The organism is Pseudomonas sp. AL 58 (genome assembly GCF_036348395.1).
Classification (GTDB): domain Bacteria; phylum Pseudomonadota; class Gammaproteobacteria; order Pseudomonadales; family Pseudomonadaceae; genus Aquipseudomonas; species Aquipseudomonas defluvii.
Window position 1 is genome coordinate 55,930 of record NZ_JAZBQR010000016.1, and the last position, 56,966, is coordinate 112,895.

The following is a 56,966-nucleotide window of genomic DNA, read 5'->3' on the forward strand; positions in this document are numbered from 1 at the left end:
CCCGGCACGAGCCAGCATCACACCATAAAAACCACCGATGGCGCCGGTACCAATAATACCGATGCGTTGTTGCGCCCTTTCCATCACCACCCCTGGACTGATTGTTTTTTGATCAGCTTTCATACGTAAATCAACCGCTTCACTTTCCTTCACTATACTCAGCCAAACAAGGTCAAATAATCGACACGGAGTCGATATGCGTGGATTCCTGCCTCACCCCGATGACGTTCCGGTCGAATTGACCTTGCGCTCGTCACCCAGCCTGTTCCGCCAGCGACTCCACACTATCAGCCTGGGCGGCGTAGCCTGCAACCATCCACGGGCCTACCGCCGCGGCATGGCGGTTGAAATGATCATCCCTTCCCTCGGCGAAGATGCCCGCTACCCGGGTTACGTCGCCTGGTGCCAGAAGCAGGCACAAGGCTACCGGGTCGGCATTGCCTTTGTTGATGAGCAAGCGCTGTTCGGTGCACGAATGAGCGAACAGGTCTGCCAGATCCAGCACTATTGCCAACAACACGCCGGCGATGAAGCTCAAGACATCGACCTGCAAGTCCTGGCTCAGGAGTGGATAGCCCGGCACGCCACCGAGTTCTCGGAAGCCAGCCTGGAGGCGAACCGGGTGCTGCAACCACGCCCGCTGCCACTTTAGTCGCACTCGACCGGTCTTTATGCGCGTTCCCACACAGGAAAGCGGGCCTTGCCCATTGTCGAGCCACGGTGTAACGCGCTAAGGTTCGGCTCCCCCGCTGCGTTAAATCATGCTGCTCCGCCGCACGGGGATCGCTGGCGGCCGGCATCCGTGACCTGACGAGTAACACGATGGCTGATTTACCGATCGATGACCTTAACGTTGCCTCCAACGAGACCTTGATCACCCCCGATCAGCTCAAGAAGGAAATACCTCTCAGTGCCACCGCGCTGAAAACCGTGACTGCGGGCCGCGAAGTGGTGCGCAATATCCTCGACGGCAAGGACCACCGCCTGTTCGTGGTCGTCGGCCCTTGCTCGATTCACGACATCAAGGCCGCCCACGAGTACGCCGAACGCTTGAAAGTACTGGCCGCAGAGGTGTCCGACACCCTGTACCTGGTCATGCGCGTGTATTTTGAAAAGCCGCGTACCACCGTGGGCTGGAAAGGTCTGATCAACGACCCGTACCTGGATGACTCGTTCAAAATCCAGGACGGCCTGCACATCGGCCGCCAACTGCTGCTGGACCTGGCGGAAATGGGCCTGCCGACCGCAACTGAAGCGCTCGACCCGATTTCGCCACAATACCTGCAGGACCTGATCAGCTGGTCGGCCATTGGTGCGCGCACCACTGAATCGCAAACCCACCGTGAAATGGCTTCGGGCCTGTCCTCGGCCGTCGGCTTCAAGAACGGTACCGACGGTGGCCTGACCGTAGCGATCAACGCCCTGCAATCGGTCTCCAGCCCTCACCGCTTCCTGGGTATCAACCAGGAAGGTGGCGTCTCCATCGTCACCACCAAAGGCAACGCCTACGGCCACGTGGTACTGCGCGGCGGTAACGGCAAGCCAAACTACGATTCAGTCAGCGTGGCACTCTGCGAACAGGCACTGACCAAGGCCAAGATCAAGCCGAACATCATGGTCGACTGCAGCCATGCCAACTCCAACAAGGACCCGGCACTGCAGCCACTGGTCATGGAGAACGTGGCCAACCAGATCCTCGAAGGCAATCAGTCGATCATTGGCTTGATGGTCGAGAGCCACCTGAACTGGGGTTGCCAGGCGATTCCGAAAAACCTTTCCGAACTGCAGTACGGCGTCTCGATCACCGATGCCTGCATCGACTGGGACACCACGGCGAACACGCTGCGCAGCATGCACGCCAAGCTCAAGGATGTACTGCCAAAGCGTCAACGGGGCTAGTAGCACGCACACAAAAACGCCGGGCAAATGCCCGGCGTTTTTGTGTTTGCCGCGGTTGCTGGCAGGTATTCAGGCTTTCGACGACTGCCGTTGATGCCGTTCCATATAGCGTTCGACATAGGAACAGGATGGAATGACCGTGTAGCCCATGGTATCGGCGTACTCAAGCGCCTTCTCGGTAAGTGCAGCCGCAATGCCGCGACCGCGCAACGCATTGGGCACGAATGTACGGTAGATATCCAGGGTCTGCTTCCCCAGATCCATGTAGGTCAGGTACGCACGATGACCGTCCACATTGGTCTCGAACTGATGACCAGCCTGGTCATGGTGGATGGACAACGCCTCGCTCATCACTACTCCTCGCGGGTCTTGTATTTGACCCCTACCTTACCGATGTTTGTCCGGCGAAGGAACCTCTACGCCACCCCGTGCCCCAGTTGGACAAGGAGAAGAGCCTGGTCGTTCTCTGGCAGCTGAGCACGTCACAAATAGTAGGCGCCCTGGGTACAGATGCTCAAGGCGCTTGATCGTAAAAATCGCGCACTAGCAGCACGCCAACGTCGTACCCTTCAATGGCACTGACAGTTACCGGATGTTCTAGTCCTGTGACGAAGGATGACCGTTAAAGTCACCTTTAGTTCAACAAAAAACAACGCCTTACACTAGATACTGCAACCTGGACCGTCTAAAGCTGAATGCTTTTCATACAGCGACTGTGTCGGTTTCGACAGAAGCGTAATTTTTTTCCAGTTCTTGCGCTGTGTCAGTTTACTTACTACAAGTAATGGGTAGTATGTACGCCGGCCAGTTTCTCTTTGTTGAGAGATGGCTCTTTAATAGAAAGTCCTTGAAGGGGAACACGATGAACAACGTTCTGAAATTCTCTGCTCTGGCTCTGGCCGCAGTTCTGGCTACCGGTTGCAGCAGCGTATCCAAAGAAACCGAAGCTCGTCTGACTGCTACCGAAGACGCAGCAGCTCGTGCACAAGCTCGTGCTGATGAAGCCTATCGTAAAGCTGACGACGCTCTGGCTGCAGCTCAAAAAGCTCAACAGACTGCTGATGAAGCTAACGAGCGCGCTCTGCGCATGCTGGAAAAAGCCAGCCGCAAATAATAATCTTTCGGGATTGTTATGAAGCCGGCCCACTTGTGGGCCGGCTTTTTTTTGGTTCATCACGGACTACCGGAAAAGGCGCTCGCAAGCTTGAATGACCGCCTCTGCCAGATGCCGCGTCATGCGAACGACGTTGACAGCTCTCAATCCCGGTTTCTCGCATCAGACTTCGAGTCATCTTTCAGGACTTGGGCGGCAACATGTGATTGAGCTTTACCCACTGCTCGGGTGGCGGCCTCCATCAGCTGCTTTTCTATTTCGCTGGCTCTGCGTCGTGCGAACATCTCCAGGCCGAAGCCGTTGGGGATAAATCGGCCTGATTGGTCGTAGGCGCCCAAAATCATGTCACCGGCAATGTTGTCTCCAAAGTTGATTTCCGTTGGGCTCAAGTTGATCTGCCGTGAGTTGGGGTATTTGGCCATGTGGTGATTGGCGTAGAGGTGGTAGCCATCCATGTCGATGGTGTCGACGACGTACGTATAGCCCCCGCGTTTCCCGCCGTAGACAAAAGCCCCCGTGTGTTCCTTGTAATAGAACACCGAAGTAGAGATGCCTTTCCCGTCAGGATCCAGTGCATTGCGGCCTCCGCCGAAGCCTCCCCGAACGCCCGTGATTTGATGAATGTCTTTCTTGATCTCCGAGATTGGCGTACGAAGCTGGAAGCCGTCTCTGAAAATGACCTCGGGGGTACGCATATCGCCACGAAATACCTGACCCCGGTAAATGATGAGTTTGTGATTCTCCACTGTCTTTTTCATGCACCGTGCGTATTCATAAATCATGTCCTGGGCCGCAGCTGGGCCTTGACTCAGACGTTCGAGCAGACGTCGCTTCAGGTGCATGGCGCCTAACTCCGAGGGAATTACGTTCCGGTTGATGAGCCGGATGTCGTGATAAAGAGGTGGTGTCACGCCGTCGAACCTCATGCGCTTGAGGACGTTCCCGGATATCGCGTTCTTGCTGGTGTTGGTAAGCCCTATCGAGGCTGTCTTGGGGATCATGACGGTCACGATTTCCAAGATCGCCGCGATCATCGCCGCTTTGTAGTGCTTGTCAGCGTCCTCCGGACGATCTGCCAACATACCTCTGGTCGCCTCGATACCCGCTGAACACAATCCTAGCAAGGAAGCCAACAGCATTCGGCCAGCCAGCCCTGCGCCAATTGTCGGCGCGGCCACGCCCCCGGATACGATGTTCAATACTGCGCCGAAGAGTTCAAGCCCTTGATCGACCAGACGCTCGGTGTATGTGAAGACCAGCGTATCGATGTCAGAGACCAGTCTCTCCAGATTGGTGACGTACAGATGCGAAATAATGTCGTCGCTGTCATGAAACGTCAGGGATGCGTCCCGCAGGTAATCATTGCTGCGCTTCTCGATGCCCTGATACTTCAAGTCAAACTTCTTGAACCTGAGACCGTCGTAGATCGAAAGGCGTTTGAGCACGTATTTTTCCATTAGCTCTGATGCTTCAATGACTTCCCTTCTCTTCAGCCCATCGCCGGGAAGCTCGAAGACCGCCTGATCGTCCGGCTCGCCGCAAAAAACCAGAAGGGCCGCATGAGGCTCAACGCCGGCCATGGATCCGCGAGCTTCTAGGCAGACGGCTTGAGTGACGACGTACTTGTCCCGAAAGTAAACACGTTTTGGCTGGATCTGACTGTTTTGATACGCCTTGATCAGGTTTTGGCTGCTGACTGACGTCGTGGGGAGGCCCGCATGATGCTGAAGGTGACGTTTCAGCACCTGCTCGCTGAGCATCTTGTACATGTACTCCATGTCCGGGTGAGTGTAATGCTCGATCACCCGGTTCTTGTAATCGGACTGCAGGTCTACAGACTCCAGAGCGGAGATCAGATCCGATGGAAAGTCTTTCGGCCAGATGACTTTGATCATCACCTTGTCTTTAAGCGTGACGTAATGCTGGCCCGTGACGATCTGTTTCAACTCGAAGGCCTGGGTGTGTAAGGGAGAGGGGGCGATGGTGCCGACCAACCCGCCTCCTGAAGGCGCTCGCTCACGGAAAGTCACCTTGATGGGGCTGAGAATGTTCAGCCTTTCTTTGGTCGCCTGCGATGCGCTCGAGGCCTCGATCATTCGTTCTATTTCAGTATTGATGTACCTGGCAGGATCCAGCAGTTCCGGCTTCATGCAAAACCCGAGCAACTCAGCCAGTTCGCGGGCCGCCAGATCTTCGCTGCTCACAGAAGGATCAAGCCAACGCGGTATCGGCAGGCCATTTTCCGGGTCGTAGCTGATCAGGTTTTGTTCGTACAGCGGCAAATCATCCATAGGTCATTCCTTGACGGTTAGCAGCACCAGGTGCTGTCGCTTCATCCTTTGAAGCGCAAGGAATGGTGGTGTGGAATGCAGGAGCTGTCTGTAAGAGGTTGGCTGATTACAGGGTTACTTTTCGATCTGGTTTTTGGAGGGTTCAGGCTCGCTGCATCTAAGACGATTCGCAAGAGCAGCGAGCGTCTTTACATGCTGGATGCACGCGCCCACAGAGCCGTTTTACAGCTTTACGTTCAAGGACCTGCTCCACCAACGCCTTGGGTAGCAGACGCCCCATCAGTGGCAGCGCCAGGATGCAAAATCGGCTGTGAACGATAGAAACGGCGGGGCGACTCCTCCAGGCTATTGATGAGTCAGTGAGATACACGCGCAAAAAAAGGCCTGCACAATGGCAGGCCCTTGCAGCACCCTGGCGTATTACTGGATCTCGAGCGGCACGCTGGAAACCATCGGCGCGGTGGCTGCGCCCGGCACAGCGATCTCCACTGGCATGCCGTCTTCAGCAGCAACAACATCGCGCACCATGTCCCAGTTCATGCGCAGGTTATTGGCCAGATCCTGACGCTTGAGCAAGGCATTGATGACCGCAGTGTGCTTGTCGACCACCGAGGGGTTGCCCTTGTCATCCAGCGGCGTATGCGCCTCAAGATAAACCTTGCCCGCACTCATGCCGAACTTGTAAGGCTCATTGATGATGCGCACCGGAGTGCCAACCGGCACCATCTTCGACAGGGCCAGCACGTTGTTGTTGAGCATGCGGAAACACCCGTGACTGGTACGCATGCCAATCCCGAACTTCTTGTTGGAACCGTGAATCAGGTAACCCGGTACACCCAGGGTGAACTTGAACGGCCCCAGTGGGTTGTCCGGCCCGGCCGGTACAATGCTCGGCAGAGGATCACCATCGGCCGCGTGCTCGGCCCGAATCGAAGCCGGTGGCGTCCAGGTCGGGTTTGGCGTCTTGGCAGTGATCTTGGTCTGTGCAATTGGCGAACCCCAACCTTCGCGACCAATACCCAGCGGGAAGGTATGCACCACATTCTGCCCTTTCGGGAAGTAGTACATACGGTACTCAGCCAGGTTGATCACGATACCCTCACGCGGACCTGGCGGCAGGACGTAACGGGTTGGCAGAACAATCTCGGTACCCACACCCGGCAGCCATGGGTCGACACCGGGGTTGGCAGCAACCATCTCCAGGTAACCCAGGTCATTGGCAGTGCCGATGTCGGCGAAGGTGTCTTCGTACTTGGCCTTGATAACCTGGACCTGGCCAACGACGTCTTCCCCGGGCGGCGGCAGAGGCAGCTCCAGGGCAGTGGCGGAACCTGTCGCCAGCACGGCGGCAATAGACAGGCAACGGGTGACGGCGGGAAAGCGCGACAACATCCGGAAAATCCTTCGCTAATTCAATAGGGGCAAGACAGCGATTGTACACCCGCCCCCGCCTGACCGGGAGACATCGGGGTGAACGGTTACGTGCGCATATGACAGGCAAATGCTGTCAGAGTTGCGGCCACACCGGCCGTGTGCCACGCCGCTGGGCATCGAGAATCGCCCGACATAGCGGACACAGACGCCGGTCACGGTAGATCGAACGCTCTACCCCGGACCACCGCGGCTGAGCAGGCAACAACGTACCGCACAAGGTACGGTCTGCCGAACACCCCAGCTCAAGTTGACGGGCCACCAGATGAACGCGGATCTCCTGGCAGGCGAACAGATCAAGCTGTTCGTCGGGCTCGATCAATTGATAGGCATACAGGGACCAGGCGGGACGCGGCATTGAGGGCTCCAAATCGGGGGCGCAACATTAGCCGAAAGCCGATCACTAGAAAAGCGTCAAAGCAGCGGTTTTATCACCGGCCAGGCATTATCCAGCAGCCGCTGCTGTGCTCCCTGTGCCGGATGCAGCCCATCGGCCTGCATCAGCTCGGGCACGCCGCCCACACCCTCGAGAAAAAACGGCACCAGAGGGACCTGTTTATCCTTGGCCAGATTGTCATAAACCCTGGCAAACGCTTCGGTGTAGCGAACGCCATAATTGGGTGGCAAGCGCATGCCCAGCAGAACCACCTTGGCGCCCGCAGCGCGGGAGCTGTCGATCATCGCAGCAAGGTTTTGTTGCAATTGCGCCGGCAACTGCCCGCGCAGGCCATCGTTGCCGCCCAACTCAAGCACCACCAGCGCGGGCTTGTGCTCTGCAAGCAGCGCTGGCAGGCGCGCCTGGCCCCCTGCACTGGTATCGCCACTGATTGACGCGTTAACCACCTGGCTGTCGAATCCCTCGGTTTTCAGGCGCGCCTGCAGCAACGACACCCACCCTTGACGGGTATCCAGGCCGAAACCCGCGCTGATACTATCCCCGACGATCAACACGGTACCCGCCGTGGCAAGCTGTGCCATGCACAGCAAGGCCAGACCGGCACTCAATATCCACACTCGCATCGGATTCTCCATGGGCCCCAGCATTCTCATTGCGCAGAACCTTAGCAAAGTGGTTCCCAGCGCGGAAGGCGATCTGACTATCCTGCATGAACTGTCGCTGGACCTGAAACAGGGCGACAGCCTGGCCATCGTTGGCGCCTCGGGTTCAGGCAAGTCGACCCTGCTCGGCCTGCTTGCCGGCCTTGACCTGCCCAGCGCCGGCTCTGTCACCCTGGCCGGGCATGATCTTGGCAGCCTGGACGAAGACCGGCGCGCCCAGGTGCGTGCCGAACATGTCGGTTTTGTTTTCCAGTCGTTCCAGTTGCTAGACAGCCTGAGTGCACTGGAGAACGTCATGCTGCCCCTGGAGCTCGACGGCCGTCGCGACGCCCGCGAACACGCTCGCAGCCTGCTGGAACGGGTTGGCCTGGGCCAGCGCCTGAGCCATTCGCCACGCCAGCTTTCCGGGGGTGAGCAGCAGCGAGTGGCCATCGCCCGGGCCTTTGCCGCAGACCCTGCCGTGCTGTTTGCCGATGAACCGACAGGCAACCTCGATAGCCACACCGGCGAACGCATTAGCGACCTGTTGTTTGAACTGAACAAGGAACGTGGCACTACGCTGGTACTGGTCACCCACGACGAACGCCTGGCCAAACGCTGCCGTCGCCTGATCCACCTGGATGCCGGTCACCTGGTCACCCCCCTGGAGCCCTGATGGCACATCTGTCGTTTTTCCGTCTGCTGAGCCTGGCGTTTCGTCAGTTACTGCGTGATGCCCGTGCAGGCGAGCTGCGCGTGCTGTTCTTTGCCTTGGTCATTGCGGTGACCGCCAGCACCGCCATCGGCTACTTCGGCGCACGCCTGAACGGTGCCATGTTGCTACGCGCCACCGAGTTCCTGGGGGCCGACCTGGTGCTGCAAGGCAGCGCACCGGCGAGTACAGCGCAAATCAACGCCGGTATCGACCAAGGTCTCGAACATGCCCGTGTCGTTGAGTTTTCCAGTGTTATCGCTGCCGACAGCGGTATCCAGCTCTCCAGCGTCAAGGCAGTGGACAACAACTACCCGCTACGCGGCGAACTGCGCAGCGCGGCAGAGCCCTATGCCGCAGAAACACCCGGCACAGGTCCGGCACCGGGGGAGGCCTGGGTTGAGTCACGCCTGCTGGCAGCGCTGAACCTGAAAATCGGCGACAGCATTGACGTCGGTATGAAGAGCCTGCGCATGAGCCGGGTGCTGACCTACGAACCGGACCGCGCCGGCAACTTCTACAGCCTGACCCCCAGGGTACTGATCAACCTGGCCGACCTTGACGCTACCGGCGTGGTTCAGCCCGGCAGCCGGGTCACCTACCGCGACCTGTGGCGCGGCGTACCGGCTGCGCTGAGCGCTTATCAGCAGGCTATCAAACCGGCGCTGGCCGCCCACCAGCAACTGCTGAACTCACGTGACGGCAACCGCCAGATCGGCGGTGCGCTGGGCAAGGCCGAACGCTACCTGAACATGGCCAGCCTGGTGGCCGTGCTCCTGGCAGGCGTGGCCGTGGCCCTGTCGGCCAGCCGTTTCGCCAGCCGGCGCTTCGATGCCAGCGCCCTGCTGCGCTGCCTGGGCCTTTCGCGGCGCCAGGCACTCTCATTGTTCTGCCTGCAACTGGCAATACTTGGCGGCGCTGCGGCCCTCAGCGGCGCATTGCTGGGCTGGCTCGCCCAGTTTGGCCTGTTCCAGCTGCTCAAAGGCTTGCTGCCCAACGAGATTCCACCAGGCGGTATTGCCCCGGCACTGGCCGGCATTGCCACCGGGCTGGTGGCGCTGGCGGGCTTCGCCTTGCCTCCCCTTGCCGCCCTGGGCCGGGTTCCGCCGTTGCGCGTGTTGCGCCGCGACCTGCTGCCCGTCCCACCAAGCAGTTGGCTGGTGTATGGCGCAGCGCTGTTCGCCCTGGGCCTGATCATGTGGCGGCTGAGCCTGGACCTGTTACTGACCTTTGCCCTGCTGGGCGGCGGCCTGATCGCTGCCCTGCTGCTCGGCGGCCTGTTGCTGCTTGGCTTGCGCAGCCTGCGTCGCCTGCTGGCCAACGCACCGCTAGCCTGGCGCCTGGGCCTCGGTCAACTGCTGCGCCATCCGCTGGGCGCGGCGGGCCAGTCACTGGCCTTCGGCCTGATCCTCCTGGCCATGGCGCTGATCGCACTGCTGCGCGGCGAACTGCTCGACACCTGGCAAAACCAGTTGCCCAAAGACGCGCCGAACTACTTTGCCTTGAACATCCTGCCGGATGACAAAGCTGACTTCGCCCACCGCCTGAGCGAGTTCTCCGCCCAAGCAGCACCGCTGTACCCGGTGATTCCCGGCCGCCTGACACACATCAACGGCCAAGCGGTGCAGCAAATCGTCAGCAAGGACTCTACCGGCGATCGCGCCATCCAGCGTGACCTGAGCCTGACCTGGGCAGCCGATCTGCCACAGGGCAACGCCCTCGTTTCCGGTCAGTGGTGGCAGGCCACGCCCCCGGCAGACGCCCTGCCCGGTGTCTCAGTTGAAGCCGATCTGGCCACCAGCCTTAAGCTCAAGCTCGGTGACCACCTGACGTTCAGCATTGGCGGCATGGAACGCGAGGCGCTGGTCAGCAGCCTGCGCACCGTCAACTGGGACAGCTTCCAGCCCAACTTCTACATGATCTTCCAGCCCGGCACCCTGCAAAACCTGCCGACCACCTACCTGACCAGCTTCTACCTGGCGCCTGGCAATGACGCGCAACTCGTGGCCCTGTCCCGCGCCTTTCCGGCGGTGACCATCCTTCAGGTCGACGCCTTGCTCAATCAACTGCGCAGCATCCTTGGCCAGGTGACCCTGGCGGTGGAGTACGTGCTGTTGTTTGTTCTGGCTGCGGGGTTGGCAGTGCTGTTCGCCGGCCTGCAGGCGACACTCGACGAACGCATTCACCAAGGTGCACTGCTGCGGGCACTGGGGGCCGGTCGCCGCTTGCTGACCAAGACCCGACGTATCGAGTTCGGCTTGCTCGGTGCTGCCAGCGGCCTGCTTGCCGCACTCGGCACTGAACTGATCAGCCTGCTGCTGTACCACTATGCCTTTGACTTGAAATGGAGCCCGCATCCCTGGCTGCTGGTACTACCGGTACTGGGCGCTTTGCTGATTGGTAGCGCCGGGGTATACGGCACGCGCCGTGCGCTGAATGCCAGCCCACTGACCGTGCTGCGCGAGGGCTGATAGACTCGCGATGCTCATATCAACAGACCGCTACCTATACCAGGCAATCACCAAGAGACACCCTGCCCCATGAGTCGTTATCGCCCACCGCGCACTGCCGGCACCGCTCTGATCACGCCTGAAGGCGAAGCACGCATGCGCGCTGAGCTACATGAACTGTGGCACGTGCGCCGCCCCCAGGTCACCCAGTCCGTGAGCGAGGCGGCAGCGCAAGGCGACCGTTCGGAAAACGCGGAGTACACCTACGGCAAGAAAATGCTGCGCGAAATTGACAGCCGTGTCCGCTTCCTGACCAAACGGTTGGAGAACCTGAAGGTTGTCAGTGAGCGCCCCAGCGACCCGAACAAAGTGTATTTCGGCGCCTGGGTCACCATCGAGAACGAGGACGGGGAGCAGTCACGATACCGTATCGTCGGCCCGGACGAACTGGACCTGAAACTGGGCCTGATCAGCATCGACTCACCGCTGGCCCGAGCCCTGATCGGCAAGGCGCTGGACGCCGAAGTACAGGTGCAGACACCCACAGGTGAGCAACTCGTTTACATCGTCGAAATCGACTACCCCTGAACACCAGCGCCGCACCTTGAGGTCACGGCGCGGACAAAGGCGGGTCAGGCGCGGGTAATCAGGCCTTGGCGAGCAATACGGGTCAAATGGCCGATGACCTCTGCGGCCTCTTCAGCCGAGGGCGACTGCACCACTGCCAAATCGAAACGGTCATTAGCGAAGCCGCTCAGTGCAACGTTGTGGGCGGCAAACTGGATCAGGAAGGCCGTAGCGCGGCCTTTGCGGCGTGGCCAGCCATCGAGGTAACGCAGGAGTGTCGGTTGATGCTGGCCACCCAGCAGAATACGTGGCGTACGCGCCGCTTGGCTGGCAGGAAGAGGGCTTAGGCAAACACTGGTACGTGGGCAACTCATGGAGTATTTCTCCGCCTCGCAGATCCCGCTGGGCTGCGGTGGGAGGCGTCACCGAACCAGCGTTTTAGCGGTATTCGGTCACCCATCAGGGAGTGTCCTGCGCCCCGCAAGTAGCTGTTTAAATCGGCGCAAGTCAGCATCCTAGAGAAGCGGCGGGCGGGCTGTCAACACACTCAGAAACAAAAAACCTATGAAGCAGGCATGCCTGCTGTGGCATCGGCGGGGTGCCAAGGCGTTCAAGACAGCTGCATCGTCGGCAAGCCAACAGGGATCCGCGCAGAACACGATCAGGCATTGTTGAAAATCTTTGATTTGTTGTTATTTTTCAGCATTTTTCAGGCATATAAAGCCAATACCCCGAGGTAGGACCATGCAACTCATCGACATCGGCGTCAACCTGACCAACCCGAGCTTTGCCGGCCAGCAGGCGGCATTGCTTGAGCGTGCCCAAGCCGCCGGTGTATGTCAGATGCTGGTGACAGGTACCAGCCTGGCGGGTAGCGAACAGGCACTGGAGCTGTGCCAGCAACTTGATGAACCGGGCCTGCGCTTGTTCAGTACCGCCGGTATCCACCCACACGACGCCAGCAGTTGGACAACAGACAGTGCACGGCAACTGCGCGCACTGCTGGAGCAACCACGGGTACGTGCCGTGGGTGAATGCGGGCTGGACTTCAACCGCGACTTCTCTCCGCGCCCACAACAGGAAAAAGTCCTGGAGGAACACCTGAGCCTGGCAGTTGAGCTACAGATGCCCGTGTTCCTGCACGAACGCGATGCCAGCGAGCGTCTGCTGCAGATCCTCAAGGATTTCCGCGATCGCCTGCCTGCCGCCGTGGTGCATTGCTTCACCGGTGAGCGCACCGCGCTGTTCGGCTACCTTGACCTAGACCTGCATATCGGGATCACCGGCTGGATCTGTGACGAGCGCCGAGGCACCCACCTCCATCCACTGATGAGCAGCATTCCCCGCGGGCGACTGATGCTGGAAAGCGATGCCCCGTACCTGCTACCGCGCAGCCTGCGGCCCAAGCCGAAGAGCGGTCGCAACGAGCCGGCCTTTCTGCCCGAAGTGCTCAATGAAGTGGCGCGTCATCGCGGCGAAACCCCGGAGCAATTGGCCGCCCATACCACCGACTGCGCCCGGGCCTTCTTCAACCTGCCAGAGATTGCTTGACGCATATCAAGACTTACCCGTAAAAGCGAAGGCAAAATGATGGCACCTTGCCAAAAATATTTCCGCTCAATCAGAGAAGACCTACCATGGGTGCCTGGCTTAGCAATATCTCCCTGAAGTACAAATTCTGGGCCGTCAACGCTGTCGCCTTCGTCACAACATTGTTTCTGGTGCTGTATGCCGTGCATCTGGAACAACAGGCCCGGGCCGAGGAAGCCCAGAACAAGGCTCAGGTGGAGGCTCGCCTGCTGGCCACCTGGCCTGCCGGTCAGCCTTTGCCCCAGGACCATCGTTATCTGAGCATCAGTGCCGGGCAAACCCCGAGCTTCAATGGTGAAGCCCTACCCGCCCTGAGCGCTGCACAAGGCTGGGTCGAGCTGAACCGTTTCCCAGTGCTGGGTGACAACCCACTGATTGGCGCCCAGGTCATCAGCCGCGACGGTCAACAGGTCGCCGTGCTGGCCCAGGCCCCGAGTCTGATTCAAGTGTTCAGCGACCGCTTCGCCAACTATGCCGTGTGCGTACTGATCCTGATGCTGGCCATGCTCTGCGCCTCGCAACTGCTGATCCGGTTCCTGCTAAGCCAGCTCAACACACTCAAGGACGTGATGCTCCACGTGGAGAAAACCGGTGATCTTTCGGCCCGGGTACCCCTGGCCTGCGGTGACGAGGTCGGGCAGATGGCTTCGGCATTCAACGCCATGCAGACCACCTACCACCGTGTCGTCAACACCGTCGCGCGCACGGCAGCGCAGCTTGACTCCGGCGCCGCACGCCTGGCCACGAGCATGAGCGAGGTACGCCACGGCATGCTCGGCCAGCAAAGTGAAACCGACCAGGCCGCGACAGCGATCAACGAGATGTCCGCCACCGTGTACCACATCGCTCAGCATGCCGGCGCCACACGCGACCTGTCGCAGACTGCCGACACCCTCGCAGGCAGCGGCCAGGAAGTGGTCAGCCGGGTACAAACCTCAATCGCCGGGCTGTCCAGTGGCGTGCAGCAGACCGCTGAGATGATCCACCAGCTTGCCGAAGACAGCCAGAAGATCAACGGTGTGGTGAGCGTGATCCACAGCATCGCCGAACAAACCAACCTGCTGGCCCTCAACGCGGCCATTGAGGCCGCACGTGCTGGCGACCTGGGCCGTGGCTTCGCGGTGGTCGCCGACGAAGTGCGCAATCTGGCAAAGCGCGTACAAACCTCCACCGACGAGATCACCACCATGGTCGCCGCCTTGCAGGCCGGCACCCGCGATGCCGTGGATTTCATGCAGGAAAGCTCGTACAAGGCCGACGATTGCGTCAAGCAAGCGCAAGAAGCCGGTGAAGCCCTGGCCGAAATCACCAGTGCCGTGGCACAGATGCGTGAAAGCAACACCCAGATTGCTGTCGCGGCTGAACAGCAAAGCCAGGTGGCCGAAGAAATGAACCGCGCGGTGGTCAGTATTCGCGACGTGACCGAAGAAACCGTGCAGCAGACCGTCGACTCGGCCACCACCAGTAGCGAACTGGCGACCCTGGCCGGCGAATTGAGCAAAGCCATCGGCCAGCTCAAGCTATAACCTCAATAGAGAGGTCGCATTGGCCCCCCTTCGGGGGCCAAACTATTCTTCAGGTATGACGTAACTGCCTGAGGAGCCTTGCGATGAGCAAACGCCTACCCAACGTGCACGCCTGGCAATGGCGACACTACCACCACCATCCAACCAAACTGGCGCTCCACCTGATTGCCGTGCCGCTGTTCATCCTTGGCACGCTGATGGTGCTGGCCGGCCTGTTCAATGTGGACCTGGGCGTGCTGGCCGTGGGAGTGATCGCCCTCCTCGCCGCGCTTGCCTTGCAACGCCAGGGCACCGCCATTGACGCCAGGCAAAGCGACTCAGGCCATGGCAATTGATCGGCTTAGCGACGTTCCATGTCAGCCAGCAGTTTCGCCAGGCTCTGGTCGGCGCGAATCTCTGCGTCACGTAACTGGTTCTGCCAGTGCGTGACGCAGGGCGCCAGGTCGCCTTGCTGTTCGGCCTGTGACAACCACTGTACCAGGTCGTGCCAGTCGCCCAGATCGCCCTGTACGCCCTTGAGTTGCCGCTGAAGCCGATCACTCAGGCACTCCAGCTGCGGATAGGCCTCGGCACCATAGCGCACCCGCTTGATCAACAAGCGCAAGCGATGACGATCATGGTCAGGGTCGTTGAGCGCCTTATGCACGTCTTTCCATTGCCCCCGCAAACGCTTGTCGATGCGCTGGCTCAAGCGGCGAATCAGCTTCTGACGCTGCGCGGCACGTAAAAACATCGGAAACGCATCAATGATCGCCTGCACACGCTGCAGCTCAGCACTGACAGCTACCTGTGCGAACACCTCGCCCTCTTTCTCCAGGCGCCGCTGGGCAGCAGCATACTGACCACGCTCCAGCAGTTGAGCGGCCAGTACCTCGCGGTCGCGCAACGGGGTTGTCAGCTCGCCCAGTTTGCCAGCGGCATGCTCCAGCTGATCAACCCCGGGCAAGCCCCGCAGGGGTCTTAGCAGGCTACGCAGACGCCGTACACTGATGCGCAAATCATGCAACGCCTCGCTGTCGGTATTGGCCTCAAGGCGCGCCTGACAGGCCATCAAGCGAACCTGCAGGCTCAGCATCTGGACGATTACATGATCAAGCATTGCCGCCATATCCTACTCCTGAGGGGGTCAACGTCCAGCGCGGGATTCACGGATATAGAAGCGGGCTTTCTCGGCTTTGTTGGTACAGCCGTCAAATGCCTCGAACTGTTGCTGGGTCTTGGCACCGGTCAACAGTGACAAAGCCTTAGAGTAGCTTACCGTGCCGGCAAAGCCTTCGGCCTTGGCCAGGTCGAGCTCTTTCCAGGCTGCGTCGAGCTGGGTGGCACAACTGTCGCGATAGGCCGTTTTACCGGCACAACCGCTCAGGGCCAGGGCAATCAGCGGCAGGGTAATCCAAGCTTTCATCAGCAATACCTCAACAAAAAGAAATCAAGTTGGAGACTTCGACGGCACAGCTGTACAAAAGTGCCGCGCTCAGCCTATCGCAGCGCATCTATCGATTGAAGCACAGCTACGATTAGGTGCATTGTTAGACCATTGACGGTCGAATGCCGCCCAGGAGCAACCATGAGTAAACGTGTAGCACTGGTGTTAGGGTCGGGTGGTGCTCGAGGTTATGCACATATCGGCGTCATCGAGGAAATCGAGCGTCGCGGTTACGATATCGCCTGCATTGCCGGCTGCTCCATGGGCGCGGTGGTTGGCGGCATCTATGCAGCGGGCAAGCTCGATGAATACCGTAACTGGATTGAAAGCCTGGACTACCTGGATGTGCTGCGTCTGGTGGATGTGAGCTTCCGTCTCGGGGCGATTCGGGGCGAAAAGGTGTTCGGCCAAATCCGCAAGATCGTCGGAGAGATCAACATCGAAGAATTGCGGATCCCCTACACCGCCGTCGCTGCTGACCTGACCAACCAGCAGGAAATCTGGTTTCAGGAAGGCTGCCTGCACCAGGCGATGCGTGCTTCGGCGGCAATTCCCAGTTTGTTCACACCTGTCGTGCAAGGCAACCGCATGCTGGTCGACGGCGGCATCCTTAATCCGTTGCCGATCATACCCGTGGTGTCGAGCCACTGCGACCTGATCATAGCGGTCAACCTCAATGCAACCAACCAGAAACACTACCAGTTACCGATCATTGAGCGCCCCCCTGCCTTCAAAATGCGCTTTGACCACCTGATCAGTTCGCTGGGTTCGCACCTGCCATTTCGGCGTAAACAGGCCGAGCACCTGATGCAACTGGATCAGGAAATCAGCCCGATCACACCAGCCCCCAACCCTTGGCTCAGCGAAGCCGCCGACCCTGAAGCGCAGCAACCGGCAGCCGCTCCAGAAATCGATGGCGCACCGAAATCCGCCAGCGGCTCCTTCATCATCGATAACGTTGGGCCCGCATCGCTGCTGGACCTGATCAACCAGAGCTTCGAGGTGATGCAGACGTCGTTGGCGCAATACAAAATCGCCGGTTACCCGCCGGATGTACTGATCAACGTTCCGAAACGGGTCTGCCGCTTCTTCGAGTTCTACAAGGCACCGGAGCTGATTGCGCTGGGACGGCAGATCGCCAGCGATACCCTGGACAACTATGAAGGGGAGCGGCGCTAAGCGCGGCTGGCACCTACAAAACCCAGGCGCTCATATCCCGTCTGGACCAATCAATCGATAGCCCACGCCGGGCTCTGTCACGATAAACCGCGGCGAGGTGGGGTCGTCACCCAGCTTCTGCCGTACATGAGCAACCACGATCCGCAGGTAGTGGCTGTCATCGACGTGGGTTGGTCCCCAGATGTCCTTGAGCAGTTGCTGCTGGGTAATCACCCGCCCCGGATGGCTGGCCAACTGCGCCAACAGCGCATACTCCTTACGCGTCAATGCCACTTCTACACCGTCGAGGGTCACCCGACGAAACGCGAGGTCAACGGTCAACGGCCCGAAACAAGGCGCCGATTCCTGGGCTACCGACCGTGGCACCTGACGCAGCAGCGCGCGAACCCGCGCCAGGAACTCCTGGATACCAAAGGGTTTGGTGACATAGTCATTGGCACCCGCATCCAGCGCCTCGACCTTCTGCACTTCGCTGGCCCGTACCGACAACACCAGCACCGGCACCTGGCTCCATTCGCGCAACTCGCGCAGCACGTGCTGCCCATCCATGTCCGGCAGACCGAGGTCAAGTACCACCAGGTCCGGGCGGGTCAATGCCGCCTGGCTCAGCCCTTCGCTACCCGTCGCAGCCTCCACTACCTTGTAGCCTTGGGAGCTGAGACTGATGCGCAGAAATTTACGAATCTGTGGTTCGTCGTCGATGACCAGCAAGGTCGCGGTCTGGGTCATGGCGTGTCGCTGTCCAGTTCAGGTTGGGCCGGGAGCGGCAAGCATAGAGTGATACAGGTGCCCTGGCCATCAATGCCCTCGGCAACCCTTATATGCCCACCGTGGGCGCCGATCATGCCCTGGCAGATCGCCAGGCCAAGGCCGGTGCCCTGCCCGCCACGATCCCCCCGGGCGGCGGTATAGAACATGTCGAAAATCCGTTCACGTTCATTCGGTGGAATACCGGGGCCTTGGTCGCTGACAGCAAAACACAGCATCTTTTCCTCGACCGTTACACACAGTTCGAGTCGCCCGTGAGGGGGTGAAAAGCGTGCGGCGTTTTCCAGTACGTTGATCAGCGCCTGTTCGATCAGTGCCGCATGAACGTACAACAAGGGCAGGTCCGGCGGAACTTCAGCACGCAACTGAAACGGCGCCAGCACCACGCGCAGGCGGTTCAAGGCACTGCCGACGATGTCTGCCGGAGCGACCCAATCGCGGGCCAGCGTCAGCCCACCGTGGCCCAGCCGGGTCATGTCCAACAGGTTCTGGATGTAACGGTCCAGCCGCTCGGCTTCGTCGCGGGTGCCTTCAAGCAACTCACGACGATCTTCCAGAGGGATGGCCTCGCCCAGTGCCAGCAAGCTGTCGATGCTGCCTCGCATGGCGGTGAGCGGGGTACGCAGGTCGTGGGAGACCGAGGCAAGCAAGGCGCTGCGCAGCTGCTCGGTCTCACCGTGCAGACGCGCCGCTTCCAGCTCATCGGCCAAGCGAGCACGCGCCAGCGCCTGCGCCAGTGGCTGGCTCAGGGCCTTGAGCATACGTCGTCGCTGCGGCGTCAGCGTATACCCCTCACGTGGACGTACGCCGAGCAAGGCCAACGGCCCCTCCTCTGCAGACAACGGCCACCACCACCAACGCCCATTGGGCAAGGTGTCGCTGCCAAGCCCGGCAGCCTGATCGTGCTGCCAGGCCCAATCGGCAGCGGCACGTTCATTGTCGCTGAACTGCAATGCACCTCCGCTGGCCACCCGCAGGGCGCCTTCGGCATCACGATCGAGCAGGCACACCTGCAAATCGTGCGGGCTGTCCAGGTACTGACCGGCAGCAGTGAACACCGCTTGGCGATCAGTCGCTGCCGTCAATTTACGCGACAGGCCGAGCAACTGGTTGGTCTGTTCCTGGGTCTCACGCAGCGCCTGTAGCTGCCGACGCTGACGGGCAGCCAGGTTGCCGGTCAAGGCCGCCATCAACAGGAAAAACAATGAGGTCAGGACATCCTCTTCACGTTGGATGCTGAAGGAGAATGTCGGCGGGATGAACAAGAAGTCATAGCTCAGAAACGACAGCACGGCGCAGGCCAGCGCAGGCCCCAGGCTGCTGCGTACTGCCACCAGCAGCACGGCGGCAAGAAACACCAACGAGATGTTCGGCAACGCCAATACACTGGCGACCGCCCAGGCCAGGCCGCTCGCCAACACCGTGGCCAGTAGCGCCAACAGGTAATGCCGCCAGACCCACTCCCCCCGCACAGGCAACCGCACAGGTTCGGGCTGGGTATCCCGGTTGAGCACGTTGACTTCCAGGCCATGGGCTTCGCGCAACAGCCGTGCAGCCACCCCGGCACCAAACAGGCGACGGCGCAGCCGATCACGCGACTGCCCGACCAGCACCAGGCTGGCCCGGCGCTCGGCCGCATGCTGGATCAAGGCATTGGCCACCTCGCCGGCGCGCAGCACCACCACCTCGCCCCCCAGGCGCTCGGCCAACCGCTGAGCAGCCTGCAGACGCTGACGGGCTGTTTCATCGCGCAAGCGGCCATTGTCGACATGCACCAGGCTCCAGGGCAGGTGCCGACGCTGCGCAACGCGACTGGCATGACGCACCAGCCGCTCAGCCTGCGCATCGCCATCGACACCGACCAACAACCGCCCACGCAACGCCGGCGCATCCTGCCCCAGTTTGCGGTAACCGTGTGCCAGATCGGCATCGACCTGGGCGGCAGCCGTCTGCATGGCCAGCTCGCGCAACGCGGTAAGGTTGGTCTGGGTGAAGAAGGCATCGATGGCCGCGCGGGCCTGCTCCGGCACATACACCTTGCCCTCGCGCAAGCGCTCCAGCAGCTCACGCGGCGGCAGGTCGATCAGTACCAGTTCAAAGGCTTCTTGCAGTACCCAGTCCGGCAGCGTCTCGCGCACCTGTACACCAGTGATGCCACGCACGTGGTCATTCAAGCTTTCCAGATGCTGCACGTTGACCGTGGTGTAGACGTCGATGCCGGCCGCCAACAACTCCTGCACATCCTGCCAGCGCTTGGCGTGACGACTGCCCGGCGCATTGCTGTGGGCCAGCTCATCCACCAGCACCAGTTGCGGAGCGGCCTTGAGCAGGCCGTCCAGGTCCATTTCCTCAAGCACTACACCACGGTATTCCGAGCGCACACGCGGCTGCTGGGGCAACCCGCCAAGCAACGCTTCAGTTTCGGCACGACCATGGGTTTCGACCACCGCCGCCACCACCTTGACCCCATGACGCAGCTGGGCGTGTGCGGCTTGCAACATTGCATAGGTCTTACCCACCCCGGGTGCAGCCCCCAGGAACACCTTCAGTCGGCCACGACCGTCACGCGGCAGTTCGGCCAACAACGCATCGGCGCGTTCGGAATCACTCATGGTTACGGCTTGTCCTTATTTCGACGCAGGTGCCAGTCGGTCCAGCGCCATATTGAGGGCCAGGATATTGACCACCGGCGGGCCAACCAGCGGCTGCAGGGTGAACTGCTCGACCAGACCTTGCAAGGCCTGCACCGAAACCTGCCGCGCCGCTGCCACCTTAGGCACTTGATAAGCCACTGCCGCCGGCGGCAGGTGCGGGTCCAGGCCGCTACCGGAGGTGGTCAGCAATGCCAGGGGCACGGGCCCCTGCTGTGCCGTGAAGACACGTGCAGCCGCCTCGCTCACACGAGTAGCCAGTGCCGGGTTGCTCGGCGCCAGGTTGCTGGCGCCACTGGCCACGGTGGCGTAATCCGCCGCCGAAGGCCGTGACTGGAACCAGGCATCACCCTGGAACGCCTGGGCAATCTGCAATGAACCGCGCACCTGCCCCTGATCGTCGCGCAGCAAACTGCCATTGGCCTGCTCGGGGAAAACCACCTGGGCGACACCGGTGACCACCAGTGGGTAAACCGCGCCGGTGATCAGCGTCATCAACAGCATCAGGCTCAAGGCCGGACGTACTAGCGTAGTCATGTTCAATTCCTCGGTTCAGACCAGTTGCAACGCATTGAGCAGCAGGTCGATCAACTTGATCCCGGCAAACGGCACGATCAGTCCGCCCAGCCCATAAATCAGCAGGTTGCGACGCAACAAGTGAGCGGCACTGGCAGCCTTCACCCGCACCCCTCGCAGGGCCAGCGGGATCAGCACGACAATGATCAAGGCGTTGAAGACAATCGCCGACAGGATTGCGCTCTGTGGGCTGGCCAGTTGCATCAGGTTCAGCACCCCCAACTGCGGATAGATGGCAGCAAACAGGGCCGGAAGAATGGCGAAGTACTTGGCCACATCGTTGGCAATCGAGAAGGTGGTCAACGCCCCACGGGTGACCAGCAGCTCCTTGCCCACCTGCACCACATCCAGCAGCTTGGTCGGGTCACTGTCCAGGTCGACCATGTTGGCGGCTTCGCGCGCGGCCTGGGTGCCGTCATTCATGGCCATGCCAACATCTGCCTGTGCCAGTGCCGGTGCGTCGTTGGCACCGTCGCCACACATGGCGACCAGGCGCCCGTCATTCTGCTCCTGACGAATGCGCGCCAGCTTTTTCTCTGGTGTGGCTTCAGCCAGTACATCATCCACCCCGGCTTCAGCAGCGATTGCTGCAGCGGTCAGGGGGTTATCGCCCGTGACCATCACCGTGCGGATGCCCAACTGGCGCAGCTCGGCGAAACGCTCACGAATACCTGGCTTCACCACATCCTTGAGGTGGATGACGCCGAGCAGACGCTTGTCCATGCAAACCAGAAGCGGCGTGCCGCCGCTCTGGGCGATCTTGTCGACTTCCTTGGACAGCGCAACAGGCATCTCCAGACGCTGCATACCGACGAACGCCAGCACCGAGTCCACTGCACCCTTGCGGTAACGGCGTTGCTGGTAATCAACCCCCGACAAGCGTGTCTCGGCGCTGAACGGCACCACGGTCATCGCGTTGGCTTGCGGCTCGCTGAAGTCGTGCAACTGCCGCAGGTATTCGACGATCGATTTACCTTCAGCGGTGTCATCGGCCAACGAAGCGAGCAAGGCGCCTTCGCCCAGTTCACGAGCGCTCACCCCTGGCGCGGCATGCAGGGCACTGCAACGACGGTTGCCGAAGGTGATGGTGCCGGTCTTGTCGAGCATCAACACATGCACATCACCGGCGGCCTCCACTGCACGCCCGGAGCGGGCAATCACGTTCAGCCGCACCAGGCGATCCATGCCGGCGATACCGATGGCCGAGAGCAAGCCGCCAATGGTGGTCGGGATCAGGGTCACCAGCAGCGCCACCAGGAACACCAACGGAATCGCACCGCCGGCAAAATAGGCGAACGGCTGCAGGGTCACCACGACCACCAGGAAGATCAGGGTCAAGCCGATCAGCAGGATGTCCAGCGCGATCTCGTTGGGCGTCTTCTGCCGTTTGGCACCTTCGACCAAGGCAATCATTCGGTCCAGGGTCGACTCACCGGGGTTGCTGGTGATCTTGATCAACAACCAGTCAGAGACCAGCCGGGTGTTGCCGGTAACTGCCGAGCGGTCGCCGCCCGACTCACGAATCACCGGCGCAGACTCACCGGTAATGGCTGCTTCGTTGACAGCGGCGATACCTTCAAGCACCTCGCCGTCACCAGGGATCATCTCACCGGCCAGCACCTTGACCACATCACCCTTTCGCAGCGCCGTGGCCGGTATCACTTCATAGCTGCCAGCGGCGTTACGACGCCGGCAACTGAGGCCCTGGCTACCCGCCTTGAGGCTGTCGGCGCGCGCTTTGCCACGTCCCTCGGCCAACGCTTCGGCAAAGTTGGCGAAAAGCACGGTGAACCACAGCCACAGGGCGATTTGCAGCGCCACATGGGTCGGCACAGCGCTGTCGGGCAACAGGCAGAGCACGGTGGTGAAAACCGCCGTCAGCTCGACCACCAGCATCACCGGCGCACGTTTCAACTGGCGCGGATCAAGTTTGACGAACGCCTGCACCAGGGCTGGCCGCCACAGCGCAGCAAAAGTCGTCCGAGCCTGTTCGGCCGGCACCGCATTCACATCAGGAATCGGCATGTTCATGATTCGCTCCTTAGAAGCCCAGGCTCAGGTGTTCAGCGACCGGGCCCAAGGCCAGGGCCGGCAGGAAGGTCAGGCCACCGATCAACAGGATGGTGACCAACAGCAAGGTGACAAACAGCGGACCATGGGTCGGAAAGCTGTTCTGCCCTACCGGCGCGGTTTTCTTGAGCGCCAGGCTGCCGGCCAGGGCCAGTACCGGGAGAATGTAGCCAAAGCGGCCAATCAGCATGCCCAGGCCGAGCATCACGTTGTGGAACGTGGTATTCGCACCCAGCCCAGCGAAGGCAGAACCGTTGTTGGCACTGGCCGAGGTGTAGGCATACAGCAGTTGGCTGAAGCCATGAGCACCCGGGTTGCTCACCGCGCCTGCAGGGCCAGGCAAGCTGGTTGCCAGCGCACCCAGCACCAGTACCCCGAGTGGCATCACCAGCAAGGTTGCTACCAGCAATTGCACTTCACGCGCCTGCAGTTTCTTGCCCAGGTACTCCGGTGTGCGGCCAATCATCAGGCCCGCCAGAAACACAGCGATCAACACGTTCAGCAGCATGCCGTAGAGCCCGGCACCCACACCGCCAAAAATCACCTCGCCCACCATCATGTTGACCATCGCCACCATGCCACTGATCGGGTTGAGGCTGTCGTGCATGTTGTTCACTGAGCCATTGGACGCCGCTGTCGTGGTGACCGTCCACAGCACGCTACCGGTGGTGCCAAAGCGGCTTTCCTTGCCTTCAAGCGGTGCCGTCTGTTCGACCTGAGGGTTGCTCAATGCCGGGTTGGCCTGGTACTCGGACCACAGCGCAGTCGACCCACCGATCAGGAACAGCGCCAGCATGCAGGCGATGATCGCCCGGCTCTGGCGCAGGTCTTTGACGTAATGGCCAAAGGTGAACACCAGGGCCACCGGGATGAGGATGATTGAAGACACCTCGAAGAGGTTGCTCCAGGCACTCGGGTTCTCGAATGGATGCGCCGAGTTGACCCCGAAGAAGCCGCCGCCGTTGGTACCCAGTTGCTTGATTGCAATCTGGCTGGCGGCCGGCCCCAGCGGAATAAGCTGGTCGACGCCTTGCAGGGTGAGCGCTTTGACGTAGTCGCTGAAGGTTTGCGGCACGCCCTGCCAAACCAGCAACAACGCCAGTACCAGGCACAGCGGCAGCAAGCCATAGAGGGTTGCACGGGTCATGTCGACCCAGAAATTACCCACCGTGCTCGCCGAGCGTCGGGCAATGCCACGGCACAGCGCGACCAGCACGGCAAGGCCCGTCGCGGCACTGACAAAGTTCTGCACGGTCATGCCAAGCATCTGGCTCAGGTAGCTGACTGACGCCTCACCGCTGTAGGACTGCCAGTTGGTGTTGGTCATGAAACTGACTGCAGTGTTGAATGCCAACGACCACTCTTGTCCCGGCAAATGCTGCGGGTTGAGCGGCAGGTAACCTTGCAGCAGCAGTACACCGAACACCATCAGGAAACCAGCCAGGTTGAACGCCAGCAAGGCCAGCGCGTACTTCTGCCAGCTCTGCTCGCGGCCCGGATCGACACCTGCGATGCGATAACAACCCCGCTCCACTGGCCCCAGAATCGGCGTCAGCCAGGTACGCTGCCCTTCCATCACCTTGTAATAGAAACGGCCCAGCCAAGGTGCCGGCAACAAGACGATGGCGAAAAATGCCAACAGCAACGCGTAATCGTAACTGTGCATGGCCACTCCTAGCCCCTGTCCGCGCGCAACAGCGCGGCCATCAGATAAACCCACAACGCCACTGCCAGCAGCAGTGACACCCCGTCCAGAATGCTCATCACAACTCTCCGTCTCGCAGCACAGTGCCGCTGACGGTCATTGTCGGAAGAGAGGCTGTAAAGGAACGAGAGCGAGTGCCCGATGAAGGCATAAAGAGTGCGTAAAGATCACCGGCGGTGCTGCAGCGGGTCAGGCGCGCGGCTGGTCCGGCTTGCTGTGCACCCAGTCCAGCAGCAGGCTGTAGGCCACCGCAAGCAGGGTTGGGCCAATGAACAGGCCGATGAAACCGAACGCCAACAGACCGCCAAACACACCGAGCAGGACAATCACCAGCGGCAGGTCACCGCCACGGCTGATCAGATAGGGTTTGAGCACGTTGTCGACGCCACTGATGATGAACGTGCCCCACATGCCCAGGAACACCGCCATACCGTATTCCCCCTTCCAGACCAGCCACGCGGTGGCGGGTATCCAGGCCAGTGGTGGGCCCATGGGGATAAGGCTGAGCATGAAGGTAATGATGCCCAACACCAGCGCACCCGGTACGCCTGCAATCAAGAATCCGATCAATGCCAGCAACGCCTGGGCCGCCGCCGTGCCGATCACACCATTGACCACACGCTGCACGGTGCCGGCAATCAGGTCGAGGTAGTAGCCGGCACGCTCACCGATCAGGCGGCCCAGCAAGCTCAAGACAAACGCCGCAAGACGCGGCCCGTCACGGTAGAAAAAGAACACGAACACCAGGCTCAGGGCAATTTCGAGCATACCGCTGCCAATCTGGGCACTGCGCGCCAGCAGCCAGTTCCCGACCTGACCGAAGTACGGCTTGAGATTGGCCAGCATGGCCACACCCTGCTGGTCGACAGCGACCCAGACACCCACCAGGCGTCCGCCGATCAATGGAATACTGCCCAACCAGCTCGGCGCATCAGGCAGGCCGTCAACCTGTACGTCTCGAATGAACGCCGTAGCATCGCGAACGTGGTCCACCAGGTTGAACCCCAGCCAGACCAGCGGCAAGGCCACCAGTAAAATCCACAGCGAGGTCAGGAACGCCGCTGCCAGGGTCTCTCGGTCCCCCAGCAGCCGCGTCAACAGGCGCATCAACGGCCAGCTGGCATACGCCAGGATCGCCCCCCAGAGCAACGCAGAGAAAAATGGCGCCATGACCCACAGGCCAGCCCCAAGCAATCCCAGCAGGAGGATCTGTACCAGCAGGCGGTCGTTACTCAGCATGATGTTCCCTGATCAGCGAATCAATTCAACGTGCAGGCCGCTTGCGCTGCCCTGACCAACTTCCAGCCGCGCCGCGCGCACACCGGTCTTGATCAACTGTTCGCGCCAGGCTTCAGCCTGGGCGCCAGCCAGTGTGACACGCAGGGTGCTGTCCAGGTTGAAACTTCGCCCAAGCAGTACAACCCAGTCTGCTGGCGGCTCCCCCTCAAGGTCGGGATAGTCCAGCTTGCCGGTACTGCGCAGTTCACGTAGCACCGTTGCCGGGGTTGGCAAAACGTCCGCCAGGGGCGCATTGGCAACAAACTGCTCGGCATGCAGGTAGGCCCGCTTGTTCCCACGTGTGATGCCGTACAAGGCGATCAAGGTATCCTGTGCTGGCGCAGCCAGGCGCAGGAGCACAAAGGCTTGCTGCTCGTCGGAGCCATAGAGCCGCGCGTTGCCGAACACCTCATTGGCCCACAGGTTGCTCTCACCGCAGTCACGCGCCTCACACCAGAACAGCGCATAGCCGCCCTCTGCCTGCAAGGCTTCTCGCGCCTGGGTGAACGCCTCGCTGGCGGTCCGCTCGACGGGCAACTGCCAGGTCACCGAGCTGAGTTGGCCACGGCCTTCAATCTTGTTCTCCATGCGCAATTGGCCGCTGATCTTGCGCAGGGCGCCCAGCGGGTAGACGCGTTCCTGTTCCGTTGCCGCGTGTTGATCAACGGCTTTGGCATCCGTTGGCACCGGCAGCTCGGCGGCAACCAGCGGCCAGGCAACGAGCAAGGCCAGAGCGGAAGCAGCAGATTTCAGGCTCGTCATCGTATTCATCGGCACGCCACGCCCTGAAGGGCGCCGCGAAATGAGGCAGTGTCACACGTGGTCATGGTTGTCTCCCTGTTCAACCCGCCAAGCCTCGACAGTTGCCTGCTACAAGTCAAGGAATGGCAAAGAAGCGATTGAAACAGTCTGCGACAAGGGAAGCACCCGTTTCATCGTTCAGGTGCAGGTGGTGGCCACCCGGCAGTTGTTTCTGTTCAAAGGGTAGCTGCTCAAGCAAGGCAGTGTGCCGCACCAACATACCATCGGCGGCCACGATCAATTGTGCAGGGCAAGCGATGCGGCGCACAAAGCTCTGCGCTTGCTCATCGCTCAAGCGTAGCGCTGAAGGTAACGTCAGGCGACTGTCGCTGCGCCAGGTAAAACCACCAGGCACGGCCTCCAACCCTCGCTGGGCGAGCAGCCCTGCCGCTTCGCGACTCACCGCCACCACGCCCTTCATGCGCGCCTCAACGGCCTGCTCCAGTGCCGCATACACCGGTTTGGGCTTCTTGCCGTGGCGCAGTTGCGCCTGCAGGGCCATGCCCATGCGCTCGGCAGTGTCTTCAACCCCTGCGGTCGGCGGGACAACGCCATCAATCAGGGCCAGACGAGCGATCCGTTCAGGCACGGCCCCCGCCAGCACCACTGAGACAATCGCCCCCAAGGAGTGCCCCATCAGGGAAAAGCGCTCCCAGCCCAAATGTTCGGCGAACCTCAACACGTCGAAGGCATAGTCCCACAAGGCATAGCTGGCCCCTGGCGGGCGGTGGCCGGACAAACCATGCCCGGCCAGGTCCAGCGCAACGATACGCAGCCCCGTCAGCTTCGGTGCCAGCCGTGCAAAGCTGTTGGCATTATCCAGCCAGCCATGCAACGCAATCACTGGGCGTCCATCGGCCGGGCCAAACAGCTGCGCCGCCAACTCGACATGCCCCAGGTTCAGACGCACCTGTTCGATTGGGCCGGTCATACGCTGTGCTCCTGCCAGCGGTCGAACAGCCCCTTGAGCAGGCTGGCGGTGTCGGTCGGTCGCTCCAGTGGAAACATGTGCCCGCCCGGCACACTGTGAAACTCGCCGCGCGGCATGCGACGAACCGCATAGGCATGATGACGCTTGATCACTCGGCTATGACTGCCCCGCACCATTGCCAGCGGGATCGAAACCTGGCGGACTTGCCCTGGGCTGATATGGGGCAAGCTACGGTAGATGCTGATTTCGGTGGCCGGATCGAAGCGCAGGCGCAACGCGTCGTCCGCCTCCTGCAGGCCATGTTGCACATAGGCGTCGAGGCAGTCGGGGTCGAAGTTGCGAAACAGGCTCTTGCCTGTGAAGTAGGCCCGTGCGGTTTCTCGATCCGGAAACGCCTCACGTCGGCCCAGCGTACGCCCGGCCGGGGTAAGGCGATCAATAAAACCAAAGCGCTTGGCCGTGCGAATCAGCCACTCATCAGCGCGCGTCAGCACCGGTGAGTCCAGCATCACCACGCCGCGGTAGAACTGTGGGCAGCGCATTGCCGCATGCAGGTGCAGAACCCCGCCCAGGGAGTGCCCGACACCCCAGACCGGCGCAGGCTGTTGTTGCAGATGGTGGATCAACTCGTCGACCAGGCTCTGCCAGTTATCGTTGACCGGGAAGCGCGGGTCGTGGGCATGCTGAGGCAGGTGGCTGACCTGATAGTCCGGCGCCAGCGCAGCGAATAGCTTGCCGTAGGTGGCCGAGGGGAAACCATTGGCATGAGCGAAGAAGATCTGCTGCGACATGGCCGCCTGTCCGAGAGGAGTAATGGCGTCATTGTCCGCGCCGACTCGGCGCGGGGCAATGTCCGGAAAAGCCATCAGAGACGGCAATCAGGTCAATAGGACGGTGATACCGGCGCAACAGCCTGAATCACCCGTGTTCTCAACGGCTGGGGGCAGCCTCGCCCAGCGCGATGACGGCTATCGTCAGCCGTGAAATGCAACTGGTCTTGCCCTCTTCGGCACTCAATCGAATGTCCCAGACGTGGGTGCTGCGCCCGATATGCACTGGCCGCGCCGTTGCCGTAACCCGACCACTGCGCAAGCCACGCAGGTGGTTGGCGTTGACTTCAAGGCCCACGCAGTAAAATTTCTGCGGATCGATACACAAATAGCTGGCCATGGAGCCGACGGTTTCGGCCAGCACCACAGAAGCACCACCATGAAGCAAACCGAACGGTTGGCGGGTACGGTGATCGACCACCATGCTGGCCGTCAGCGAATCGTCGCTGAACGACTCGAAGCGGATGTCCAGTACCTCGCCAATGGTGTTCTTTTGCTGGTGATTAAGCTGGTCGATATCAGGCTGGGTGTACCAGATGCTCATGGGCGAGTCCTTTATTATTCTGGGTTGAGCGACGCTCAAGGATGGCTCAGGCTACGCAAGGTCATCAACCCAGCCAACGGCCAGTCGCCTTCAAGCTCGGCGAGCGAGGCAGTGCTCATCGGCTGCGGATCGCGTCGATGCCCCTGTTCAAGCATCCCCACCAGCGTGCCAACCAAGGGCTGATGACTGACCAACAGCACATGCTCCAGGCCCAGCTTGTCCAACTCGGCGATCACCTGGTCGGCTTCGCTCTCTGGGGTCAACCACGGTACGGTGATCAAGGGCTTGTCGAAGGACAACGCGTCACAGACCAACTGGGCTGTCTGCTGCGCGCGCACATAAGGGCTGGCCAGGACAGCCTGCAGCGGCTGCCCGAGCAACTGCGCGGCACTGCGCAACACCTGCTCACGACCATGCGCGGTCAAGCGGCGTTCGGCATCGCTATGGGCCCGCGCCTCGGCCTCACCATGACGCAGCACCCAGAGCTTCATAGCTTCGGCTCCTCATCACGCACCGGATGGGCAGCTGCAGGTACGCTGTGAGGTGCTTCACCTTCCGGCGCACGCGGGCTTGGCCAGTCAGCAAATGGCCACGGCTTCTGGTCACTGTGGAAGCTGCCGAAACGACCGATTTGCGCAAGGTACTGGCTGAGGCTGTCGCCAAAACTCATCAGGCTGGCACTTGGCGCACCGTAGATCAGTCGATAGACCAACTGCACCAGTATCAGGCCACCCAGCAGCAGCTCGGCCAATTGCCACACAATCAGGAACACCAGCATCCAAAGGATACGCAGACCGATCGATTCGCACTGGGCCTGTTTCGGGGATTCGTTCATCTACTGCTCCTGTCGTTCAGTTGAAACCGCTGGTGGAAATGAAGTCGACATCAGTCTTCGGCTCGCCCCGCATCAACAACTCGATGACCTGATTGAGGGTACGCCCCTCGAACAGGATCGCATGAAGCCCTGCCACCAGCGGCATGTAGACCTGCAACTCCTGGGCCTTGACCTTGAGCACCTTGAGGGTATTGACGCCCTCGGCCACTTCGCCCAGTTGGCTGACTGCCTGCTCCAGGCTCAAGCCCTGGCCCAGTGCGTACCCCACCTGATAGTTGCGGCTCTTGGGCGAGGAGCAGGTGACGATCAGATCCCCCACCCCGGCAAGGCCAAGGAAGGTCATCGGGTTGGCGCCCTGGCTGACGGCGAAGCGGGTCATTTCCGCAAGTGCCCGGGTGATCAGCATGCTCTTGGTGTTCTCGCCCATACCCAGGGCCACAGCCATGCCGGCAATAATGGCATAGACGTTCTTCAAGGCCCCACCCAGCTCGACACCGAAGCGGTCGCTGCTGGCGTAGACACGAAAGGTTCGACCATGGAGCACGGCCTGAACGCTGCGACAGAGCGCTTCATCTTCGCTGGCAACCACCGTCGCAGTGAGCGCATGCTCGGCTACTTCGCGCGCAAGGTTCGGCCCGGACAGTACGCCAATACGCGCCTGCGGGGCTATTTCCTCGAGGATCTGGCTCATGAGCTTGAAGCTCTGGGCCTCGATACCTTTGGTCAGACTGACCAGCATCTTGCCGCTAAGCAGCCCGGCATGAGGGGCCAGCACTGAGCGCAATGCACTGGAAGGCAGCGCGACAAAGATCAGCTCGCTCCCCTGCAGGGTCGCCAACAGGTCGGTAACCGGCTCTACCCCCGGGTGAAGTTTGATGCCCTTGAGGTAACGCGGATTCTCTCGATTGCAACGCATGGCCTCGGCCTGTTCGGGATCGCGCATCCACTGGCGTACCCGGACACCATTTTCGGCCAGCAGATTCGCCACCGCGGTGCCGAAACTACCGCCACCCAGAACTGCAACCGGTTGCTGTTCAGTCATATTCAATCCGTTAATGCCAAAAATGTGGCGACGTCCGCATTATACGGCGCGATAGTGCCAGAGCCAGCGCCAGATACGCGAATCATCGCCGGGGTTGTCCTCAGACAACTGGAAAATGCCGGCTACTCGGTTAACATGCCCGATTTATATCCGTAATAAGGCCGCGCCGTGTCACTTGGCCCTCTTCCTTCATGCGCTCTTATGCTGCCGACCCTCGCGGTGAGCGGTCAGCACCTGCCTGAAAAACGCCCTCTGGGCAACCAGGTAACAGCTCAGGATCGCCCTGTCGACGCGGAGCCCGCACGCTGATGCGCAGGCTTCTGGGCGCACTGCTGCTGGCCTGGCTGTGGCCGCTGACGGCAGCGGCACACGACATCCTGCTGACGGCCGCGACAGAAAGCCCGGGCGTGCGCGCCTTTGTCCACTCACTGGAACAACGACGCAGTGCTGACCAGGTACGTTTCCTGCCGGTGGCCGAGTTGCCTGCGCCGGGACGCATAAAGCCGACAACCCGGCTGATTCTGCTCGACGCCGCCGCCCTCGACTGGCGCCTTGGTGAAACCGCCGGGCCACCGGCACTGGTGATGCGCATCAGCCGAGTGCAGGCCAACCAACGGTTTGGGCGTGTGCCCCCACACTACCTGAGCCTGCTGTGGAGCGACCCGTCGCCTGCACGCCAACTGCGCCTGATTCGCTATCTGCTGCCACACGCTCGACGGGTCGGCGTGCTCTATAGCGAGCAAAGCCGTTTCCTGCTCGATGAGCTGAACCAGAGCGCACAGCAGTTGGGCCTGCACATCAACGCCCAAGCCTGGCCGGATCCTCGCGACAATCGCCCCTTACAAGCGCTGCTGCAGGGCAGTGACGTCGTGCTCGGCCTGGACGATCCAGGCCTGTACAACCCGCGTACCGTCAAGAACCTGCTGCTCAGCAGCTACGCCCGACAGATGCCCCTGATCGGCCCCACGGCCGGGTTCGTCAAGGCCGGCGGCCTGGCCAGCACCTTCAGCAACAAGCACGACTGGCTGCGGGTGCTGGACCGCCTGCTCGACCAGGCACCGGCCAAATGGCCGCGCACCCACTACCCTGAGCGTTTTGGCGTCATCGGCAACCCTCAAGTGGCCCGCGCCCTGGGGATTGAGCCGATTGAACCGGCTGCGGCAACCAAGGTCGTCGCCGAAGGAGAGCCCACCCCATGAACCTGCGCCTGAGCCGGGACATTCATACCCGCACGCAGATGATCAGCCTTGGCCCCGCCCTGCTGCTGACCTTGCTGCTGATCGGTTTCTTTACCTTCGTGCGGATCCAGGACTTGCGCCAGGAACTCAACCACACCGGCCAGTTGATCGCCAACCAGTTGGCTCCCGCATCGGAGTACGGCGTGATCGCGGGTAACGAGGACGTGCTCGAAAGCCTGATGCGGGCCACCTTGAGCATCCCCCACGTGCGCTTTCTGGAGGTTCAGGACAGCGCCAACCATATTCTGGTGCATGTCGAGCAACCCGACGAAAACGACAAACCCACACAACCGGTTGAAGTGTTCCAGGCGCCAATACGCTTGCAACAGATCCCCTTGGACAACGACTTCCTGCATAACAGCAGCCTGCCTGCCTCGGCCCCAGGGGACGACTACCTGGGCCGGGTCATCGTCGGTATGTCCAACGACGCCTTCAGCCAACGGCAACAGGAAATCGTGATCAAGGCGGCGATACTCGCCCTGTTCGCCCTGATCTTCACCTTCCTGCTGGCCCGCCGCCTGGCCCTCAGCCTGGCCAAACCCATCAGCGACATGAGCCAGGCCGTCAAGGCGATCCAGCAAGGCGACTTCACCTCACCATTGCCGGTGCTGGACGACACCGAACTGGGCAACCTCTCCCGGCACATCAACAACCTGGCCAGCGCCATGGCCAAGGCCAGCCACGAACAGCAACAGGCCATCGCGCAACTGGTTCAGGCCCGCGAAGAAGCCGAACAGGCGAACAAGGCCAAATCGGACTTCCTGGCAATGATGAGCCATGAGCTGCGCACACCGATGAACGGCGTGCTGGGCATGCTGCAGTTACTGGAAACCACCCCACTGAGCGAAGAACAGGCCGACTATGCGGCCGTGGCCACGGAGTCAACCGGCCATTTGCTCAAGGTCATCAACGACATTCTTGATTTCTCGCGGATCGAGAGCACTACGCTTGAACTTGAACACATTACCTTCAACCTGGCCGAACTGATTGGCAGTTGCACCCAGGCGTTCCTGCACACGGCCCAGCAGCGCGACCTGGAGCTGCAACTGCGCATGCCACCCGGCATCGAGCAATTGCAGGTGGTCGGCGACCCGACGCGCATCCGCCAGGTACTGGTCAACCTGATTGGCAATGCCTTGAAGTTCACTGAACGTGGCACGGTGCAAATCGAACCGCGCTGGCAAGTGCTCGACCGCCAACTGATCTGGTTCAGTTGCGCAGTACGTGACACTGGTATCGGCATCGACAGCCAACACCTGGAAATGATGTTCGTCGCCTTCCAGCAGGCGGACAGCTCGATTTCCCGGCGTTATGGCGGTACGGGCCTGGGGCTGTCGATTGCCCGAACCCTGGCAGAGCGCATGGGCGGCAACCTGCGCGCCGAAAGCCGCGAAGGCCAGGGCTCAACCTTCACCCTTGAGATTCCCTTGACCCTCGCGGTAAAACCGCAACCCACACTGTCACCCAGCGTGCAGGTCGATGAGGACAACGGCCAGGGCCGGCGAATCCTGCTGGTGGAGGACAACCCGGTCAACCAGACGGTCATCGAAGCCATGCTGCGCAGCCTGGGCTATGAAGTGTGCGTGGCCGTCGACGGTGCTCAGGCCGTGACCCAGATCGCTCGCCAGAGCTTTGCCGCCGTGCTGATGGATTGCCGTCTACCGGTGATCGATGGCTACGAAGCCACCCGTCGAATTCGCCAGCAACCCAAGGACAAAGCCTTGCCGATCATTGCCTTGACCGCCAATGCGCTGCTGGGTGATCGCGAACGTTGCCTGGCCGCCGGAATGAACGATTACCTGACCAAACCCTTCAAACGCACAGATTTACAGCAAATTCTGCAACGTTGGTTACCCGCTGACGCAGCGGCGACTGGCGATAAATGCTAAATTGCGGCAGTCTTAGAGACTGAATCAAGGCCGATTGAGGTCTTGAAAAAAAATTTCAGTGCACAAGTGTACATCTTCGTCCCTGTGCTGTGACTTTCACTACAACGCAATAGTCTATGTGTAGGCTGCCGCCCCAGGCCCAAACGCCTTGGGTCGGCCGGGAAGATTCGCCCCTGCCGCACCGGATTATTGAGGAGCTCGCATGACCAAACAAAACGCCTTTACTCGGGAAGACCTGCTGCGCTGCAGTCGCGGTGAGCTGTTCGGCCCAGGTAACGCGCAACTGCCCGCCCCGAACATGCTGATGGTGGATCGCATCACCCATATCAGCGAAGAGGGTGGCAAGTACGGCAAAGGTGAATTGGTCGCCGAGCTGGATATCACCCCGGACCTGTGGTTCTTCGCCTGCCACTTTGAAGGTGACCCGGTGATGCCTGGCTGCCTGGGCCTTGACGCCATGTGGCAACTGGTTGGCTTCTTCCTGGGCTGGCAAGGCCTGCCAGGTCGCGGCCGCGCCCTGGGTTCGGGTGAGGTCAAGTTCTTTGGCCAGGTACTGCCGACCGCCAAGAAAGTCACCTACAACATCCACATCAAGCGCGTCCTGAAGGGCAAGCTGAACATGGCCATTGCCGATGGTTCGGTGGCAGTCGATGGCCGCGAGATTTACACCGCCGAAGGCCTTCGGGTCGGCGTATTCACCTCCACTGACAATTTCTAAGGGTTATTCGCATGCGCCGCGTCGTTATCACTGGTCTGGGCATCGTTTCGTGCCTGGGCAATGACAAAGAGACCGTCTCCGCCAACCTGCGTGCAAGCCGCCCGGGCATTCGTTTCAACCCGGAATACAAGGAAATGGGGCTGCGCAGCCAGGTTTCCGGCTCCATTGACCTCAACCTCGAAGAACTGATCGACCGCAAGGTTTACCGCTTCGTCGGCCACGCCGCTGCCTACGCCTACCTGGCGATGCAGGACGCGATCAAGGACTCCGGCCTGTCCGAAGACCAAGTCTCGAACCCGCGTACCGGCCTGATCGCGGGCTCCGGCGGCGCCTCGACCCTGAACCAGATGGAAGCACTGGACATCCTGCGCGAAAAAGGCGTCAAGCGTGTTGGCCCGTACCGCGTAACCCGTACCATGAGCAGCACCGTTTCTGCGTGCCTGGCGACACCATTCAAGATCAAGGGTCTGAACTACTCCATCGCGTCGGCCTGCGCTACCAGCGCACACTGCATCGGCGCTGCCATGGAGCAGATCCAGATGGGCAAGCAGGACGTCGTCTTCGCCGGTGGTGGTGAAGAAGAACACTGGAGCCAGTCGTTCCTGTTCGACGCCATGGGCGCCCTGTCCAGCCAGTACAACGAAACCCCGGAGAAAGCCTCCCGTGCCTACGACGCCAAGCGTGACGGTTTCGTCATCGCCGGTGGTGGCGGCATGGTCGTGGTCGAAGAGCTGGAACACGCTCTGGCCCGTGGCGCAAAAATCTACGCGGAAATCGTTGGCTACGGCGCGACCTCCGACGGTTACGACATGGTTGCGCCTAGTGGTGAAGGCGCCATTCGCTGCATGCAGCAGGCACTGTCCACTGTCGACACCCCGATCGACTACCTGAACACCCACGGCACCTCGACACCTGTCGGCGACGTCGCAGAAATCAAGGGCGTTCGTGCAGTCTTCGGCGACAAGGCACCTGCCATCAGTTCGACCAAGAGCCTGTCGGGTCACTCCCTGGGCGCCGCAGGCGTTCACGAAGCGATCTACTGCATGCTGATGATGGAAGGCAATTTCATGGCCGGTTCCGCCAACATCGAGGAGCTGGACCCAGAAGTGGCCGACATGCCGATCCTGCGCGAAACCCGCGAAAACGCCAAGATCGACACCGTCATGAGCAACAGCTTCGGCTTTGGTGGCACCAACGCCACCCTGGTGCTCAAGCGCTGGCAAGGCAAGTAAGGCTTAACACCTTACGCAAAACGCCCCGACTGGTTCGGGGCGTTTTTGTTTCTGCTACCCCGATAGCCATGTTGCATCCGCTTTAACGCTGCCAACGGACACGCCTGCAGACACGCTATGCTGCCTAGGCTATCCGACAGCCATGGAGTACACCGTGAGCACTCCCCTTATCATTCGCCCCAAGGCCGAAGACGTCGAAGGCCAGCCCATCTTGCGCCCACTGCCATCGGCCAGGTGCCGCAGCGTCGGGCCGTTCGTGTTTTTCGACCATATGCTCAAGACCGACTACGCCCCTGGCAGCGGCATGAACATCCGCCAACACCCGCACATCGGCCTGTCCACCCTCACATACCTGTTTGAAGGCGAGATCCTGCACAAGGACAGCCTTGGCTCAGAGCAACGGGTCAAACCTGGCGAGGTCAGCTGGATGACGGCAGGCAGCGCCGTAGCCCATATCGAGCGTACGCCTGCGGACCTGCTCGCCAGCGGCTCACGCCTGCACGGCCTGCAAGTCTGGCTGGCCTCACCGAAACATGCCGAACAGGGCCCAGCGCATTACAGCCACTACACCGCCGCCAGCCTGCCAACGCATGACACCCTGGGGGTCAGCATCCGCCTGATCGCCGGCAAAGGCTTTTGCCTGGAGTCTCCGGTTCCGGTGCTCTCGCCCACCCTCTATGCCGATGTGCGCATGCAGGCGGCGACCACACTGTTTCTCCCGACGGAACATGAGCAACGTGCGGTATACCTGCTTGAAGGCGAAGCGAGCCTGAATGGCGAACCGATAGAGCCCTGCAGCCTGCTGGTTCTGCCGGAAGGCGAGGAAATGACGCTGTGCGCCGAAGGCGAATGCCATCTGGTGCTGATTGGCGGCGCACCGCTGGATGGGCCGAGACGGATGAACTGGAACTTCGTTGCCAGCGACCCGGCGCTGATCGAGCAGGCCCGAGCACGCTGGGCAGCCGGCGACTGGCCGACCGTACCCGGAGAGCACGAGCGCATTGCGCTGCCGTAAAGCGCGCGCCAAGCAGCAGACTGTTGCCTGGCGCATTTCCAGCGCTTACGCCTGGAACACCTCGTCGAGCAGGTTATGCATGGCCTGGAACGCCCGCGTGGCGGTCCTGGCGTCATACATCATCATGCCTGGGGTATTCGCTGCCGGATCGGTGAACGAGTGCACCGCTCCACCATAGCTGAGCAACTGCCAGTCGACCTTTGCCGCATTCATTTCAGCCTCGAATGCCGGCAACTGCTCCCTGGGCACCAACGGATCGTCCGCGCCATGCAAGACCAGCACCGCGCCCTTGATGTTGGCTGCATCAGCCGGGCGCGGAGTGTCCAGTGTGCCATGGAAGGAAATCGCCGCCTTCAGTGGAGCGCCATCACGGGCCAATTCCAACGCACAGCAACCGCCGAAACAAAAGCCGAACGCCGCCAACTGCCCAGGCAGCAGCGCAGCGCGCGTCTGTTCACGCAACTGCGCCAGCGCCGCCTGCATACGCTTGCGCAGTTCGAGCCGGTCATTCTTCAGCGGCATCATCGCCGCACCGGCCTGCTCGGCATTGCCGGGGCGTACCGCCTGCCCGTACAGGTCAGCAATCAACACCACATAACCGCGCGCCGCAACTGCACGGGCAATAGCTTCAGCGCCAGCCCCGACACCCATCCAGTTCGGGGCCATTATCAACCCCGGTTGTGCGCCACTACCTGGCGCGTACAGCAAACGGCTCTCATAGGGTTTGCCATCAAGCTGATACACCAGCGATTCGATAACGACTGCGTTCATCACGACCTCCGAAATTGCATAGGACGCCCATGAAAAAACCCGCCGAAGCGGGTTTTCTCTTACATCGGATTAAGCCGACAGCTCAACCAACAGCTTGTTCAAACGGCGTACATACGCCGCCGGGTCCTTCAAGCTATCACCCGCGGCCAGTGCAGCCTGATCGAAGAGGATATGCGAGAAGTCGGCGAAACGGTCTTCGCTCTGCTCGTTGTCCAGTTTTTCGATCAGCGGATGGCTAGGGTTGAACTCGAAGATCGGCTTGGAGTCCGGAACCTTCTGACCACTGGCCTCGAGGATCTGACGCATCTGCAGGCCCAGGTCCTGCTCACCGATAGCCAGGATGGCTGGCGAGTCGGTCAAACGATGGGAAACCCGTACTTCGCTGACAGCATCGCCCAGCGCACCTTTCAGGCGCTCGACCAGGCCTTCTTTTTCCTTGGCGATTTCTTCCTGAGCCTTCTTGTCCTCTTCGGAGTCCAGCTTGCCCAGATCCAGGTCACCGCGCGCAACATCGACAAACTGCTTGCCGTCGAAATCACTGAGGTAGCTCATCAGCCACTCGTCAATACGATCGGTCAGCAGCAGCACTTCGATGCCTTTCTTGCGGAAGACCTCCAGGTGCGGGCTGTTCTTGACCTGCGCGTACGACTCACCGGTGAGGAAGTAAATCTTGTCCTGACCTTCCTTGGCGCGTGCCAGGTAGTCGGCCAGGGAAACGCTTTGCTCGCCACTGTCGTCCTGGGTGGAAGCGAAACGCAGGAGACCGGCGATTTTTTCCTTGTTGGCGAAGTCTTCAGCCGGGCCTTCTTTCATGACCTGACCGAAATTCTTCCAGAAGCCTTTGTACTGCTCAGGCTCGTTCTTCGCCAGCTTCTCCAGCATATCCAGAACGCGCTTGGTCAATGCCGACTTCATCGAGTCGATGATCGGGTCTTTCTGCAGGATTTCACGCGACACGTTCAGCGACAGGTCATTGGAATCGACCACGCCCTTGATGAAGCGCAGGTACAACGGCAGGAACGACTCCGCCTGGTCCATGATGAACACACGCTGCACATACAGCTTCAGGCCACGCGGTGCTTCACGCTGGTACAGATCGAACGGCGCACGGGCCGGTACGTACAGCAGCGAATTGTACTCAAGCTTGCCCTCGACCTTGTTGTGGCTCCAGGCCAGCGGGTTTTCAAAGTCGTGACCGATGTGCTTGTAGAACTCCTGGTACTCCTCGTCCTTGATTTCAGTACGCGGACGGGTCCACAGGGCGCTGGCGCGGTTGACGGTTTCCCATGCTTCGGCCGGCTTCTCCTCACCTTCGGCAACCTCGACCTGCTTGGGCAGCTCGATCGGCAAGGGGATATGGTCGGAGTACTTCTTGATGACGTTGCGCAGGCGCCAGCCATCGGCGAACTCGGTCTCGTCCTTTTTCAGGTGCAGGACGATACGGGTACCACGCTCGGCCTTTTCGACAGTGGCGACTTCGAATTCGCCTTCACCTTTGGAGGACCAGTGAACACCCTCGGCAGCGGACAGACCGGCACGACGGCTGAACACATCAACCTTGTCGGCGACGATGAATGCGGAGTAGAAGCCCACACCGAACTGACCGATCAGGTGCGAATCTTTCTTCTGGTCACCGGTGAGGTTTTTCATGAAATCGGCGGTGCCAGACTTGGCAATGGTGCCCAGGTGCGTGATCACATCCTCGCGGCTCATGCCAATACCGTTGTCCTCTAGGGTAACGGTACCTGCTTCCTTGTCGAAGCTCACACGGATTTTCAGCTCGGCGCCGCCTTCAAGCAGCTCAGGCTTGGACAGGGCTTCGAAACGTAGCTTGTCCACTGCATCGGAGGCGTTGGAAATCAATTCGCGAAGGAAAATTTCCTTGTTCGAATACAGCGAATGGATCATGAGGTGCAACAGCTGCTTCACCTCGGTCTGGAAGCCCAGGGTTTCTTTTTGAGTTTCCACACTCATGGTCTTCAAAACTCCAATCTATTGACAGTGGCCACTGACCAGGCAAGTGCGATAGGCACGCTCACCTAGCCGTTGCAGCGGGATGAACAACAGATGGGGGCACTGCGCACTATTTCAAGGGCGGCAATAATTCTTCGATCTTGAAATGCGCGCGAGCAGTGGCGATGGGTTCGGCCTGACTGCCCTGCCAGGCGGTAATCGCGACATTGGTCACTCGTCGCCCCTGACGCCAGAGCTGACACTGGGCATAGGTATCACGGAAGTACCCGGCCCGGAGGTAGTCGACCGAGAAGTCGATGATTTTGGGTATGGCCGCGCTTTCACTGAAAATCAGCAGATAGAGGGCGGCCGATAGCTCCATGAACCCGGCAATCACGCCCCCATGAATGGCGGGCAACAAGGGATTGCCGATGTTGTCGGGGTTGGCAGGCAGACGGAACAACAGGTCTTCGCCCTGACGGCTGCACTCGATACCGATCAACGCAGCATAGGGGATCAGATCCAGAAGTGGCGCATAGTTGCCCTCGGCATGGGCCGCGCGCAGTTGCTGATGAACCTCACGCGGAATCACAGTAGACCGTCCTTGAGTTGACTGGCGAACCCCTGCCCGCCCTTGACGCCTTTACCCAAGCGCATAAAGGTACCCACCACCTGCGCAATCGGTCGCTGCGGATCATCCTGGTACGCCATGCCTCGGGTGAAGATCACGTCCCGGGTGACGCGATAGCACTGTGCGTAGCCGTAGATATCCTTCCCCGCTTCCGAGGGATGCATGTAGTCAATACGCAGATCAAGGGTCGGGCACACCTCGAACACCGGCAACACGCACAGCGTGGCCATGCCGCAGGTGGTATCCATCAGGGTGGTCAAGGCGCCGCCATGAATCGCACCGGTCTGTGGATTACCGACAATTTTCTGTGCGTAGGGCAGAACCAGTGTCATACCGTCAGCATCGGCACGCTCGACACGCATGTCCAGTAACTGACAATGACGCAGTGCAGAAAGAAAGCGCTGAGCCTGCGCCATTAATGGTGTCTCACTCATCTTCTTCAGCCCCGTCGTTATCTGCGCCGATGCACAAGCCTAGAAAAAAGTCTATATGGATCCAACAGTTATATATCTGTATCGTATGCGGAACTTATTCCTCAGCCTTGAACTCAAAGGGTTCAAGTAACTGTATTCCACCAGGAGAAACACCCCATGCGTAAACCTTTTGCTTATGCCCTGATGCTGGCCGCTACCCTGGGTCTGGCTGCTTGTGACAAAGCTGCAGAAACCAAAGCACCAGAAGCACCTAAGACTGCTGAGCAAGCTGCACAGAAAGTCGAAGAAGCTCAGAATAAAGTGAACGAAGCGGCGAAAGAAACTGTCGATGCTGCTAAAGAAACCGTCGAAGCTGCCAAAGACCAAGCTGAAGCTGCTGCGCCTGCTGCCCCAGCACCAGAAGCAACGCCAGCCAAGCCTGCTAACTAAGCAGCCGCCCGGCAAAAAAAACCCGACACTGTCGGGTTTTTTTATGCCTTTCAAAACCTGTGCCTGTCAAAACCCATGTAACGTCGACCTGAACATCAATAACAATGCACAACACACTAGCGGTTCAAACCAGAGGTTCCTTATTGACCTCAGGCATGGGTGCTTCTGTCGGGGTAAACACCATAACTTCGAGCACATCGGAATGGAATTCCCGACGGTAAAGTACCAACACAACACCTGCACTCGTCGCCATGAATAACCAGGGGTTGATGAACCAACTGAGTAAGGCCAGGCCAAAGTAGTAAGAGCGCAACCCGAAGTTGAACTGGTTGGCCGCCAGGGAAACAACCCGTGCCGCACGCGAGGCAAACGCTTTACGTTCCTGCTCACTGACATGGCGCTCGCCAATCATCGGCGCAGACCCCACCAATACGGCCGCAAAGTTGTACTGGCGCATGCACCAACTGAAGGTAAAGAAGGCATAGATAAAGACCATTGCCAGGCACAGCAACTTGATCTCGGACATGCTCTGCGACGCTTGCTGCACCAACGGCAAATCAGCCAGCAACGACAGCGCCCGGTCCGATGCACCGAGCACCGTCAGGATGCCAGCGAGGATAATCAGCGTACTGGAAGCGAAAAACGAGGCGTTACGCTCCAGGTTACCGATCACACTGGCATCGGCAATCCGGTTGTCGCGCAACAACATGCGGCGCATCCAATCTTCGCGGTACAGGTGCAGAACACTGGCCAGGCACGCCGTGTCACGGCCTTTCCAGGTGGCATAACGGGTGTAGCCACCCCAGCAGACAACGAACCAGCAAACAGCCAGCAGATTAATCAGATTGCTTTGAATGAAGCTCATGGACGGTCCTGATCAAGAGGTTTCGCGCACAGTAAAGTGCGTCGATGGCCTTTCGACGCTTTATCACAAAAAAAGACACGTCACACCCCGTAAACGAAAAACCCCACATCTTTATCGGATGTGGGGTTGGGCATCTGCCTAAGCTGACGCACGATGGCTTGTGGCCGGCGTCAACCTTGGGCGAACGCTATCGGCTCAGGCCAGGGCTTCGCGCGGCTTGCCGAGCAGGCGGTCAAAGACCACCGCCACGACCAGGGTCGCCACACTCGGTACCAACCAGGCCAGACCCTGCTCGCTCAGCGGCAGGTTCGCCAGTGACTCAGGCAACCAGCTTGCCAGCGACGTGCCCTTGATGGCATCGACCAGGCCAAACAGCAGCGAGACCAGCATCACAGGTGCCAGAATACGCGCCGACGAATGCCACAGCTCTTTGCAGAAGCTCAGGCCGACCAGCACGATGCACGGCGGGTAGATGGCCGTCAGCAACGGAATCGAGAACAGGATCAACTTGGTCAGCCCCAGGTTCGACACCACCAGCGAGAACACTGCCAGAATGACCACCAGGGTACGATAGGACAGAGGCAGCACCTGGCTGAAGTACTCAGCACATGCGCACGTCAGGCCAACCGCAGTCACCAGACAGGCCAGCGCAATCAAAACGGCCAGGAACGTGCTACCGAGCGAGCCGAACGTATGCTGCACATAGGCATGCAGTACGGCGGCGCCGTTGGTGGCCCCCATGGCGATGTCGTGGCTGCCTGCGCCAAGACGGAACAGGCTGACATACACCAGCGCCAGGCCAACGCCGGCAATCAGGCCGGCGATAATGGCGTAACGGGTAATCAGCTGCGGCGACTCGACACCCCGCGAGCGGATGGCGTTGACGATGACGATACCGAACACCAACGCACCCAGGGTATCCATGGTCAGGTAACCATTGATGAAACCCTGGGAAAACGGTGCGGCCACATAAGCGGGTTGAGCCTCGCCAATCGTGCCGGCAGGCAGCATGAATGCCGCGATGCCAAGCGCTGCCAGGGCGATAATCTTCAGCGGCGCAAGAAAGCGGCCTACGGTGTCCAGCAATTTGCCGGGGTACATCGACACAGCCAGCACGACCAGGAAATACACCAGGCTATACAGGAACAGCGCAACCGGGTTTTCACCCACCAATGGCGCGATACCCACTTCAAACGATACGGTAGCCGTACGCGGGGTCGCGAACAGCGGGCCAACAGCCAGGTAGCAGACCGCCGCCAACAGACCACCTGCGACCTTGCCGATCGGGCTGCTCAGGGCGTCCATACCGCCGCCAACCTTGGCCAGTGCAACCACGGTGATCACCGGCAAACCAACCGCGGTAACCAGGAAACCCAGCGCTGCCATCCAGACATGAGGGCCGGACTGCAAACCAACGATAGGCGGGAAAATAATATTGCCAGCTCCGACGAACAACGCGAACGTCATAAAGCCAAGCGCCAGGATGTCCTGGCCTTTCAACACTTTCATTAAGGAAATACCACACTACTGAAATCGGGATTTAGAGAGGGATTTCCCCTTGGGTGAGGGAAATGCTGTCTGACCGGATTAGCCAGACCCGTTTAGCGTGTCGTTCCCTTTTGAGGAGCGGGCACAAAATGAGTGCATAGGTTAACGAATTTACGCCGGAAACGCACGGCTGCAGGGGCGCCTGTCCGATGTGCGAATGTGCAGGTCGTCTGGAAATGCCGGGATTGATACCCCCCGCCGCTAGCGCATCACCCAGAACGCACAAAGGCCACCCGAAGGTGGCCTTTGTGGTTGAAGCAGTCAGTCAGCCGAAGCTTACTTGACAGCCCAACCGGTCAGTTCGGCCAGGGCCTTGCCGATGTCCGCCAACGAACGGACAGTTTTCACGCCAGCGTCTTGCAGGGCAGCGAATTTCTCGTCTGCAGTGCCTTTACCGCCGGAGATGATTGCACCAGCATGGCCCATGCGCTTGCCCGGAGGAGCAGTCACACCAGCAATGTAGGAAACCACTGGCTTGGTCACGTGAGCCTTGATGTAGGCAGCAGCTTCTTCTTCAGCGGAACCGCCGATCTCACCGATCATGACGATCGCTTCGGTCTTCGGGTCTTCCTGGAACAGTTTCAGGATGTCGATGAAGTTGGAGCCTGGGATCGGGTCACCACCGATACCAACGCAGGTGGACTGACCGAAACCGGCGTCAGTAGTCTGCTTGACGGCTTCATAGGTCAGGGTGCCGGAACGGGAAACGATACCGACTTTGCCTGGCAAGTGAATGTGACCTGGCATGATGCCGATCTTGCACTCGCCCGGTGTGATAACGCCTGGGCAGTTAGGGCCGATCAGGGTAACACCCAGCTCGTCACACTTGACCTTCGCGTCCAGCATGTCCAGGGTTGGAATGCCTTCGGTGATGCAGACGATCAGCTTGATACCGCCGAACGCCGCTTCCAGGATCGAGTCCTTGCAGAAAGGCGCTGGAACGTAGATGACCGAAGCGTCGGCGCCAGTGGCAGCAACGGCTTCCTTGACGGTGTTGAACACCGGCAGGTTCAGGTGGGTAGTACCACCCTTGCCTGGGGTCACACCGCCGACCATCTTGGTGCCGTAGGCGATGGCTTGTTCGGAGTGGAAAGTACCCTGCGAGCCAGTGAAGCCCTGGCAGATGACTTTGGTATCTTTATTGATCAGGACGCTCATTACTTGCCCTCCGCAGCTTTGACAACTTGTTGAGCAGCGTCGGTCAGGCTGGTTGCCGCGATGATGTTCAAACCGCTTTCTGCCAGTACTTTAGCGCCCAGTTCGGCGTTGTTGCCTTCCAGACGAACAACGACCGGCACTTTGACGCCGACTTCTTTCACTGCGCCGATGATGCCTTCGGCAATCATGTCGCAACGAACGATACCGCCGAAGATGTTGACCAATACTGCAGCGACATTGCTGTCGGACAGGATGATCTTGAACGCTTCGGTTACGCGCTCTTTGGTTGCGCCGCCACCTACGTCGAGGAAGTTGGCTGGCTTGCCGCCGTGCAGGTTGACGATGTCCATGGTACCCATGGCCAGGCCAGCACCGTTGACCATGCAGCCGATGTTACCTTCCAGTGCCACGTAGTTCAGTTCGAACTGGGCAGCATGGGCTTCACGCGCGTCGTCTTGCGACGGGTCGTGGAAGGTCTTCAGCTTAGGCTGACGGTACATGGCGTTGGCGTCGATGTTGATCTTGGCATCGAGGCAATGCAGATCGCCGTCGGCCTTGATCACCAGCGGGTTCACTTCCAGCAGTGCCAGGTCATGGTCTTTGAACAGCTTGGCCAGACCGGTGAAAATCTTGGCGAACTGAGCAACCTGCTTGCCTTCCAGACCCAGCTGGAACGCCAGTTCACGACCCTGGAATGGCTGAGCGCCAACCAGTGGATCGATAGTAGCCTTGAGGATTTTTTCAGGGGTATCGTGAGCAATTTTCTCGATGTCCACGCCACCTTCGGTGGACGCCATGAACACGATGCGACGGCTCGAACGATCGACTACAGCGCCCAGGTACAGTTCCTTGGCGATGTCAGTGCAGGATTCGACCAGGATCTTGGTGACTGGTTGACCGTTGGCGTCAGTCTGGTAGGTCACCAGACGCTTGCCCAACCATTGTGCAGCGAACGCTTTTGCGTCTTCTTTGCTGCGAACCAGCTTAACGCCACCCGCTTTACCGCGACCGCCAGCGTGAACCTGGGCTTTTACAACCCATTCGGTACCGCCGATCTTTTCGCAAGCTTCTGCTGCAGCTTCAGGGGTATCGACTGCGAAACCCTTGGAAACTGGCAGGCCGTATTCAGCGAACAGCTGCTTACCCTGATACTCGTGAAGATTCATTCTTTTTACCGTCTTCGTTAGGTACTGCGCTTCGGCGCTGCGCCCTTTCGGGTGCCGCGCCACCTGTGACTGCTTGCCTGGAAAGTTGCCTCACCAGACTCGAGTCCGGCGAACTTTCCGCGGTGAGTCATGCAAGCAAGACTCACGACGGGCCGTCCGCCGTGGTTTCTTATTATTTAACGCTTTTTACGGTTCGCTACGTGAATGGCACCGCCATTCACAGCCAGCGCGGCTTCATGCAGCGCTTCGGACAGGGTCGGATGGGAGAAAACCATCATGCCCAGGTCTTCGGCGCTGGTGCCGAATTCCATCGCGATTGCACCCTGCTGCACCAGTTCGGCGGCGCTTGGGCCAATCACATGTACACCCAGTACGCGATCGGTCTTGGCGTCGGCAATAACCTTGACGAAACCACCGGTATCGTTGGCAGCCATCGCACGACCACTGGCCGCGAACGGGAAGGTGCCCACGTTAACCTCAACGCCTTCAGCCTTCAAGGCTTGTTCGGTCTTGCCGACCCACGCGATTTCCGGGTGGGTGTAGATAACCGAAGGGATCAGGTCATAGTTCATCTGGGCCTTGTGACCCTTGATGCGCTCGACAACCATGATGCCCTCTTCCGACGCCTTGTGCGCCAGCATCATGCCGCGAACCACGTCACCAATGGCGTAGACGCCCGGTACGCTGGTAGCGCAGTAGTCGTCGACGAAGATGAAACCACGCTCGTCGATGGTCACGCCGCTGTCAGCTGCCAGCAGGTCAGTGGTCACTGGACGACGGCCGACCGCAACGATCAGCTTGTCGAAGGTGATTTTCTGTTCGCCGTTGGCGTCGGTGTAGGTCACTTCGACTTCTTCGCCGTTGACCTTGGAGCCAGTCACACGCGCACCCAGCTTGACGTCCAGACCTTGCTTGGTCAGGGTCTTCAGGGCTTCCTTGGAGACGGCGGTGTCAGCAGCCATCAGGAAGGTGTCCAGCGCTTCCAGAACGGTAACCTGAGCGCCCAGACGCGACCAGACAGAGCCCAGTTCCAGACCGATAACGCCAGCACCGATAACACCCAGACGCTTAGGCACTGCCTGGAATTCCAGGGCGCCAGTGGAGTCGACGATGACTTTCTGATCAACCGGAGCCGGTGGAATGTCGATCGGACGCGAGCCGGAAGCCAGGATCACGTTCTCGGCTTCGATGACTTCAACGGTGCCGTCAGCCTTGGTGACTTCGACTTTCTTGCCAGCCAGCAGTTTGCCGTGGCCCTGGATCGAAGTAACGCCGTTAGCCTTGAACAGGGTAGCAACGCCGCCGGTCAGGTTCTTGACGATGTTCGCCTTGCGGCCAACCATCGCAGGAACGTCCATCTTCACTTCACCAGTGGTGATACCGTGAACGCCGAATGCGTCCTTGGCTTCGTGGTATTTCCAGGAGCTGTCCAGCAGCGCCTTGGAAGGAATGCAGCCAACGTTGAGGCAGGTACCGCCCAGGGCCAGCTTGCCTTCGCCGTCGGTGTACTTCTCGATACAGGCAGTCTTCAGACCAAGTTGTGCGGCCTTGATGGCGGCTACATAGCCGCCAGGGCCCGCACCGATAACTACTACGTCGAATTTCTGGGTCATAAAGGATTCCTTTTAGCTACAAGCCACAAGCTTCAGGCTGCAAGAAGGCCCGCTTCCGTAAGGAAGCTGGCCCCTTGCAACGTGCAGCTGTTTTTAGATATCGAGCAGCAGACGAGCCGGATCTTCCAGCAGGTTCTTGATAGTCACCAGGAAGGTCACGGCTTCTTTACCGTCGATCAAACGGTGATCGTAGGACAGCGCCAGGTACATCATCGGACGGATCACGACCTGACCGTTGATTGCCATTGGGCGCTGAATGATGTTGTGCATGCCCAGAATCGCCGCCTGTGGCGGGTTAACGATCGGGGTCGACATCATCGAACCGAATGTACCACCGTTGGTGATCGTGAAGGTACCGCCGGTCATTTCTTCGATCGACAGCTTACCGTCACGGGCTTTCTTGCCGAACGTGGCGATGCCGCCTTCGATTTCAGCCAGGCTCATCAGTTCGGCGTTACGCAGAACCGGTACCACCAGACCACGGTCGCTGGAAACGGCAACACCGATGTCGGCGTAGCCGTGGTAAACGATATCGCTACCGTCGATCGAGGCGTTGACCGCAGGGAAACGCTTCAGCGCTTCGGTAGCAGCCTTGACGAAGAACGACATGAAGCCCAGGCGAACGCCGTTGTGGGACTTCTCGAACAGGTCCTTGTACTTCGAACGCAGTGCCATGACTTCGGTCATGTCGACTTCGTTGAAGGTGGTCAGCATCGCCATGTTGGACTGAGCTTCAACCAGACGCTCGGCAACCTTGGCACGCAGGCGGGTCATCGGTACGCGCTTCTCGGTGCGGTCACCAGTGGCCATGACCGGTACGGCAGCGGCTGGGGCAGCAGCCTTGGCAGCTGGAGCAGCGGCCGGAGCGGCTTTCTTGGCAGCAACGGCAGCAACAACGTCTTCCTTGGTAACGCGACCACCTTTGCCAGTACCAGCAACGCTGGCCAGGTCGATGCCGTTTTCTTCGGCCAGCTTGCGTGCGGCAGGCGCAGCAATCGGGTCTTCTTCACCGGCTTCAACAGCAGCAGCGGCCTGGGCAGGCGCGGCAGCAGCGGCCGGAGCAGCAGCGGCAGCAGCACCTTCAGTGATGGAACCCAGTACTTCGTCGGACAGAACGGTGTCGCCTTCGTTCTTGACGATCGCGCCCAGCACGCCGTCGGCAGTGGCCAGCACTTCCAGAACGACCTTGTCGGTCTCGATGTCAACGATCAACTCGTCACGCTTGACGGCGTCGCCCGGTTTCTTGTGCCAGGTGGCTACGGTGCCATCGGCAACCGATTCCGGGAAAGTAGGGGCTTTGATCTCGATAGCCATTATCAATTGTTCCTTAAATTCGGTTTCTTGTGCGCGGTGGCATTAAACAGTGAAAGCATCTTGCAGCAGTTTTTCCTGCTGCTCGGCGTGCATCGAAGCGTAACCACAGGCAGGTGCTGCCGATGCGTCACGACCAGCGTACTCAAGGACCAGGTCCTTGTTGTGACGGGTCAGGATGCGACGCATGTGGTGCTGGCTGCTGTACCAAGCGCCCTGGTTCATCGGCTCCTCCTGGCACCACACCACATCCTTCAGGTTGGTGTAAGGCGCGAGGATTTCGACCAGATCGTCCTCAGGGAACGGATACAGTTGCTCGATACGCACGATGGCGATGTCTTCACGACCTTCGGCACGACGTTTTTCCAGCAGATCGTAGTAGACCTTGCCGCTGCACAGAACCAGGCGGGTAACCTTTTTCGGATCGAGGGTATCGATTTCCGGGATTACAGTCTGGAACGAGCCTTCGGCCAGTTCTTCCAGCGTCGAGATGGCCAGTTTGTGGCGCAGCAGCGACTTCGGCGTCAGGACGATCAGCGGCTTACGCAGCGGACGAATGACCTGGCGACGCAGCAGGTGGTAGATCTGAGCCGGGGTGGTCGGTACGCAAACCTGAACGTTGTGCTCGGCGCACAGCTGCAGGTAACGCTCCAGACGTGCCGAGGAGTGCTCAGGCCCCTGCCCTTCATAACCGTGAGGCAGCAGCATGGTCAGACCGCACAGACGGCCCCACTTGTGCTCACCGCTGGTGATGAACTGGTCGACAACGACCTGGGCACCGTTGGCGAAGTCACCGAACTGGGCTTCCCAGATCACCAGCGCGTTAGGCGTGGTGGTCGAGTAACCGTATTCGAAGGCCAGTACCGCTTCTTCCGAGAGGAAGGAGTCGTACAGGTCAAACTTCGGCTGACCGGCATACAGGTTCTGCAGTGGCAGATAGGTGCTGGCGTCCTTCTGGTTGTGCAGCGCCGCATGGCGGTGCGAGAAGGTGCCGCGACCAACGTCCTGACCAGTGATACGCACTGGGTGACCTTCGAACAGCAAGGTCGCGTAGGCCATGGTTTCGGCGTAGCCCCAGTTGATTGGCAAGCCACCGGCCTGCATCTTCTGACGGTCTTCGTAGATCTTCGAAACCTGACGCTGAACCACAAAGCCTTCCGGCAGGTCCAGCAACTTGGCCGACAGCTCCTGCAGGGTCTTCAAGTCAAAGCGAGTGTCGTGACGCGCAGTCCAGGCATGGCCCAGGTACGGACGCCAGTCAACGAACAGTTCCTTGTTCGGCTCTTTGACCAGGCTCTTGACCACATGCAGGCCGTTATCCAGCGCATTGCGGTACTCGTCAACCTTGGCCTGTACGCGCTCGACGTCCAGACGACCGGCCTGAATCAGGCTCTCGGCATACAGTTCGCGCGTCGTGCGTTGCTTGGCGATCTGCTGGTACATCAGCGGCTGAGTGCCGTTTGGTTCGTCAGCTTCGTTGTGACCACGGCGGCGGTAGCAGACCAGGTCGATGACCACGTCACGCTTGAACTGCATACGGTAGTCGACAGCCAGCTGAGTCACGAACAGGACCGCTTCCGGATCGTCACCGTTAACGTGCAGAATCGGCGCCTGAATCATCTTGGCGACGTCGGTGCAGTACTCGGTGGAACGCGAGTCCAGCGGGTTGCTGATGGTGAAACCAACTTGGTTGTTGATCACGATGTGAACAGTACCGCCGGTTTTGAAACCGCGGGTCTGCGACATCTGGAAGGTTTCCATGACCACGCCCTGACCGGCGAATGCCGCGTCACCGTGGATGGAAATTGGCAGAACCTTGTCACCAACGCTGTCGTTACGGCGATCCTGACGGGCGCGTACCGAACCTTCCACTACTGGCGAGACGATTTCCAGGTGGGATGGGTTGAACGCCATGGCCAGGTGAACTTCACCGCCGGCGGTCATTACGTTGGAGGAGAAGCCCTGGTGATACTTCACGTCACCGGAACCCAGTTCGACCTTCTTCTTGCCTTCGAACTCGTCGAACAGGTCGCGCGGGTTTTTACCGAAGGTGTTGACCAGAACGTTCAAGCGGCCACGGTGGGCCATGCCGATCACGACTTCCTTGGTGCCATAGGAACCGGAGCGCTGGATCAGCTCGTCCAGCATCGGAATCAGGCTCTCGCCGCCTTCCAGGCCGAAACGCTTGGTGCCTGGGTACTTGGTGCCCAGGTATTTTTCCAGACCTTCAGCTGCAGTGACGCGCTCGAGCAGGTGGCTCTGAACGTCTGCAGAAAAAGCTGGGCGACCACGTACGCTCTCCAGACGCTGCTGGAACCAGCTGCGCTGCTCGGAGTCGACGATGTGAGTGAACTCGGCGCCAATGGTGCGGCAATATGTCTGCTGCAAAGCGTCGAAGATTTCGCGTAGGCTCGCTTCCTCTTTGCCGATAAACAGGTCGCCGGCACGGAAAGTCGTATCAAGATCGGCATTGGTCAAGCCGTAATGATTGATCGACAAGTCTACAGGCGCAGGGCGCTGCCACAACCCCAGGGGGTCGAGCTTGGCAGCTTGGTGGCCGCGCATACGGTAGGCTTGGATCAGTCGCAGTACTTCAACCTGCTTCTTCTCGTGCTCGCTGCTCACGCTGCCGGCAGAAACCGGTTGAGCGCGGCGCTGGTTCTTTGCCAGCAGAACGAAATGGTCGCGGATTGTAGAGTGCGATACATCGGTAGCAGTGCTGCCTTCGGCGGGCAACTTCTGAAAGTAAGTGCGCCACTCTTCTGGCACAGCGTTAGGGTCGTGCAGGTAGAGTTCGTAGAGCTCTTCCACATATGCAGCGTTACCACCTGAAAGGTGGGCGCTATCCCACATGCGCTGCATCACGCTTTCTTGCATGCTTGGTCACCCTCGGTTAGGGGACAGATCGGCAAGAGCCACAGAAAGCCTGGAAAAGTCCGAGTACAGCGACCGAACCAAGCCACCGAGGATCCTACAGATTTTCCGGGTACCAGCCCGGAAGCCCCTGCTGGTCTCATATCTTCATAGGTAAAAGCTAGGGCTTTTTGGGCCTTCGCTCGGGTTTCACCTTGGTGCGGGCAATGGCCCGCACCTCGGCGTACTACGGGTACAACATTTTAAAATCAGGTACCGCTTTGCAGCAGCATGTTACGTACGTGACCGATTGCCTTGGTCGGGTTCAGACCTTTCGGGCAAACGTTTACGCAGTTCATGATTCCACGGCAACGGAACACGCTGAACGGGTCATCCAGGGACGCCAGGCGCTCTTGGGTCTTGGTGTCACGGCTGTCAGCCAGGAAACGATAGGCTTGCAGCAGTGCAGCTGGACCGAGGAACTTGTCTGGGTTCCACCAGAACGAAGGGCAGGAAGTCGAGCAGCAAGCGCACAGGATGCACTCGTACAGACCGTCCAGCTTCTCACGCTCTTCTGGCGACTGCAGACGCTCGATGGCCGGAGCCGGCGTGTCGTTCTGCAGGTAAGGCTTCACCTTCTCGTACTGCTTGTAGAAGATGCTCATATCGACGACCAGGTCACGAATGACTGGCAGGCCAGGCAGCGGGCGAATCACCAGCTTGTTGCCCTTGACCACCGACGACAGCGGCGTAATGCACGCCAGGCCGTTCTTGCCGTTGATGTTCATGCCGTCGGAGCCGCAAACGCCCTCGCGGCAGGAGCGACGATACGAGAAACCTTCGTCCTGTTCCTTGATCAGTGCCAATACGTCCAGCACCATCAGATCCTTGCCACCGGTATCGACCTGGAACACCTGAGTTTTAGGCGCAGAGTCGGTATCAGGGTTGTAACGATAAACTTCGACTTGCAACATGGCGGCCACCCTTAGTAAGTCCGGACTTTAGGCTCGAAAGCAGGCACGGTTTTCGGCGCGAAGTTGACTGCACGCTTCTTGACACTTTTCTCACCCGGGAAGTACAGGGTGTGGCACAGCCAGTTTTCGTCGTCGCGATCTTCGAAGTCTTCACGGGCATGAGCACCGCGAGACTCTTTACGAGTTTCAGCAGCGATAGCGGTCGCTTCGGCAACTTCCAGCAGGTTCTGCAGCTCCAGCGCTTCGATACGCGCGGTGTTGAAGGCCTGGGACTTGTCGTTGATCTTGACGTTAGCGATACGCTCACGCAGATCAGCCAACTGCTTGATACCTTTCTGCATGTATTCGCCAGTACGGAATACACCGAAATAGTTCTGCATGCAGCTTTGCAGCTCGCGACGCAGGGTAGCAACGTCTTCACCGGTGTTGCGCTCATTGAGCTTGCGCAGACGGTTCAGCGCGACGTCGATGTCGGTATCGCTGGCGCTACGGTATTCGATACCCTCGCCCAGGGCTTTTTCCAGGTGCAGGCCAGCAGCGCGACCGAATACCACCAGGTCAAGCAGCGAGTTACCGCCCAGACGGTTTGCACCGTGAACCGATACGCACGCCACTTCACCGACCGCGAACAGGCCCGGGATAATGGTGTCTACACCGGCAGCGTTCATGGTGATGGCCTGGCCATGAATGTTGGTGGCAACGCCGCCCATCATGTAGTGGCAGGTTGGAACGACCGGCACCGGCGCAACCACTGGGTCAACGTGGGCGAAGGTCTTGGACAGCTCACAGATACCTGGCAGGCGGCTGTGCAGCACTTCCTCACCCAGGTGGTCGAGCTTGAGCATCACGTGGTCGCCGTTCGGACCACAGCCGTTGCCGGCGATGATCTCTTTAACCATGGAACGGGCCACAACGTCACGACCGGCAAGGTCTTTGGCGTTCGGCGCATAACGCTCCATGAAACGCTCGCCGTGCTTGTTGATGAGGTAACCACCTTCACCACGGCAACCTTCGGTAACCAGTACACCAGCGCCGGCAATACCGGTCGGGTGGAACTGCCACATTTCGATGTCCTGCACCGGCACACCGGCACGCAGCGCCATACCAACGCCGTCACCGGTATTGATCAGGGCGTTGGTGGTCGACGCGTAGATACGACCCGCACCACCAGTGGCCAGCACGGTAGCCTTGGCATGGATGTAAACGGTTTCACCGGTTTCGATGCAGATCGCGATCACACCGACGAACGCGCCGTCCTGGTTCTTGACCAGATCAACGGCATACCACTCGTTCAGGAAGGTGGTGCCTGCCTTCAGGTTGCCCTGATACAGGGTATGCAGCAGTGCGTGACCGGTACGGTCGGAAGCAGCACAGGTACGTGCAGCCTGACCACCTTTACCGAAGTCCTTGGACTGGCCACCGAACGGACGCTGGTAGATACGACCGGTTTCAGTACGAGAGAACGGCAGGCCCATGTGATCCAGTTCGAAGACCGCAGCCGGGCCTTCCTGACACATGTATTCGATAGCGTCCTGGTCACCGATGTAGTCGGAACCCTTGACGGTATCGTACATGTGCCAGCGCCAATCGTCGTTCGGGTCAGCCGAAGCGATTGCACAGGTGATACCACCCTGAGCCGATACAGTGTGCGAACGGGTCGGGAAGACCTTGGTGATTACAGCAGTCTTGTGACCACCTTGAGCCAGCTGCAGCGCAGCGCGCATGCCGGCACCGCCACCACCAATGATGATGGCGTCGAAAGAAATCGTAGGAATGTTAGCCATGAATCAGATACCCCAGAGAATCTGCACACCCCAGACGAAGTACGCGAACATCGCAACACCGCATACAGCCTGGAACAGGAAACGTATTGCAGTCGCCGACTTGCCGAACGCCATTGGCGTCAGGTAGTCCGTCGCGATGGTCCACATGCCGACCCAGGCGTGAGCGCCCAGAGCCACCAGTGCCAGCAGACTGAAAATACGCATCGCATTGTTGGAGAACAGACCGTGCCACTGGGCGTAGTCCATTCCCGGGTGCGCGACCAGGTAGCCAATCAGAAAAATGAAGTAAGCCGCGAGAACGACCGCAGAAACGCGCTGCGCCATCCAGTCATAGAGGCCCGAACGCGAGAGGTTCGTGACGTTGGTTACCATATCCACACTCCTGCCAGAACAATCACCACCACGGAGACGGCGATGACAATTTTCGAGCCCAGTTTGCCGCCTTCCAGCGTTTCACCGATGCCCATATCCATGATCAAGTGGCGCACACCGGCAACCAAGTGATACAGCAAGGCGGACAGAAGACCCCAAATCACAAGCTTGGCCAGCGGGCTGGTCAAACACGCTTTCACCTCACCGAAGCCTTCCTCGGAACCCAGGGATTTGCCCAATGCATAAAGCATGATGGCCAGGCCCAGGAAAAGGATGACACCGGAGATGCGGTGAAGAATGGACGTGTAAGCAGTGACAGGGAGTTTGATGGTCCTTAGGTCGAGGTTTACAGGTCGTTGGCTTTTCACGGCTTTTTTCACACTGAAGAGCCCCTAGCAAGCAGGGCAAAGTTGTTGGTAAGTGTACTGGTCAGGTACCCACCACCCAGGGAGTGACGACCCCAGCAACACAGGCTTCAAAGCCCCTGGCGGTCGGGTGCCGAGTATAGACAGTTAGGCTACTAATGACAACGAAAAGGCCTAGCCCAAATAGCTCATTGCCTTTACCCGACAAAAGGCGTAAATGGGCAGCAATTTCGAGGAAAAACAGCGCTCAGAGCCCTTTACAACCGTGCTTTAGGCAAATTGACATTCGAATTTATCTCACTATAGTGGTGCGGGCCCTGCGTGGGGGGTCTGTCTGATGATTTCAAGCATTAATAGGAGGCCACATGGCTGACAAAAAAGCGCAGTTGGTCATCGAGGGCGCAGCCCCCGTCGAGCTGCCCATTTTAACCGGCACCGTTGGTCCCGATGTTATCGACGTTAGAGGGTTGGGGGCCACGGGTCACTTCACTTTCGACCCCGGTTTCATGGCGACCGCATCCTGCGAGTCGAAGATCACCTATATTGATGGCGACAAGGGCATCCTGCTGCATCGCGGCTACCCTATCGAACAGCTCGCCGAGCAATCCGACTACCTGGAAACCTGCTACCTGCTGCTGAACGGCGAACTGCCGAACGCCGAGCAGAAGGCCCAGTTTGTCAGCACCGTGAAAAACCACACCATGGTTCACGAGCAACTGAAGTCGTTCTTCAACGGCTTCCGTCGCGACGCGCACCCAATGGCGGTCATGTGCGGCGTGGTTGGCGCGCTGTCGGCGTTCTATCACGACTCGCTGGACATCAATAACCCGCAGCACCGCGAAATCTCCGCGGTACGCCTGGTCGCGAAAATGCCGACCCTGGCGGCGATGGTTTACAAGTACTCCATGGGTCAACCCATGATGTACCCCCGCAACGACCTGTCGTATGCGGAAAACTTCCTGCACATGATGTTCAACACCCCGTGCGAGATCAAACCGATCAGCCCGGTACTGGCCAAGGCAATGGACCGGATCTTCATCCTCCATGCCGACCACGAGCAGAACGCTTCGACCTCCACCGTGCGCCTGGCAGGCTCCTCGGGTGCCAACCCGTTCGCCTGTATTGCCGCCGGTATCGCTGCACTGTGGGGCCCTGCCCACGGCGGCGCCAACGAGGCCGTACTGACCATGCTCGATGAAATTGGCGATGTCTCGAACATCGACAAGTTCATCGCCAAGGCCAAGGACAAGAACGATCCGTTCAAACTGATGGGCTTCGGTCACCGCGTTTACAAAAACCGCGACCCGCGCGCCACCGTGATGAAAAAGACCTGCGATGAAGTCCTGCGCGAGCTGGGCATCACCAACGATCCGCAGCTGGAACTGGCCATGCG

General features: G+C 59.8%; 54 protein-coding genes and 1 pseudogene (2 of these 55 only partly in view). 17 read left to right on the forward strand and 38 right to left on the reverse strand.

All coding sequences use genetic code 11. The features are described from left to right. Window positions 1-84 carry the 5' end (the start) of a putative 2-dehydropantoate 2-reductase gene (locus UIA24_RS17350; RefSeq protein ID WP_330523431.1) on the reverse strand. It extends 867 nt beyond the left edge of the window, so the window shows 84 of its 951 coding nt (coding positions 1-84); the start codon lies at window positions 82-84; its stop codon lies off the left edge, out of view. 112 nt (window positions 85-196) lie between these two features. Between UIA24_RS17350 and UIA24_RS17355 the strand changes: the two genes are divergently transcribed. Together UIA24_RS17355 and UIA24_RS17360 are read left to right on the forward strand one after the other, a co-directional pair. After that, window positions 197-652 carry a PilZ domain-containing protein gene (locus UIA24_RS17355; protein ID WP_099774043.1) on the forward strand — a complete coding sequence of 152 codons (456 nt, stop codon included), beginning with the start codon at window positions 197-199 and terminating at the stop codon, window positions 650-652. A gap of 170 nt (window positions 653-822) precedes the next feature. Beyond that, window positions 823-1,899, forward strand: a complete 1,077-nt coding sequence (locus UIA24_RS17360) for a 3-deoxy-7-phosphoheptulonate synthase (RefSeq protein ID WP_099774042.1) — start codon at window positions 823-825, stop codon at window positions 1,897-1,899. Between the two features lie 69 nt (window positions 1,900-1,968). Here the strand turns inward: UIA24_RS17360 and UIA24_RS17365 are convergent, their stop codons facing one another. Then, window positions 1,969-2,250 carry a GNAT family N-acetyltransferase gene (locus UIA24_RS17365; protein WP_065762041.1) on the reverse strand — a complete coding sequence of 94 codons (282 nt, stop codon included), beginning with the start codon at window positions 2,248-2,250 and terminating at the stop codon, window positions 1,969-1,971. Between the two features lie 511 nt (window positions 2,251-2,761). Between UIA24_RS17365 and oprI the strand changes: the two genes are divergently transcribed. Beyond that, window positions 2,762-3,013, forward strand: a complete 252-nt coding sequence (oprI, locus tag UIA24_RS17370) for an outer membrane lipoprotei OprI (protein WP_037058464.1) — start codon at window positions 2,762-2,764, stop codon at window positions 3,011-3,013. A 143-nt stretch (window positions 3,014-3,156) separates the two neighbouring features. Here oprI and UIA24_RS17375 read toward each other — a convergent pair whose 3' ends face one another. The 4 genes from UIA24_RS17375 to UIA24_RS17390 all read right to left on the reverse strand — a co-directional run bounded on the left by UIA24_RS17375 (window position 3,157) and on the right by UIA24_RS17390 (window position 7,755). Beyond that, entirely contained in the window at window positions 3,157-5,304 is a 2,148-nt protein-coding gene (locus tag UIA24_RS17375) for a hypothetical protein (protein ID WP_102052583.1), read from the reverse strand. 420 nt (window positions 5,305-5,724) lie between these two features. Further along, the gene (locus UIA24_RS17380; RefSeq protein WP_102052584.1) at window positions 5,725-6,696 is read right to left on the reverse strand and encodes a L,D-transpeptidase family protein; all 972 of its coding nucleotides are present in this window, start codon (window positions 6,694-6,696) and stop codon (window positions 5,725-5,727) included. Window positions 6,697-6,811: 115 nt separating this feature from the next. Beyond that, window positions 6,812-7,093 (reverse strand): hypothetical protein, encoded by a 282-nt coding sequence (locus UIA24_RS17385; protein WP_065759409.1) that lies wholly within the window; start codon window positions 7,091-7,093, stop codon window positions 6,812-6,814. Between the two features lie 56 nt (window positions 7,094-7,149). Beyond that, window positions 7,150-7,755 (reverse strand): arylesterase, encoded by a 606-nt coding sequence (locus UIA24_RS17390; protein WP_099774038.1) that lies wholly within the window; start codon window positions 7,753-7,755, stop codon window positions 7,150-7,152. A gap of 10 nt (window positions 7,756-7,765) precedes the next feature. Between UIA24_RS17390 and UIA24_RS17395 the strand changes: the two genes are divergently transcribed. From UIA24_RS17395 to greB, 3 genes are all read left to right on the forward strand, one after another. Beyond that, entirely contained in the window at window positions 7,766-8,449 is a 684-nt protein-coding gene (locus tag UIA24_RS17395; protein ID WP_099774037.1) for an ABC transporter ATP-binding protein, read from the forward strand. After that, window positions 8,449-10,956, forward strand: a complete 2,508-nt coding sequence (locus UIA24_RS17400; protein WP_099774036.1) for an ABC transporter permease — start codon at window positions 8,449-8,451, stop codon at window positions 10,954-10,956. The genes UIA24_RS17395 and UIA24_RS17400 overlap by 1 nt, the downstream gene beginning before the upstream one ends. A 69-nt stretch (window positions 10,957-11,025) precedes the next feature. Beyond that, window positions 11,026-11,523 carry a transcription elongation factor GreB gene (gene greB / locus UIA24_RS17405; RefSeq protein WP_330523432.1) on the forward strand — a complete coding sequence of 166 codons (498 nt, stop codon included), beginning with the start codon at window positions 11,026-11,028 and terminating at the stop codon, window positions 11,521-11,523. A gap of 44 nt (window positions 11,524-11,567) precedes the next feature. On the opposite strand, the gene UIA24_RS17410 is transcribed toward greB, so the two are convergent. After that, window positions 11,568-11,876 carry a hypothetical protein gene (locus tag UIA24_RS17410; RefSeq protein WP_099774035.1) on the reverse strand — a complete coding sequence of 103 codons (309 nt, stop codon included), beginning with the start codon at window positions 11,874-11,876 and terminating at the stop codon, window positions 11,568-11,570. 370 nt (window positions 11,877-12,246) lie between these two features. Between UIA24_RS17410 and UIA24_RS17415 the strand changes: the two genes are divergently transcribed. From UIA24_RS17415 to UIA24_RS17425, 3 genes and pseudogenes are all read left to right on the forward strand, one after another. Further along, a complete protein-coding gene (locus UIA24_RS17415; RefSeq protein WP_099774034.1) occupies window positions 12,247-13,053 on the forward strand; it encodes a TatD family hydrolase in 807 nt (268 codons plus the stop codon). An 86-nt stretch (window positions 13,054-13,139) separates the two neighbouring features. Beyond that, the gene (locus UIA24_RS17420) at window positions 13,140-14,618 is read left to right on the forward strand and encodes a methyl-accepting chemotaxis protein (protein WP_065759416.1); all 1,479 of its coding nucleotides are present in this window, start codon (window positions 13,140-13,142) and stop codon (window positions 14,616-14,618) included. An 83-nt stretch (window positions 14,619-14,701) separates the two neighbouring features. Next, window positions 14,702-14,935: pseudogene (locus UIA24_RS17425) on the forward strand (terminase); the annotation flags it as partial. A gap of 23 nt (window positions 14,936-14,958) precedes the next feature. Here the strand turns inward: UIA24_RS17425 and UIA24_RS17430 are convergent. Next, window positions 14,959-15,726 (reverse strand): CHAD domain-containing protein, encoded by a 768-nt coding sequence (locus UIA24_RS17430; RefSeq protein WP_102052588.1) that lies wholly within the window; start codon window positions 15,724-15,726, stop codon window positions 14,959-14,961. Window positions 15,727-15,744: 18 nt separating this feature from the next. Beyond that, window positions 15,745-16,023 carry a hypothetical protein gene (locus tag UIA24_RS17435; protein WP_099774032.1) on the reverse strand — a complete coding sequence of 93 codons (279 nt, stop codon included), beginning with the start codon at window positions 16,021-16,023 and terminating at the stop codon, window positions 15,745-15,747. Between the two features lie 162 nt (window positions 16,024-16,185). Between UIA24_RS17435 and UIA24_RS17440 the strand changes: the two genes are divergently transcribed. After that, window positions 16,186-17,223: a patatin-like phospholipase family protein gene (locus UIA24_RS17440; protein WP_065759420.1), complete on the forward strand. Its 1,038-nt coding sequence runs from the start codon at window positions 16,186-16,188 to the stop codon at window positions 17,221-17,223. Window positions 17,224-17,253: 30 nt separating this feature from the next. Here UIA24_RS17440 and UIA24_RS17445 read toward each other — a convergent pair whose 3' ends face one another. The 14 genes from UIA24_RS17445 to UIA24_RS17510 all read right to left on the reverse strand — a co-directional run bounded on the left by UIA24_RS17445 (window position 17,254) and on the right by UIA24_RS17510 (window position 31,254). Further along, complete coding sequence (locus tag UIA24_RS17445; RefSeq protein WP_065759421.1) at window positions 17,254-17,952, reverse strand: response regulator; 699 nt, start codon at window positions 17,950-17,952, stop codon at window positions 17,254-17,256. After that, on the reverse strand, window positions 17,949-20,603 hold the full coding sequence (locus tag UIA24_RS17450) for a sensor histidine kinase (RefSeq protein ID WP_102052589.1): 2,655 nt from the start codon (window positions 20,601-20,603) through the stop codon (window positions 17,949-17,951). The genes UIA24_RS17445 and UIA24_RS17450 overlap by 4 nt, the downstream gene beginning before the upstream one ends. A gap of 15 nt (window positions 20,604-20,618) precedes the next feature. After that, a complete protein-coding gene (gene kdpC, locus UIA24_RS17455) occupies window positions 20,619-21,179 on the reverse strand; it encodes a potassium-transporting ATPase subunit KdpC (RefSeq protein WP_099774030.1) in 561 nt (186 codons plus the stop codon). A 15-nt stretch (window positions 21,180-21,194) separates the two neighbouring features. Next, window positions 21,195-23,249, reverse strand: coding sequence for a potassium-transporting ATPase subunit KdpB (gene kdpB / locus UIA24_RS17460; RefSeq protein ID WP_102052590.1), 2,055 nt, complete (start codon window positions 23,247-23,249; stop codon window positions 21,195-21,197). A 10-nt stretch (window positions 23,250-23,259) separates the two neighbouring features. Further along, window positions 23,260-24,954: a potassium-transporting ATPase subunit KdpA gene (kdpA, locus tag UIA24_RS17465; protein ID WP_102052591.1), complete on the reverse strand. Its 1,695-nt coding sequence runs from the start codon at window positions 24,952-24,954 to the stop codon at window positions 23,260-23,262. An 8-nt stretch (window positions 24,955-24,962) separates the two neighbouring features. Further along, on the reverse strand, window positions 24,963-25,052 hold the full coding sequence (kdpF, locus tag UIA24_RS17470) for a K(+)-transporting ATPase subunit F (protein WP_065759426.1): 90 nt from the start codon (window positions 25,050-25,052) through the stop codon (window positions 24,963-24,965). A gap of 130 nt (window positions 25,053-25,182) precedes the next feature. Beyond that, a complete protein-coding gene (locus UIA24_RS17475) occupies window positions 25,183-26,232 on the reverse strand; it encodes an AI-2E family transporter (protein WP_102052592.1) in 1,050 nt (349 codons plus the stop codon). Between the two features lie 12 nt (window positions 26,233-26,244). Further along, window positions 26,245-27,033, reverse strand: a complete 789-nt coding sequence (locus UIA24_RS17480; RefSeq protein ID WP_442963046.1) for a DUF4892 domain-containing protein — start codon at window positions 27,031-27,033, stop codon at window positions 26,245-26,247. A 115-nt stretch (window positions 27,034-27,148) separates the two neighbouring features. Then, window positions 27,149-28,003: an alpha/beta hydrolase gene (locus UIA24_RS17485; RefSeq protein ID WP_330523434.1), complete on the reverse strand. Its 855-nt coding sequence runs from the start codon at window positions 28,001-28,003 to the stop codon at window positions 27,149-27,151. Continuing rightward, on the reverse strand, window positions 28,000-28,794 hold the full coding sequence (locus UIA24_RS17490) for an alpha/beta fold hydrolase (protein WP_099774025.1): 795 nt from the start codon (window positions 28,792-28,794) through the stop codon (window positions 28,000-28,002). The genes UIA24_RS17485 and UIA24_RS17490 overlap by 4 nt, the downstream gene beginning before the upstream one ends. Window positions 28,795-28,933: 139 nt before the next feature. Beyond that, window positions 28,934-29,377, reverse strand: a complete 444-nt coding sequence (locus tag UIA24_RS17495; RefSeq protein WP_099774024.1) for a hotdog fold thioesterase — start codon at window positions 29,375-29,377, stop codon at window positions 28,934-28,936. 35 nt (window positions 29,378-29,412) lie between these two features. Beyond that, entirely contained in the window at window positions 29,413-29,868 is a 456-nt protein-coding gene (sixA, locus tag UIA24_RS17500; RefSeq protein ID WP_330523435.1) for a phosphohistidine phosphatase SixA, read from the reverse strand. Then, entirely contained in the window at window positions 29,865-30,212 is a 348-nt protein-coding gene (locus UIA24_RS17505; protein WP_102052595.1) for a DUF4389 domain-containing protein, read from the reverse strand. The genes sixA and UIA24_RS17505 overlap by 4 nt, the downstream gene beginning before the upstream one ends. Window positions 30,213-30,228: 16 nt before the next feature. After that, window positions 30,229-31,254 (reverse strand): NAD(P)H-dependent glycerol-3-phosphate dehydrogenase, encoded by a 1,026-nt coding sequence (locus UIA24_RS17510; RefSeq protein WP_099774022.1) that lies wholly within the window; start codon window positions 31,252-31,254, stop codon window positions 30,229-30,231. A 308-nt stretch (window positions 31,255-31,562) separates the two neighbouring features. On the opposite strand from UIA24_RS17510, the gene UIA24_RS17515 reads away from it, so the two are divergent. The 5 genes from UIA24_RS17515 (at window position 31,563) to UIA24_RS17535 (ending at window position 37,346) form a co-directional block, all read left to right on the forward strand. Further along, window positions 31,563-32,453 carry an ABC transporter substrate-binding protein gene (locus tag UIA24_RS17515; RefSeq protein ID WP_330523436.1) on the forward strand — a complete coding sequence of 297 codons (891 nt, stop codon included), beginning with the start codon at window positions 31,563-31,565 and terminating at the stop codon, window positions 32,451-32,453. Further along, window positions 32,450-34,381: an ATP-binding protein gene (locus UIA24_RS17520; RefSeq protein WP_330523437.1), complete on the forward strand. Its 1,932-nt coding sequence runs from the start codon at window positions 32,450-32,452 to the stop codon at window positions 34,379-34,381. Before UIA24_RS17515 ends, UIA24_RS17520 begins: the two co-directional genes overlap by 4 nt. A 202-nt stretch (window positions 34,382-34,583) precedes the next feature. After that, the gene (gene fabA, locus UIA24_RS17525) at window positions 34,584-35,099 is read left to right on the forward strand and encodes a 3-hydroxyacyl-[acyl-carrier-protein] dehydratase FabA (protein ID WP_065759437.1); all 516 of its coding nucleotides are present in this window, start codon (window positions 34,584-34,586) and stop codon (window positions 35,097-35,099) included. Window positions 35,100-35,110: 11 nt separating this feature from the next. Beyond that, complete coding sequence (gene fabB / locus UIA24_RS17530) at window positions 35,111-36,331, forward strand: beta-ketoacyl-ACP synthase I (RefSeq protein ID WP_102052598.1); 1,221 nt, start codon at window positions 35,111-35,113, stop codon at window positions 36,329-36,331. Between the two features lie 154 nt (window positions 36,332-36,485). Then, window positions 36,486-37,346: a pirin family protein gene (locus tag UIA24_RS17535; protein ID WP_330523438.1), complete on the forward strand. Its 861-nt coding sequence runs from the start codon at window positions 36,486-36,488 to the stop codon at window positions 37,344-37,346. Between the two features lie 45 nt (window positions 37,347-37,391). Here the strand turns inward: UIA24_RS17535 and UIA24_RS17540 are convergent, their stop codons facing one another. The 4 genes from UIA24_RS17540 to UIA24_RS17555 all read right to left on the reverse strand — a co-directional run bounded on the left by UIA24_RS17540 (window position 37,392) and on the right by UIA24_RS17555 (window position 41,135). Continuing rightward, window positions 37,392-38,117, reverse strand: coding sequence for a dienelactone hydrolase family protein (locus UIA24_RS17540; RefSeq protein ID WP_099774018.1), 726 nt, complete (start codon window positions 38,115-38,117; stop codon window positions 37,392-37,394). A gap of 69 nt (window positions 38,118-38,186) precedes the next feature. Then, window positions 38,187-40,091, reverse strand: a complete 1,905-nt coding sequence (htpG, locus tag UIA24_RS17545) for a molecular chaperone HtpG (protein ID WP_330523439.1) — start codon at window positions 40,089-40,091, stop codon at window positions 38,187-38,189. A 109-nt stretch (window positions 40,092-40,200) separates the two neighbouring features. After that, the gene (locus UIA24_RS17550; RefSeq protein WP_330523440.1) at window positions 40,201-40,662 is read right to left on the reverse strand and encodes a PaaI family thioesterase; all 462 of its coding nucleotides are present in this window, start codon (window positions 40,660-40,662) and stop codon (window positions 40,201-40,203) included. Beyond that, window positions 40,659-41,135 (reverse strand): PaaI family thioesterase, encoded by a 477-nt coding sequence (locus tag UIA24_RS17555; RefSeq protein WP_099774016.1) that lies wholly within the window; start codon window positions 41,133-41,135, stop codon window positions 40,659-40,661. The genes UIA24_RS17550 and UIA24_RS17555 overlap by 4 nt, the downstream gene beginning before the upstream one ends. Before the next feature lie 156 nt (window positions 41,136-41,291). Here UIA24_RS17555 and UIA24_RS17560 point away from each other — a divergent pair, with 156 nt between their 5' ends. Continuing rightward, complete coding sequence (locus UIA24_RS17560; RefSeq protein ID WP_330523441.1) at window positions 41,292-41,564, forward strand: hypothetical protein; 273 nt, start codon at window positions 41,292-41,294, stop codon at window positions 41,562-41,564. Window positions 41,565-41,688: 124 nt separating this feature from the next. Here the strand turns inward: UIA24_RS17560 and UIA24_RS17565 are convergent, their stop codons facing one another. The 11 genes from UIA24_RS17565 to sdhC form a co-directional block, all read right to left on the reverse strand. Further along, window positions 41,689-42,429 carry a DUF599 domain-containing protein gene (locus tag UIA24_RS17565; protein ID WP_099774014.1) on the reverse strand — a complete coding sequence of 247 codons (741 nt, stop codon included), beginning with the start codon at window positions 42,427-42,429 and terminating at the stop codon, window positions 41,689-41,691. Window positions 42,430-42,624: 195 nt separating this feature from the next. After that, the gene (brnQ, locus tag UIA24_RS17570; RefSeq protein ID WP_102053749.1) at window positions 42,625-43,938 is read right to left on the reverse strand and encodes a branched-chain amino acid transport system II carrier protein; all 1,314 of its coding nucleotides are present in this window, start codon (window positions 43,936-43,938) and stop codon (window positions 42,625-42,627) included. A gap of 315 nt (window positions 43,939-44,253) precedes the next feature. After that, on the reverse strand, window positions 44,254-45,135 hold the full coding sequence (gene sucD, locus UIA24_RS17575) for a succinate--CoA ligase subunit alpha (protein WP_065759447.1): 882 nt from the start codon (window positions 45,133-45,135) through the stop codon (window positions 44,254-44,256). Beyond that, window positions 45,135-46,301, reverse strand: a complete 1,167-nt coding sequence (sucC, locus tag UIA24_RS17580; RefSeq protein WP_065759448.1) for an ADP-forming succinate--CoA ligase subunit beta — start codon at window positions 46,299-46,301, stop codon at window positions 45,135-45,137. The genes sucD and sucC overlap by 1 nt, the downstream gene beginning before the upstream one ends. A 176-nt stretch (window positions 46,302-46,477) precedes the next feature. Further along, window positions 46,478-47,914: a dihydrolipoyl dehydrogenase gene (gene lpdA / locus UIA24_RS17585; protein WP_065759449.1), complete on the reverse strand. Its 1,437-nt coding sequence runs from the start codon at window positions 47,912-47,914 to the stop codon at window positions 46,478-46,480. Between the two features lie 93 nt (window positions 47,915-48,007). Then, window positions 48,008-49,228 carry a 2-oxoglutarate dehydrogenase complex dihydrolipoyllysine-residue succinyltransferase gene (gene odhB, locus UIA24_RS17590; protein ID WP_065759450.1) on the reverse strand — a complete coding sequence of 407 codons (1,221 nt, stop codon included), beginning with the start codon at window positions 49,226-49,228 and terminating at the stop codon, window positions 48,008-48,010. Between the two features lie 42 nt (window positions 49,229-49,270). Then, a complete protein-coding gene (locus tag UIA24_RS17595) occupies window positions 49,271-52,102 on the reverse strand; it encodes a 2-oxoglutarate dehydrogenase E1 component (RefSeq protein WP_099774012.1) in 2,832 nt (943 codons plus the stop codon). Between the two features lie 245 nt (window positions 52,103-52,347). Continuing rightward, a complete protein-coding gene (locus tag UIA24_RS17600) occupies window positions 52,348-53,052 on the reverse strand; it encodes a succinate dehydrogenase iron-sulfur subunit (protein ID WP_065759452.1) in 705 nt (234 codons plus the stop codon). Window positions 53,053-53,063: 11 nt separating this feature from the next. Beyond that, window positions 53,064-54,836 (reverse strand): succinate dehydrogenase flavoprotein subunit, encoded by a 1,773-nt coding sequence (sdhA, locus tag UIA24_RS17605; RefSeq protein ID WP_330523442.1) that lies wholly within the window; start codon window positions 54,834-54,836, stop codon window positions 53,064-53,066. Between the two features lie 3 nt (window positions 54,837-54,839). Further along, complete coding sequence (gene sdhD / locus UIA24_RS17610; RefSeq protein ID WP_065759454.1) at window positions 54,840-55,208, reverse strand: succinate dehydrogenase, hydrophobic membrane anchor protein; 369 nt, start codon at window positions 55,206-55,208, stop codon at window positions 54,840-54,842. Beyond that, window positions 55,202-55,588, reverse strand: a complete 387-nt coding sequence (gene sdhC, locus UIA24_RS17615; protein WP_176717419.1) for a succinate dehydrogenase, cytochrome b556 subunit — start codon at window positions 55,586-55,588, stop codon at window positions 55,202-55,204. The genes sdhD and sdhC overlap by 7 nt, the downstream gene beginning before the upstream one ends. Before the next feature lie 350 nt (window positions 55,589-55,938). Between sdhC and gltA the strand changes: the two genes are divergently transcribed. Further along, window positions 55,939-56,966, forward strand: partial view of a citrate synthase gene (gltA, locus tag UIA24_RS17620; RefSeq protein ID WP_065759455.1) — the 5' portion only. Its footprint extends 262 nt past the window's final position; 1,028 of the gene's 1,290 nt are visible here — the first part of the coding sequence; it begins with the start codon at window positions 55,939-55,941; the stop codon falls past the right edge of the window.

Coding starts and splice junctions, on each gene's coding strand:
- UIA24_RS17480 (WP_442963046.1), bottom strand. CDS start 27,033: ATGACGAGCCTGAAATCTGCTGCTTCCGCTCTGGCCTTGCTCGTTGCC.
- UIA24_RS17505 (WP_102052595.1), bottom strand. CDS start 30,212: ATGAACGAATCCCCGAAACAGGCCCAGTGCGAATCGATCGGTCTGCGT.
- UIA24_RS17510 (WP_099774022.1), bottom strand. CDS start 31,254: ATGACTGAACAGCAACCGGTTGCAGTTCTGGGTGGCGGTAGTTTCGGC.
- UIA24_RS17430 (WP_102052588.1), bottom strand. CDS start 15,726: ATGGCGGCAATGCTTGATCATGTAATCGTCCAGATGCTGAGCCTGCAG.
- UIA24_RS17385 (WP_065759409.1), bottom strand. CDS start 7,093: ATGCCGCGTCCCGCCTGGTCCCTGTATGCCTATCAATTGATCGAGCCC.
- sdhA (WP_330523442.1), bottom strand. CDS start 54,836: ATGGCTAACATTCCTACGATTTCTTTCGACGCCATCATCATTGGTGGT.
- lpdA (WP_065759449.1), bottom strand. CDS start 47,914: ATGACCCAGAAATTCGACGTAGTAGTTATCGGTGCGGGCCCTGGCGGC.
- UIA24_RS17365 (WP_065762041.1), bottom strand. CDS start 2,250: ATGAGCGAGGCGTTGTCCATCCACCATGACCAGGCTGGTCATCAGTTC.
- kdpC (WP_099774030.1), bottom strand. CDS start 21,179: ATGACTACGCTAGTACGTCCGGCCTTGAGCCTGATGCTGTTGATGACG.
- UIA24_RS17410 (WP_099774035.1), bottom strand. CDS start 11,876: ATGAGTTGCCCACGTACCAGTGTTTGCCTAAGCCCTCTTCCTGCCAGC.
- UIA24_RS17380 (WP_102052584.1), bottom strand. CDS start 6,696: ATGTTGTCGCGCTTTCCCGCCGTCACCCGTTGCCTGTCTATTGCCGCC.
- UIA24_RS17520 (WP_330523437.1), top strand. CDS start 32,450: ATGAACCTGCGCCTGAGCCGGGACATTCATACCCGCACGCAGATGATC.
- UIA24_RS17555 (WP_099774016.1), bottom strand. CDS start 41,135: ATGAGTGAGACACCATTAATGGCGCAGGCTCAGCGCTTTCTTTCTGCA.
- UIA24_RS17390 (WP_099774038.1), bottom strand. CDS start 7,755: ATGCGAGTGTGGATATTGAGTGCCGGTCTGGCCTTGCTGTGCATGGCA.
- oprI (WP_037058464.1), top strand. CDS start 2,762: ATGAACAACGTTCTGAAATTCTCTGCTCTGGCTCTGGCCGCAGTTCTG.
- UIA24_RS17360 (WP_099774042.1), top strand. CDS start 823: ATGGCTGATTTACCGATCGATGACCTTAACGTTGCCTCCAACGAGACC.
- UIA24_RS17595 (WP_099774012.1), bottom strand. CDS start 52,102: ATGCAAGAAAGCGTGATGCAGCGCATGTGGGATAGCGCCCACCTTTCA.
- UIA24_RS17540 (WP_099774018.1), bottom strand. CDS start 38,117: ATGAACGCAGTCGTTATCGAATCGCTGGTGTATCAGCTTGATGGCAAA.
- fabA (WP_065759437.1), top strand. CDS start 34,584: ATGACCAAACAAAACGCCTTTACTCGGGAAGACCTGCTGCGCTGCAGT.
- UIA24_RS17440 (WP_065759420.1), top strand. CDS start 16,186: ATGAGTAAACGTGTAGCACTGGTGTTAGGGTCGGGTGGTGCTCGAGGT.
- UIA24_RS17450 (WP_102052589.1), bottom strand. CDS start 20,603: ATGAGTGATTCCGAACGCGCCGATGCGTTGTTGGCCGAACTGCCGCGT.
- odhB (WP_065759450.1), bottom strand. CDS start 49,228: ATGGCTATCGAGATCAAAGCCCCTACTTTCCCGGAATCGGTTGCCGAT.
- sdhD (WP_065759454.1), bottom strand. CDS start 55,208: ATGGTAACCAACGTCACGAACCTCTCGCGTTCGGGCCTCTATGACTGG.
- UIA24_RS17475 (WP_102052592.1), bottom strand. CDS start 26,232: ATGCTGAGTAACGACCGCCTGCTGGTACAGATCCTCCTGCTGGGATTG.
- UIA24_RS17445 (WP_065759421.1), bottom strand. CDS start 17,952: ATGACCCAGACCGCGACCTTGCTGGTCATCGACGACGAACCACAGATT.
- UIA24_RS17495 (WP_099774024.1), bottom strand. CDS start 29,377: ATGAGCATCTGGTACACCCAGCCTGATATCGACCAGCTTAATCACCAG.
- kdpF (WP_065759426.1), bottom strand. CDS start 25,052: ATGAGCATTCTGGACGGGGTGTCACTGCTGCTGGCAGTGGCGTTGTGG.
- UIA24_RS17600 (WP_065759452.1), bottom strand. CDS start 53,052: ATGTTGCAAGTCGAAGTTTATCGTTACAACCCTGATACCGACTCTGCG.
- UIA24_RS17420 (WP_065759416.1), top strand. CDS start 13,140: ATGGGTGCCTGGCTTAGCAATATCTCCCTGAAGTACAAATTCTGGGCC.
- UIA24_RS17395 (WP_099774037.1), top strand. CDS start 7,766: ATGGGCCCCAGCATTCTCATTGCGCAGAACCTTAGCAAAGTGGTTCCC.
- UIA24_RS17400 (WP_099774036.1), top strand. CDS start 8,449: ATGGCACATCTGTCGTTTTTCCGTCTGCTGAGCCTGGCGTTTCGTCAG.
- UIA24_RS17560 (WP_330523441.1), top strand. CDS start 41,292: ATGCGTAAACCTTTTGCTTATGCCCTGATGCTGGCCGCTACCCTGGGT.
- htpG (WP_330523439.1), bottom strand. CDS start 40,091: ATGAGTGTGGAAACTCAAAAAGAAACCCTGGGCTTCCAGACCGAGGTG.
- UIA24_RS17565 (WP_099774014.1), bottom strand. CDS start 42,429: ATGAGCTTCATTCAAAGCAATCTGATTAATCTGCTGGCTGTTTGCTGG.
- sixA (WP_330523435.1), bottom strand. CDS start 29,868: ATGAAGCTCTGGGTGCTGCGTCATGGTGAGGCCGAGGCGCGGGCCCAT.
- kdpB (WP_102052590.1), bottom strand. CDS start 23,249: ATGAACATGCCGATTCCTGATGTGAATGCGGTGCCGGCCGAACAGGCT.
- fabB (WP_102052598.1), top strand. CDS start 35,111: ATGCGCCGCGTCGTTATCACTGGTCTGGGCATCGTTTCGTGCCTGGGC.
- sucC (WP_065759448.1), bottom strand. CDS start 46,301: ATGAATCTTCACGAGTATCAGGGTAAGCAGCTGTTCGCTGAATACGGC.
- greB (WP_330523432.1), top strand. CDS start 11,026: ATGAGTCGTTATCGCCCACCGCGCACTGCCGGCACCGCTCTGATCACG.
- UIA24_RS17355 (WP_099774043.1), top strand. CDS start 197: ATGCGTGGATTCCTGCCTCACCCCGATGACGTTCCGGTCGAATTGACC.
- brnQ (WP_102053749.1), bottom strand. CDS start 43,938: ATGAAAGTGTTGAAAGGCCAGGACATCCTGGCGCTTGGCTTTATGACG.
- UIA24_RS17490 (WP_099774025.1), bottom strand. CDS start 28,794: ATGTCGCAGCAGATCTTCTTCGCTCATGCCAATGGTTTCCCCTCGGCC.
- UIA24_RS17435 (WP_099774032.1), bottom strand. CDS start 16,023: ATGAAAGCTTGGATTACCCTGCCGCTGATTGCCCTGGCCCTGAGCGGT.
- UIA24_RS17515 (WP_330523436.1), top strand. CDS start 31,563: ATGCGCAGGCTTCTGGGCGCACTGCTGCTGGCCTGGCTGTGGCCGCTG.
- UIA24_RS17415 (WP_099774034.1), top strand. CDS start 12,247: ATGCAACTCATCGACATCGGCGTCAACCTGACCAACCCGAGCTTTGCC.
- UIA24_RS17485 (WP_330523434.1), bottom strand. CDS start 28,003: ATGACCGGCCCAATCGAACAGGTGCGTCTGAACCTGGGGCATGTCGAG.
- sucD (WP_065759447.1), bottom strand. CDS start 45,135: ATGAGCGTCCTGATCAATAAAGATACCAAAGTCATCTGCCAGGGCTTC.
- kdpA (WP_102052591.1), bottom strand. CDS start 24,954: ATGCACAGTTACGATTACGCGTTGCTGTTGGCATTTTTCGCCATCGTC.
- UIA24_RS17375 (WP_102052583.1), bottom strand. CDS start 5,304: ATGGATGATTTGCCGCTGTACGAACAAAACCTGATCAGCTACGACCCG.